General features: G+C 71.6%; 30 protein-coding genes, 1 pseudogene and 1 riboswitch (1 of these 32 running past the window's edge). Of the genes and pseudogenes, 13 read left to right on the top strand and 18 right to left on the bottom strand.

Annotation, left to right across the window (positions count from 1 at the left end; genetic code table 11):
* Positions 1-477 (top strand): transposase (locus tag ACFHVL_RS14010; RefSeq protein ID WP_416628177.1); only part of this gene is annotated, 477 nt, incomplete at its 5' end.
* Between the two features lie 86 nt (positions 478-563).
* Here the strand turns inward: ACFHVL_RS14010 and ACFHVL_RS14005 are convergent.
* Together ACFHVL_RS14005 and ACFHVL_RS14000 are read right to left on the bottom strand one after the other, a co-directional pair.
* On the bottom strand, positions 564-2,246 hold the full coding sequence (locus ACFHVL_RS14005; RefSeq protein ID WP_416628176.1) for a PrsW family glutamic-type intramembrane protease: 1,683 nt from the start codon (positions 2,244-2,246) through the stop codon (positions 564-566).
* A 48-nt stretch (positions 2,247-2,294) separates the two neighbouring features.
* Entirely contained in the window at positions 2,295-3,461 is a 1,167-nt protein-coding gene (locus ACFHVL_RS14000) for an FUSC family protein (protein WP_416628174.1), read from the bottom strand.
* Between the two features lie 118 nt (positions 3,462-3,579).
* Between ACFHVL_RS14000 and ACFHVL_RS13995 the strand changes: the two genes are divergently transcribed.
* Positions 3,580-4,974: an FAD-binding oxidoreductase gene (locus ACFHVL_RS13995; protein WP_416628172.1), complete on the top strand. Its 1,395-nt coding sequence runs from the start codon at positions 3,580-3,582 to the stop codon at positions 4,972-4,974.
* Positions 4,975-5,013: 39 nt separating this feature from the next.
* Here ACFHVL_RS13995 and ACFHVL_RS13990 read toward each other — a convergent pair whose 3' ends face one another.
* A complete protein-coding gene (locus ACFHVL_RS13990; protein ID WP_416628182.1) occupies positions 5,014-6,834 on the bottom strand; it encodes a glycerol-3-phosphate dehydrogenase/oxidase in 1,821 nt (606 codons plus the stop codon).
* 50 nt (positions 6,835-6,884) lie between these two features.
* Between ACFHVL_RS13990 and ACFHVL_RS13985 the strand changes: the two genes are divergently transcribed.
* Together ACFHVL_RS13985 and ACFHVL_RS13980 are read left to right on the top strand one after the other, a co-directional pair.
* Positions 6,885-9,452, top strand: coding sequence for a S8 family serine peptidase (locus ACFHVL_RS13985; protein ID WP_416628171.1), 2,568 nt, complete (start codon positions 6,885-6,887; stop codon positions 9,450-9,452).
* A gap of 11 nt (positions 9,453-9,463) precedes the next feature.
* Positions 9,464-10,501: a GNAT family N-acetyltransferase gene (locus tag ACFHVL_RS13980; protein ID WP_416628169.1), complete on the top strand. Its 1,038-nt coding sequence runs from the start codon at positions 9,464-9,466 to the stop codon at positions 10,499-10,501.
* Positions 10,502-10,686: 185 nt separating this feature from the next.
* Here the strand turns inward: ACFHVL_RS13980 and groL are convergent, their stop codons facing one another.
* Positions 10,687-12,309: a chaperonin GroEL gene (groL, locus tag ACFHVL_RS13975; protein WP_416628168.1), complete on the bottom strand. Its 1,623-nt coding sequence runs from the start codon at positions 12,307-12,309 to the stop codon at positions 10,687-10,689.
* A gap of 505 nt (positions 12,310-12,814) precedes the next feature.
* Positions 12,815-13,018: a cold-shock protein gene (locus ACFHVL_RS13970; RefSeq protein WP_416628167.1), complete on the bottom strand. Its 204-nt coding sequence runs from the start codon at positions 13,016-13,018 to the stop codon at positions 12,815-12,817.
* A 237-nt stretch (positions 13,019-13,255) separates the two neighbouring features.
* On the opposite strand from ACFHVL_RS13970, the gene ACFHVL_RS13965 reads away from it, so the two are divergent.
* From ACFHVL_RS13965 to ACFHVL_RS13950, 4 genes are all read left to right on the top strand, one after another.
* The gene (locus ACFHVL_RS13965; RefSeq protein ID WP_416628165.1) at positions 13,256-14,176 is read left to right on the top strand and encodes a serine hydrolase; all 921 of its coding nucleotides are present in this window, start codon (positions 13,256-13,258) and stop codon (positions 14,174-14,176) included.
* 61 nt (positions 14,177-14,237) lie between these two features.
* On the top strand, positions 14,238-14,795 hold the full coding sequence (locus tag ACFHVL_RS13960) for a GNAT family N-acetyltransferase (RefSeq protein WP_416628164.1): 558 nt from the start codon (positions 14,238-14,240) through the stop codon (positions 14,793-14,795).
* A gap of 20 nt (positions 14,796-14,815) precedes the next feature.
* Positions 14,816-16,405 carry a glycoside hydrolase family 43 protein gene (locus ACFHVL_RS13955; protein ID WP_416628162.1) on the top strand — a complete coding sequence of 530 codons (1,590 nt, stop codon included), beginning with the start codon at positions 14,816-14,818 and terminating at the stop codon, positions 16,403-16,405.
* 48 nt (positions 16,406-16,453) lie between these two features.
* Positions 16,454-17,323, top strand: a complete 870-nt coding sequence (locus ACFHVL_RS13950; RefSeq protein WP_416628161.1) for a M28 family peptidase — start codon at positions 16,454-16,456, stop codon at positions 17,321-17,323.
* A 98-nt stretch (positions 17,324-17,421) separates the two neighbouring features.
* On the opposite strand, the gene paaN is transcribed toward ACFHVL_RS13950, so the two are convergent.
* From paaN to ACFHVL_RS13920, 6 genes are all read right to left on the bottom strand, one after another.
* Positions 17,422-19,104 (bottom strand): phenylacetic acid degradation protein PaaN, encoded by a 1,683-nt coding sequence (gene paaN / locus ACFHVL_RS13945; RefSeq protein WP_416628160.1) that lies wholly within the window; start codon positions 19,102-19,104, stop codon positions 17,422-17,424.
* A gap of 86 nt (positions 19,105-19,190) precedes the next feature.
* Positions 19,191-20,201, bottom strand: coding sequence for a GNAT family N-acetyltransferase (locus tag ACFHVL_RS13940; protein WP_416628158.1), 1,011 nt, complete (start codon positions 20,199-20,201; stop codon positions 19,191-19,193).
* Between the two features lie 378 nt (positions 20,202-20,579).
* A complete protein-coding gene (gene thrC / locus ACFHVL_RS13935) occupies positions 20,580-21,884 on the bottom strand; it encodes a threonine synthase (RefSeq protein ID WP_416628157.1) in 1,305 nt (434 codons plus the stop codon).
* 11 nt (positions 21,885-21,895) lie between these two features.
* Positions 21,896-22,054: riboswitch (SAM riboswitch) on the bottom strand.
* Between the two features lie 136 nt (positions 22,055-22,190).
* Complete coding sequence (locus tag ACFHVL_RS13930; RefSeq protein WP_416628156.1) at positions 22,191-22,562, bottom strand: STAS/SEC14 domain-containing protein; 372 nt, start codon at positions 22,560-22,562, stop codon at positions 22,191-22,193.
* An 87-nt stretch (positions 22,563-22,649) separates the two neighbouring features.
* On the bottom strand, positions 22,650-23,480 hold the full coding sequence (locus ACFHVL_RS13925) for an inositol monophosphatase family protein (RefSeq protein ID WP_416628155.1): 831 nt from the start codon (positions 23,478-23,480) through the stop codon (positions 22,650-22,652).
* Positions 23,481-23,484: 4 nt separating this feature from the next.
* Positions 23,485-23,745 (bottom strand): hypothetical protein, encoded by a 261-nt coding sequence (locus ACFHVL_RS13920; RefSeq protein WP_416628153.1) that lies wholly within the window; start codon positions 23,743-23,745, stop codon positions 23,485-23,487.
* Between the two features lie 929 nt (positions 23,746-24,674).
* On the opposite strand from ACFHVL_RS13920, the pseudogene ACFHVL_RS13915 reads away from it, so the two are divergent.
* Positions 24,675-25,517, top strand: a pseudogene (locus ACFHVL_RS13915) (DUF817 domain-containing protein).
* 107 nt (positions 25,518-25,624) lie between these two features.
* Here ACFHVL_RS13915 and ACFHVL_RS13910 read toward each other — a convergent pair.
* Complete coding sequence (locus ACFHVL_RS13910; protein WP_416628151.1) at positions 25,625-27,619, bottom strand: Hsp70 family protein; 1,995 nt, start codon at positions 27,617-27,619, stop codon at positions 25,625-25,627.
* 165 nt (positions 27,620-27,784) lie between these two features.
* Positions 27,785-29,254, bottom strand: a complete 1,470-nt coding sequence (locus tag ACFHVL_RS13905; protein ID WP_416628150.1) for a dynamin family protein — start codon at positions 29,252-29,254, stop codon at positions 27,785-27,787.
* Positions 29,255-29,555: 301 nt separating this feature from the next.
* Between ACFHVL_RS13905 and ACFHVL_RS13900 the strand changes: the two genes are divergently transcribed.
* From ACFHVL_RS13900 to ACFHVL_RS13890, 3 genes are all read left to right on the top strand, one after another.
* Positions 29,556-31,952 (top strand): LuxR C-terminal-related transcriptional regulator, encoded by a 2,397-nt coding sequence (locus tag ACFHVL_RS13900; RefSeq protein WP_416628149.1) that lies wholly within the window; start codon positions 29,556-29,558, stop codon positions 31,950-31,952.
* Positions 31,953-32,105: 153 nt separating this feature from the next.
* Positions 32,106-33,761 (top strand): hypothetical protein, encoded by a 1,656-nt coding sequence (locus ACFHVL_RS13895; RefSeq protein ID WP_416628147.1) that lies wholly within the window; start codon positions 32,106-32,108, stop codon positions 33,759-33,761.
* Between the two features lie 165 nt (positions 33,762-33,926).
* Positions 33,927-35,741, top strand: coding sequence for a dynamin family protein (locus tag ACFHVL_RS13890; protein ID WP_416628146.1), 1,815 nt, complete (start codon positions 33,927-33,929; stop codon positions 35,739-35,741).
* A 98-nt stretch (positions 35,742-35,839) separates the two neighbouring features.
* Here the strand turns inward: ACFHVL_RS13890 and ACFHVL_RS13885 are convergent, their stop codons facing one another.
* The 3 genes from ACFHVL_RS13885 to ACFHVL_RS13875 form a co-directional block, all read right to left on the bottom strand.
* A complete protein-coding gene (locus ACFHVL_RS13885; RefSeq protein WP_416628145.1) occupies positions 35,840-36,523 on the bottom strand; it encodes a hypothetical protein in 684 nt (227 codons plus the stop codon).
* Positions 36,524-36,615: 92 nt separating this feature from the next.
* Complete coding sequence (locus ACFHVL_RS13880; protein ID WP_416628143.1) at positions 36,616-37,545, bottom strand: ABC transporter permease; 930 nt, start codon at positions 37,543-37,545, stop codon at positions 36,616-36,618.
* Positions 37,545-40,379 (bottom strand): alpha/beta fold hydrolase, encoded by a 2,835-nt coding sequence (locus tag ACFHVL_RS13875; protein ID WP_416628141.1) that lies wholly within the window; start codon positions 40,377-40,379, stop codon positions 37,545-37,547. Before ACFHVL_RS13875 ends, ACFHVL_RS13880 begins: the two co-directional genes overlap by 1 nt.
* Positions 40,380-40,478: 99 nt before the next feature.
* On the opposite strand from ACFHVL_RS13875, the gene ACFHVL_RS13870 reads away from it, so the two are divergent.
* Positions 40,479-42,740, top strand: coding sequence for an AAA family ATPase (locus ACFHVL_RS13870; RefSeq protein ID WP_416628140.1), 2,262 nt, complete (start codon positions 40,479-40,481; stop codon positions 42,738-42,740).
* Positions 42,741-42,825: 85 nt separating this feature from the next.
* Here the strand turns inward: ACFHVL_RS13870 and ACFHVL_RS13865 are convergent, their stop codons facing one another.
* Together ACFHVL_RS13865 and ACFHVL_RS13860 are read right to left on the bottom strand one after the other, a co-directional pair.
* The gene (locus ACFHVL_RS13865) at positions 42,826-43,323 is read right to left on the bottom strand and encodes a GNAT family N-acetyltransferase (protein ID WP_416628139.1); all 498 of its coding nucleotides are present in this window, start codon (positions 43,321-43,323) and stop codon (positions 42,826-42,828) included.
* A gap of 230 nt (positions 43,324-43,553) precedes the next feature.
* Positions 43,554-44,239, bottom strand: the 3' portion of a protein-coding gene (locus ACFHVL_RS13860) for a hypothetical protein (RefSeq protein ID WP_416628138.1). It continues 226 nt past the right edge of the window; only the last 686 of its 912 coding nucleotides appear in the window; its start codon lies beyond the right edge, outside the window; its stop codon occupies positions 43,554-43,556.

Genomic DNA, 44,239 nt, shown 5'->3' with positions numbered 1-44,239 from the left:
GCGTTCACCTTCGACTTCGACACCCGCCACGGCGTCTGTCCCCAGGGCAACACCAGCACAAGCTGGTCACCCTGCCGACAACGCGACACCGACACCATCGTGGTGTCCTGGCCGAAGACCGTCTGCCAGCCCTGCCCCACCCGCCAGGAATGCACCCGCGGCACCCGCCGCCAGATCACCATCCACCCCCGTGACCTACACGAAGCCCTCACCGCTGCCCGCATCCAGCAGAACACCTCCGAGTGGAAGGCCCGCTACGCCGCCCGCGCCGGAATCGAGGGCACCATGCGCCAGAGCACCCATGTCACCGGAACCCGTACCGCCCGTTACCGGGGCCTGCCCAAGACCAGACTCGAACACACCCTCGCGGCCACCGCGATCAACATCATCCGCCTCGACAGCTACTGGACGGGACGCCCCCTCGACCGCACCCGGACAACACACCTCCAACGCCTCGACTTCACCCTCGCCGCCTGACCTACACCGAATAAGCCATCAGGGTCCCAACGGGATCACGGTGAAACAGACATCGGTGTCCGGGCGGTCCGCACGCCCACGGCCAGCTAGCTCGGCGGCGGGCCGGAACCCGGCGGCGGACTGTAGTGACCGGGCCGGACGTGGTAATCCGAGGGCGGACGGTAGCCCGGAGGAGGTGGGCCGCCGAAGCCGGGCGGCGGGCCGTAGCCCGGTGGGGGTCCGTAGCCCGGTGGGGGTCCGTAGCCCGGAGGAGGTCCGTAGCCCGGAGGAGGTCCGTAGCCCGGAGGAGGTGGGCCACCGAAGCCGGGGGGCCAGCCCGGTTGGCCGCCGAAGGCGTAGACCGGTGGGGGTGGTGGCGGTGGCGCGGTCAGCACCACCGGGATCGGCACCACCGGCTCGTCCGGTGCGTCGACCTGCCGCTGGCTGCCGTCCGGGAAGGTCATCTGGTAGTGCTCGCCGTTCCACAACGCCTGTGGGGCCTGCGGATCCCGGCCGACGAACGCCTGCCGGTAGCCGGCCAGCGCGGTGAGTAGCCGCTGTTCCTCCCTGGTGTGCCGGGCCAGCTGGCTCGGCTTGGTCTCCAGCCCGCGCAGTTGCCCGTCGCGCAGCAGCGCCAGCTTCGTGGCGGCGGCCTGGAAGTCGCGCATCGCCCGTACGCCCGGGTCGCCGGCGACCCGGCTCGCCCATCGCCGGGCGGAATGCCGCCGGCCCAGGCTGCCGAGGGCGGCGACCTCCGGCGGGGTCAACCAGCCGGCTCGTACGTAGTCCGGCAGGGTCCGCTCGGTCAGCCGACCTTCCCAGCTGCGCAGCCACACCGCCAGGCCGACCATCCCGAAGAAGATCGGCACCATCAGCCCGATGTAGCCGTACAGCAGGATCAGCGTCTGGCCGGTCGCCTCTACCAGGGTCGGGATCAGATTCCAGGTGCCGTGCAGCATCATCGCCAGCAGAATCCCGGCGGTCGGGGCGAGGATCCGGACCCGGCGGTCGGCGCTGCGCGCGGCGATCCCCAGTCCGACCCCGGCCATCGAGGTGAACAGCGGGTGGGCGAAGCCGGTGAACAGGATCCTGACGATGAAGATGGCGAAGACGTTCTGCACTCCGGTTGCCGGGCCGTACTCGTCGGCACCGGCGGCGTAGCCGTAGCCGCCGAGGTAGAGGATGTTCTCCACCATCGCGAAGCCGATCGCCGACATGCCACAGTAGACAATGCCGTCGGTGATGCCGGACCACTCGCGACGCCGGGTCAGCAACAGCAGGATCGGGCCCAGCGTCTTGGTCAGCTCCTCGATGAACGGTGCGACCAACACCGCGACCAGCGCCTCCGAATAGCCCAGCTTGTACAGCAGATCGGCCGAAAAGTTGTTCACGTTGAGCGACGCGTAGGTGGAGACGAAGGCACCCCAGGCGAAGCAGAACAGCAGATAGTGCACCGGCTCCGGCTCGTAGCGATCCAGCCACAGGAAGCAGGCGACCAGCACCGGCACCGGAAGCACGGCGGCGATCACACCGACAGTCAGCGCGACCGGACCGAGCGCCGTGCCCAGGTAGGCGAGGATCGCCACTCCGCAGCCGGCGATGAAGACCACGATGCCGGCCAGCGCCAGCCAGCGTAGCCACGCGCTCCGCCGGATCCGCTCAGTCGGCCCGGGTTTGCTTGCCGGCGCAGGTTGCACCGGCCGACCGACCGGCACCGGCTGGCCCGCTGGTTCGTCCGCGTCGGGCGTGGGGGGTTCCTGCGGGGAACCGCCGGGCACAGAGTCGACCATTGGGTCAGCGTAGTCAGCCGATCGCGACGCCGGGGATCGCGTCGGGACCTAGCCGTTGCCCCGGTGCCCGAACGCCTCGCTGACCAGCTGCTCCACCTCATCGGGCTCGCTGCCGCTGGCCCGGACCAGGTCGCTGGTGGTGGCCCGGATCTGGGCGACCACCACACTGCCGTTGAAGCCGACCCCGGCCTCGTACGCCTGGCCGGCGCATTCGGCGGCGTCCAGCGCCCGCCGCCGGGTGCGCACCGGCTCGACACCGGCGTCGAGCTCGTGCCGCAGGGCACGAACGGCCTCGCCGAGGTGCCGGATCGCCAGCGGCAGGGCGGAGGGCACCGGCTCCTCCTCGACCAGCATCGACACCACCCGGCGGGTCAACACCCGGGAGTTGCGCAGTGCCCGGGTGAGGTACTCGGCGCCTTCGGCGTACTGGGCGAGCGGGCCACGAGCCCGCCAACGTACCGGGGCCAGCACCGCGGTCTCGTGCCCGGCGTGCACTGCGTCCCGGAACTCGGAGAGCTCCTTCTCCGCGTCGTGCAGCCGGCGGGACGCGGACTGGGCACGGCGGCGGTCACTGTTGGCCAACGCGTCGCCGCTGCACACCAGCATGTCGGCCAGTACGTCGAGCGCCGGGTCGGCGGCGCGGCGCACGATGGTCAGCGGGTTCAGTGGCAACAGCAGGATCAACACGACCAGGCCGACCAGACCGCCGACCAGGGCGTCGATGAATCGGTCCGGGTAGAAGCTGTTGGTCGTCGGGGTCACGGTGGCGACCAACACGCCGGACGAGGCCGCCTGGGTGACCAACGCGCCGCCACTGCCGAGGAAGACCGCGGCGATCACCGCGAGCGGGACGATCAGCGCCAACTGCCAGGTGCCGGTGCCGATGGCGATGATGATGGCGTCGCCGATGGCGATCCCGATCGCGACTCCGACGACCAGTTCGGCAGTGCGTTTGAGCCGTTGGCCGATGGATGCGCTGAGGATGACCACCGCGGAGATCGGGGCGAAGATCGGCATCGGGTGGCCGATCACCCGAAGGGAGATGAACCAGGACAATGCGGCAGCCAGGCCGGCCTGCAGGGCGAGTACGAGATTCGCCCGGACCCGTTGGGACCGGGCGTGATACTCCATCGAGCCCCGGACGCGGACAACGGTCAGCAGCCCGGCGAGGCGGGGTGCCGCCGCCGCACGGGTCGGCTTTTCGGCGGCGGCCATGCGGGCAGCGTACCTGGCGAAATATCTTGAATGTCGGTCTTGTCACCGAAGGCGTAGCCGATGGTGGACGACCGGCACCGGTGGTCGACCCACCGGCGGGCTGGTTAGCCTGCGAGCCATGTCCGACCTCATCGACGCCCTGCGCGCGGCGCTGCCCGGCGACGCGGTGCTGACCGACCCCGACCTGCTGCGCGGTCACCAACGCGACGAAGCGGACCTCTGCCTCGCCGGCACCCCGGCCGTCGTGGTCCGGCCCCGCACGACCGCCGACGTGGTCGCCACCATCGGCGTCGCCAGCCGGTACGGCGTACCGGTGGTGCCGCAGGGCGCCCGCACCGGGCTGGCCGGTGCCGCGAACGCCATCGACGGTGCGGTGGTGATCTCCACTGTCGCGATGGACCGGATCGTCGACGTCGACCCGGTCGACCGCACCGCCGTCGTGCAGCCCGGCGTGGTCAACGCCGCCCTGGCCGCCGAGGTGGCCCGGCACGGCCTGCGCTACCCGCCGGACCCCGGTTCCTGGGAGTCGTCCACCATCGGTGGCAACGTGGCCACCAACGCCGGCGGAATGTGCTGCGTCAAGTACGGCGTCACCAGTGAGTACGCCATCGGGCTGGAAGTGGTGCTGGCCAGTGGTGAGGTACTGCGCACCGGTCGGCGTACCGCCAAGGGGGTGGCCGGCTACGACCTGACCCGGCTGTTCGTCGGCTCCGAAGGCACCCTCGGGGTGATCACCGAGATCACCGTCGCGCTGCGCCCGGCCGCCGACGAATCGCTCACCCTGGTCGCGGTCTTCGACTCCACCGCTGAGGCCGGCACCGCTGTCGCCGACATGGCCTCCGGCGGGTTGGCCCCCAGCCTGCTGGAGCTGCTCGACCGCACCCACCTGCAGGCGATCGAGGCGTACCGGCCGATGGGGCTGCGTACCGACGCCGCCGCGCTGCTGCTCGCCTCGGTCGACACCGGTGCCGCCGCCGGCACCGACCTGGAACGGATCGCGCGGGTCTGCACCGCCGCCGGTGCCACCGAGGTGTACGCCGCAAGTGACGCGGTCGAGGCCGCCGCCCTGCTGCAGGCCCGCCGGCTGGCCCATCCGGCGATGGAACGCTTCGCCGCGCAGGCGTTCCCCGAAGGCAACGGCGGCCTGATCATCGACGACGTGGCGGTGCCCCGGTCGACGCTGGCCCGGATGCTCGACGGGGTCGCCGCGATCGCCGAGCGGCACCAGATCGCGATCGGCGTCGTCGGGCACGCCGGAGACGGCAACCTGCACCCCAACATCGTGGTCGACCGCGCCGACCCGGACAGCCTGGCCCGGGGCCGGGCCGCGTTCGACGCGATCATGCGGCTCGGGCTGGATCTGGGCGGCACCTGCACCGGCGAACATGGCGTCGGGCTGCTCAAGCGCGACTGGCTGGCCGAGGAGATCGGCCCGGTCGGGATGCGGGTCCACCGGGCGATCAAGCAGGCGCTCGACCCGACCGGCCTGCTCAACCCCGGCAAACTCCTCTGAGCTGGCGGCCGGCTCAGCCAGCCCGGCTGAGCCGGCCGGTCAACTGGTGGTGATGTCGGTGTCGGTCGGCCAGTCCACGCCCCGGTCGGCGGCGAACCCCCGCACGTCCGCCGCGCCGAGCCGGGCCGCGTCGGCGGTCGCGTCGTCCGGCATCCGCTGCGACTGCAGCTCAGCCGCCACCCGCCCCTGGTAGTGCTCCACCTCGCGGGTCCGTACCGCGTCGTCCCAGCCCAGTGCCCGGCCCATCACCTCTGCGGTGTGCTCGGCCGAGTCGTTGCCCCGGTGCGCCGTCTCGATCGAGATCCGGGTCCGACGGGTCAACACGTCGTCCAGATGCAGCGCGCCCTCGGCGCGGGCCGCGTACGCGATCTCAGCGGCGAGATACTCCGGTGCCCCGGAGACCGGGCTACCCAGCAGCGGATCCTTGTCGATCATCGACAGCAGCTCCACGGCGAGGGTGCCGTACCGCTCCAGCAGGTGCTCCAACACCCCGGCCGGTACGCCGTGCCGCCGGGCCATGTCGGCCCGGTCCCGCCACATCGCCGCGTACCCGTCGGCACCGAGCAACGGCAGGTCGGCGGTGCGCGACCGCCGGGTCACCCCGAGCCGGGCCGCCGCCCGGTCCACCACGTCGGCGGCCATCACCCGGTACGTCGTGTACTTTCCGCCGGCCACCAGCAGCAGCCCGAGCATCGGCTCGACCACGGCGTGCTCGCGGGACAGCCGCGACGTCGAATCCGCCTCACCGGCCAGCAGCGGCCGCAGCCCGGCGTACACGCCCTCGATGTCGCGCGGCGTCAACGGCCGGTCCAGCACCGTGTTCACCTGATCGAGCAGGTAGCCGATGTCCCGCTCCGACGCAGCCGGGTGGGACCGGTCCAGCCGCCAGTCGGTGTCCGTGGTGCCGATGATCCAGTGCCCGCCCCAGGGCAGCACGAACAGCACCGAGGTGGCGGTACGCAGGATCAGCCCCGCCTCGCCGGTGATCGCCGATCGGGGCACCACCAGGTGCACGCCCTTGGACGCGCGTACCCGCAGACCAGGCCGGACCCCGACGTCGCCAAGCATCCGCGACACGTCGTCGCTCCACACCCCGGTCGCCGCGATCACGGTGCGGGCCCGTACCTCGAACTCGGCGTCCGGGTCACCGGGCCGGGCCTCCATGTCACGCACCCGCACCCCGGTCACCTCACGGGCCTGGCGCTGCAGCCCGACCACCCGGGCGCTGGTCACCACGGCCGCGCCGAGGCTGGCCGTGGTCCGGGCCAGGGTGACCACCAGCCGGGCGTCGTCGACCTGCCCGTCGTAGTAGCGGATCGCCCCGGAGAGCACGTCGGGGCGCAGGCTGGGAAAGACCCGGCGGGTGCCCTCGCGGGACAGGTGCTGGTGCAGTGGCATGCCACGGCCGCCGCCGAACACCCCGGCGAAGGCGTCGTACGCGGCGACACCGGCGCCGTAGTAGGCCCGCCGCCAGGCCCGACCCGGCAGCGCCCGCAGCCCGGTCGTGCCTCCCTGCGGCAGCGGCACCAGGATCGGCACCGGCCGGACCAGGTGCGGGGCGATCCGGGTGGCCAGCAGGCCACGTTCGGTCAGCGCCTCGTGCACCAGCCCCAGTTCGAGCTGCTCCAGGTAGCGCAGACCGCCGTGGATCAGCTTGCTGGACCGGCTGGAGGTGCCGGCGGCGAAGTCGCGGGCCTCGATCAGGGCGACCTTGAGGCCACGGGACGCGGCGTCCAGGGCGGCACCGGTGCCGGTGACACCGCCACCGATCACCAGTACGTCGAACCGCTCACTACGCAAACGGCGAAGGTCGGCTGCGCGGCGGGCCACAGAGAGCTGGCCGGCGGCGTACCGGGAGATGGCAGGGTCACGCACCCGTCCACGGTAACCGGCCGCCTATCGTGGCGAACATGACGCAGGCCCCTGGCTCTCCCGACCCCGGCTACCCCGGTCACCCGTACCCTGGATCTGCCTATCCCGGTTACGGCTATCCCGCGACGGTTGTCACGGCGCCGGGACCGTGGCCGGTGGTCGCCGCCGCCGTGCTCGGGGTCTTCTCGCTCGCCGTCACCGCGTTCGCCCAGGCCGGCGGCTGGCTGGCCGATCAGGTGCTACTGGCCAGTGGGCTGCCCACGCCGGCAGTGGTGTGGCCGCTGATCGGGCTCGGCAATGCCCTGCTGGTCGGGCTGCCCGCCATGCTGCTGGCGTTGGTACCGCGCTCGGCGGCGGTCCGGGTGACCGGGCGCACCTGGCTGGTCGGCGCGTTGGCCCTGGGCGGGTTCGGACTGCTCCGGGCCGTCCCCAGCGCCTACCACGAGCTGTACCTGCTGCTGCTCGCCGCGCTGGCCGCCGCTGGCGCCTTCGGGCTGCGGGTGCTGCGGCTGCGGGTGCTGCGGCTGCGGGCCGAGCCGGGCGCTGCCGCCGAGGAGCCGGGCACCGCCGCCGCGCCTGGCCGCGACCAGCCGACCGCGTGGCTGATCGCCGGTACGGCCGGGCTCGTCATGCTGCTGCCCTGGGTGTGGTTCGGCGCACTCGGCGGCGCGGTGGAGACGTTGCTGGCCGTCGCGGCGGCCGCAGCGGTCGGCTGGTACGCCGCCGAAGGACTGCCGCCCGGCTTCTGGGCTGCGATCGGCGGCTCGGCCCGTGGTCCGTCGGCGGCCCGGACCGTGCTGCTCGGCGGGACGGTCGCCGGGGTCGGGCTGGCGCTGCTCGCCGCCGGTATCGGCCAGGCCGGGGTCCAACTTGCCGCCATCGTGGTGCTGCCGCCGACCGGCTACGCGGTCGCCGCGATCATCTGGGCTGCCGGCCGGGCCGGCAGCGGCGCCGTAGCCGAGCCGGCCAGCGGCGGCGTGGCCGGCAGCAGCGCCGTAGCCGAGCCGGCCAGCGGCGGCGTGGCCGGCAGTGGGCCGGTCGCCGTACTGGCCGCGCTGTCGGTCGCCGGGCCGCTGGCCTTCCTCGACGCCGAGGAGGTGTCGCTGCTCCTGGCGATGGGGCGGGACCTGCCGTTCTGGGCGGCGGCCGGCGCGGGTACCGGGCTGGGGCTCGCGGCGGCGTTGGGTCTCGGCTTCGGTCTCGGCTTCGGTCGGGCACGGGCCGGTTGGCCACGCCGGTGGGTGGCGGCAACGACCGTCGCGGTCGTCGCGGTGGCCGGCGCCGCCGTGTTCCTGACCGCCGGTCAGCCGGGGCTGCACGGCGAACGACTGTTCGTGGTGATGAGCGAACAGGCCGACCTGTCGGACGTACCCCGGGCGACCGGGCCGGCGGCCCGCGACGCCCGGGTACGCGAGGTCCACCAGCGGTTGATCGACACCGCCGAGACCAGCCAGGCCGACCTGCGCCGCGACCTCGACCGTTTCGGCCTGTCGTACACGCCGTACTACCTGGTGAACGCGATCGAAGTGGACGCCGGACTGGCGGTCCGGGCGTGGCTGTCGCGGCGCGCCGACGTCGACCGGGTGCTGGTCAGCCAGCAACTGCGCCCGCTGCCGGCCGCGATCGCCGGCTCCACCGGCGAGGAGTCCGCCCCCGAATCACCGGCGTGGAACCTCACCATGATCGGCGCCGACCGGGTCTGGTCGCAACTGGACGTCGACGGTGCCGGCATCGTCGTCGGCTCGTCCGACTCCGGCGTGGACGGCGGCCATCCCGCGCTGGCCGACGGGTTCCGCGGCGGCGACGACTCCTGGTTCGACCCGTGGAACGACACCCGTACGCCGACCGACAACAACGGGCACGGCACCCACACCCTCGGTTCGGCGGTCGGAGCCACCGACATCGGGGTCGCCCCCGGGGCTTCCTGGGTGGGCTGCGTCAACCTGGACCGCAACCTCGGCAACCCGGCGCGTTACCTGGACTGTCTGCAGTTCATGCTGGCCCCGTTCCCGCCCGATGGGGATCCGTTCACCGACGGTCGCACCGAACGTGCCCCGCACGTGCTGACGAACTCCTGGGGCTGCCCGGCGATCGAAGGGTGCGACCTCGACTCGCTGCGTCCGGCCGCCGAGGCGCTGGCCGCCGCCGGGCTGATGATGGTCGCCGCGGCCGGCAACACCGGGCCGTTCTGCGACTCGGTCGACGACCCGCCGGCGCCGTACTCCGATGTGCTGACCATCGGCGCGGTCGACAGTGACCGCCGGGTGACCGATTTCTCCAGCCGGGGGCCGACACCGGACGGCGAGACCAAGCCGGACCTGGTGGCGCCGGGGGCGAGTGTGCTGTCCGCCATGCCGGGCGGCGGCTACGCGGCGCTGGACGGTACCTCGATGGCGGCGCCGCACGTCGCCGGGGTGGTCGCGCTGATGTGGTCGGCTAACTCCGCGTTGATCGGCGATGTGGACCGGACCACCGAGATCCTGCGGCAGACCGCCGGCCGGGCGACCACCGGAACCGCCGAGATCTGCGGCGACCCGGCGAATCTCACCGGATCCGGACTGGTCGACGCGTACGCCGCGGTGCAGTCCGCCCGGTCTGCCGGCTAGGGTCGGCGGTCGTGGCACGCGAATCCGTCTCCGGGACCCCTGTCGAGTTCACGGTCGAGGAGTTGACCGAAGCGCACCGGCCGGCCGTGATCGAGCTCTGCCGTGCCTCGCTCGACCTGCCCGAGGACGCGGCTGAGGCGGCCGAGATAGTCACCCGGCTGACCAGCTGGGCCGCCGACGAGGCACCGAGTCCCGGCGTGGCCGCCGTGGTCGGCCGACGACGGACCATCGCCCTGGTCGCCCTGGTCGACGCGACGGTACGCGGGGTGGTGCTCGGGTCACTGGCGCACCGGGACCCGTCGATCGGGCATCTGGACCTGATCGCCGTACACCCGGATTTCCGTCGGCAGGGCCTGGGTCGGACGCTGATCGGCCGGGCGGAGAGCGCGCTGGCCGCCCTCGGTGTCAGTGAGGTGCTGCTGGCCGGCAATCCGCCGTACTACGCCTGGCCGGGAGTCGACGTGCGCTACACCCCGGCGGTGTGCCTGGCGATGGCGCTCGGCTACCGGCAGGACCGTACCGCCTGGAACATGACGGCTGACCTGGCCTCGGCGGAGTCTCCGGCGTTGCGGGACACCGACGCGGCCGAGCACCGGTTGTCGGCGGCCGGCATCACGGTACGTCGGGCGACGCCCCGGGACGTGCCGGCGCTGGTGGAGTTCGCCCAGTCCACGTTCGGTGACGCGTGGGCCGCCGAGGTGGCCCAGTCGGTCGGCCCGGCGGGGGCCGGCTGTCACCTGGCGGTACGCGAGCCGGCCGACGCGGCGGACGGGAGAGCCGCCACCTCATCGGTGGCAGCGGCGGTCGAGGTGCTCGGGTTCGCCGCGTACGGCTCGTCGCGGCCCAGTTGGTTCGGCCCGATGGGCACCGCGCCGACCGCCGAAGGGCTCGGTATCGGGGCGACGCTGCTGCGCCGGTGTCTGCGTGACCAGCGGGCGGCCGGGCACGACCGCGTGGAGATCGGCTGGGTGGGTCCGGTGCCGTTCTACGCCTCGGCGGCCGCAGCCCGCATCGAACGAGTCTTCTTCCTGTACCACAAACAGCTCTGACCCACCAAGATCCCGACGATCTTGCACTTATCGACGGACAAACCGGGCAAAAGCTCTCGATAACTGCAAGATCGTCGCGGGAGGGCGTCGCGGGAGAGGGTCGCGGGAGGTGGGAAAAGGCCCGCGGGGCGGTCACCGGCGAAGTGTGCTGCCGGTGACCGCCCCGCGGTCTTTGTAACGTGGACTCAGAAGTCCATCTCTCCGCCGCCCGGCGCGCCTGCCGGGGCCGGGTTCTTCTCCGGCTTGTCCGCCACCACGGCCTCGGTGGTCAGGAACAGCGCCGCGATCGACGCGGCGTTCTGCAGCGCCGACCGGGTCACCTTGGCCGGGTCGATGATGCCGGCCTTGAGCAGGTCCACGTAGTCGCCGTTGGCGGCGTTCAGGCCGTGGCCCGGCTCCAGGTTGCGGACCTTCTCCACCACGACGCCGCCCTCAAGGCCGGCGTTCACGGCGATCTGCCGCAGCGGGGCGTCCAGCGCGATCTTGACGATCTGCGCGCCGGTCGCCTCGTCGCCGACGAGGTCGAGCTTGTCGAAGGCGGTCTTGCCGGCCTGCACCAGGGCGACACCACCACCGGGGACGATGCCCTCTTCGACGGCGGCCTTGGCGTTGCGCACCGCGTCCTCGATGCGGTGCTTGCGCTCCTTGAGCTCCACCTCGGTGGCCGCGCCGACCTTGATCACCGCAACGCCACCGGCCAGCTTGGCCAGCCGCTCCTGCAGCTTCTCGCGGTCGTAGTCGGAGTCGCTCTTCTCGATCTCGGCCCGGATCTGGTTGACCCGGCCCTGGATCTGCTCGGCGTCACCGGCACCGTCGACGACCGTGGTCTCGTCCTTGGTGACCTGGACCTTGCGGGCCCGGCCCAGCATGTCGATGGTCACCGCGTCGAGCTTCAGGCCGAGCTCCTCGCTGACGACCTGGCCGCCGGTGAGGATCGAGATGTCGGTCAGCATCGCCTTGCGGCGGTCGCCGAAGCCGGGCGCCTTGACGGCAACCGACTTGAAGGTGCCCCGGACCTTGTTGACGATCAGGGTGGCCAGCGCCTCGCCCTCGACGTCCTCGGCGATGATCAGCAGCGGCTTGCCCGACTGCATGATCTTCTCGAGGATCGGGAGCAGGTCCTTCACCGAGGAGATCTTGCTGTTGACGATCAGGAGGTAGGGGTCGTCGAGGACGGCCTCCATACGCTCCGGGTCGGTCCAGAAGTAGGGCGAGATGTAGCCCTTGTCGAAGCGCATACCCTCGGTGAGCTCCAGCTCCAGCCCGAAGGTGTTGCTCTCCTCGACGGTGATGACGCCTTCCTTGCCGACCTTGTCCATCGCCTCGGCGATGATCTCGCCGACGCTGGAGTCACCGGCGGAGATCGACGCGGTGGACGCGATCTGCTCCTTGGTCTCCACGTCCTTGGCGAGCTTGCTCAGCTCCTCCGCGACGCTCGTCACGGCAGACTCGATGCCCCGCTTGAGGGCCATCGGGTTCGCACCGGCCGCGACGTTGCGCAGCCCTTCGCGAACCAGCGCCTGGGCCAGGACGGTCGCCGTCGTCGTGCCGTCACCGGCTACGTCGTCGGTCTTCTTGGCGACCTCCTTGACCAGCTCAGCGCCGATCTTCTCGTACGGGTCCTCGAGCTCGATCTCCTTGGCGATGCTCACACCATCGTTGGTGATGGTGGGCGCACCCCACTTCTTTTCGAGCACGACGTTGCGGCCCTTCGGGCCGAGCGTCACCTTGACGGCGTCGGCGAGGGTGTTCATGCCCCGCTCGAGGCCGCGGCGCGCCTCTTCGTCGAACGCGATCATCTTGGCCATACGGCGTTGTCCTCCTGGACGCTCGCGGCACCGGGGCCGGTCGACCCCGCCATGCCGCCTGCTTTACGCACCTTCGGACGTCACTACCTGGCGACAGTGACGTCCGCCGGCCGGGCCGGATAGCCCGCGACGACCGGCCATCTCCGTGGCTCCCGGGAGGGAACCACGGCGGTGACCCCACCGCCCCGACCATTGGCACTCCCGGTTGGCGAGTGCCAATCCTTGTTTAGCACTCTCCCCTGTCGAGTGCAAGCGAATGGCGCCTTGCCGCCGGGTTGATCCGGGGCTGGACGGCGGGCGGGAGGACCGGGCGACCGCGTCGACGGAGCACGAAACGAGGGCCAGCCGAGCACGGGACGACGACCGGAGCCGAGCACCGGACGACGACCGGAGACGATGGAAGGCACCGGGCTCCGTACGGAGAACCGACGCCTTGAGGCTTGCTACGGCCGACCTGAGGGGTGCGGGGGTCGGCTTGCCGACCGACCAGCCCGTACCGGCGGGGTCAGCCGACGACCCGGACCCGCTCCGCCTGCGGACCCTTCTGCCCCTGACCGATCTCGAACTCGACGCGCTGCCCGTCGTCGAGCGCCTTGTAGCCGTCCATCTCGATGGCGGAGAAGTGGACGAAGACGTCCTCACCCCCGTCGACCGCGATGAAACCGTAGCCCTTCTCGCTGTTGAACCACTTCACGGTGCCCTGTGCCACGGTGCACTTCCTCACATCTGTCGTGCCGGGCCTCTGCCGGCCCCCAGGCAAGGCGTGTTCGCCTGGCCGGAGCCACCGATCGGACCATCCGTGCGGGCGCCCGAGTACAGCAGCCAGATTCGCACGCTACACGAGGCCGCACCCCGCCGCACTACCCCAAATAGGGACATTAGGCCACGGTCAAGTCTCCCGGGCATCACGTTTCGTTGACCACGTGTGTCCCGTACACCGCAGAACGTGAAATCCGGACGCCACCGCGCGGCCGGCGGCCGGGCCACCCGCCGGCCGGACCGCTCCGCGCCCCGGCGCCAGCACCGCCGGGCCGGGCAACGCCACCCACCGATCGCCGCCCTGGGGTTGCTCATCGTGCTGTTGGCGTTCGTCAGCTGGCTGCCCGGCGACGTCGGCCTGCCACCACCACGGCAACCTGGCTGGACGATCTCCGACGGCGACCAGCGCATTGTTCTGCTGCGCGACGCCGTGGTCCCGGTGCCCACCGACGGATTCTTCTCCTGGGCGGCGATGAACCGCCGGACCGGGCTGCTGACCGGATCGGCGAACCTCAACGCACAGAGCGACACCATGTCGCTGGTGAAGGCCTGGCTGGCCGCCGACGACCTGCGCCGCGCCGACGAGCGCGGCCAACTCCCCCGCCCCCCGCAGCTCGCCGAACTGTCCGCCATCATCCGCGACAGCGACAACCCCGGTGCCGACGCGACCTACGAACGGGTCGGCGGACGGGAGTCCCTGGAGCGGATGGTGCGGGTCTGCGGACTGACCGACACCGCCCCGGTCGACCACCGCTGGAGCAACACCCTCACCTCGGCCCGGGACCTTACCCGGCTCGGCCGATGCCTCGCCGACGGTCGGGCCGCCGGCGAGCAGTGGACTCCCTGGCTGCTCGCCGAGATGCGCGCCGTCCGCGGCGAAGGCGACTTCGGCCCACGGGACACCCTGACCCCCGAGTACGCCGCCACCATCGCCATCAAGAACGGCTGGCTGCTGCGCGACGAGGACCAGCAGTGGCACGTCAGCTGCCTGGCGATCGGCGAGCACTGGGTGATCGGAGCGCTCGCCCGCTACCCCGGCGAACACGGGCTCGACCACGGCGTCGAATTTTGCCGGCAGGTGGGCGCGGCCCTGCTGCTGGTCGCCTGAGTCGGTACGGATCTCGGGATCGCGGTTGTCGACCGCACCAGACAACGGTAGGCATACCGGGATGGAGACCCCCACCCCGACGGTACGGCGCGTGCAGCCGGCGGACGCGGCCCGGATGCGGGCGCTGCGGCTGGAGATGCTGGCCGACTCGCCGCTGGCGTTCCTGGAGCGGCTCGCCGACGCGGCGGCCCGACCCCATCACGAGTACGCCGAGCGGATCGCCCGGGCTTCGACCGGGAGTCTGCTGGCCCAGTTCGTCGCCGAGCCGGCTGCCGAGCCGGCTGCGGACCGCCCGGGACGGTCCGAACGGCGTGCGGGCGGGCAATTCGTGGCGCACGCCGGTGCCCACGTCGCCGCCGACGACCCGGCGACGACCGTACTGTTCGCCATCTATGTCAGTCCGGCCTGGCGCGGCCAGAAACTGCTCGCCGGACTGATCGACGCGGTGGCCGACTGGTCGCGGGCGGCCGGCCGCCCGGAGCTGCTGCTCGAGGTGGTGGTCGGCAACGACCGGGCGGTACGCGCGTACCAGCGGCTCGGTTTCGTCGACACCGGCGTACGCCTGCCACATCCCACGCTGCCGACCCTCACCGAGCTGCAGATGCGCCGGCGAGCCTGACCGAAAGGCGCCTGTCTACTGTGAGCGCGACCCACCCCGCCGAAGCGCACACCTACCGCAACCCGGTCGTCGCCGGCTTCCACCCCGACCCCAGCGTCTGCCGGGTCGGCGAGGACTACTACCTGGTCTGTTCGAGCTTCGAGTACTTCCCCGGCGTACCGATCTTCCACAGCCGGGACCTGGTCGACTGGCGGCAGATCGGCAACGTACTCGACCGCCCCGGGCAGCTGGAGCTGCCGGCCGACACGCCCGCCTCACATGGCGTCTTCGCGCCGACCATCCGCCACCACGACGGCCGGTTCTGGGTCGTCACCACCAACGTCTCGATCGGCCGGCACCTGATCGTCACCGCGACCGACCCGGCCGGGCCGTGGTCGGACCCGGTCCACATCGACCTGCCACACGTCGATCCGTCGCTGACCTGGGACGACAACGGCGACTGCTGGCTGACCGTCTCCGGCGTCGAGTCGTACCGCATCGATCCGACGAGCGGCGCGGTCCACGAAGGTCCGCTGCCGATGTGGTCGGGCACCGGCGGGCAGTACCCCGAGGCACCGCACCTGTACCGGATCGACGGCTGGTGGTACCTGCTGGTCTCCGAGGGCGGCACGCACACCGGGCACGCCGTCTCGATCGCCCGGTCCCGCAGCATCCGGGGCCCGTTCGAGCCCGGCCCGGACAACCCGTTCCTCACCCACCGGAGCACCAACCGGCCGGTGCAGGCAACCGGCCACGCCGATCTGGTCCAGGCCGCCGACGGCAGCTGGTGGATGATCCTGCTCGGCATCCGCGCCAAGGGCCAGTGGCCGCCGTACCACGTGCTCGGCCGGGAGACCTTCCTGCTGCCGGTGCGGTGGGTGGACGGCTGGCCGGTCGTCGACCCGGTCGAACAGACCATGGTCGCCCCCACCGGCACCCCACCGGCCCTGGCCGCCCAGCCAGCCCCGACCGGCGGCGCCGACCCGGGCGGCTTCGGCGACGACTTCGACGACACCCGGCTGGCGCACTGCTGGCTGTCGATCCGCGAGCGCCCGCCAGCGAGCTGGTCGCTGACCGACCGGCCCGGCTGGCTCACCCTGCACGCCACCGGCACGACCCTGGACCGCAGCGGTGCCACCGTCGTGGCGTACCGCCAGCAGCACCACGACTGCCGGGCGAGTGTCCGCCTCGACCCCGGTACCGGACGGGCCGGGTTGACCCTGCGCATCGACGAGGCCCACCACTACGATTTCGAGGTCCACGGCGGCGTGGCCCGGGTCCTGGGCCGGGTGGGGCCGTTCCGTCAGGTCTTCGGCGAGCAGCCGGTGCCGGCCGGCGGCGTCACCCTGACGATCGCCACCCGTACCCATGATTTGCTGCCACCGACGGTGACCTCCGCCGCCGAGGCCGCCGCGCCTGGGGCGCCGTTCGGGGTACGGCCGGCCGGCAGCGACACCGTCAGCTTCGAGCTGGCCACCGACGCGGGCCCGGTGGTCCTCGCCGAACTCGACGGGCGTTACCTGTCCACGGAGATCGCGGCGGGTTTCACCGGGCGGGTGATCGGCATGTACGTCATCGCCGGCAGCGCCGACTTCGACTGGTTCCACTACCGGCCGACGGACGCCGACTGACCGGTCGAGGTGGCCCGGAGGTGGCCACGGGTTGCTACACAGGATCGGGTGACGAAAATCGATCCTGCGGCGCTGCGTGACCATGTGGTCGAGCTGACCAGGCACGGGCCCCGGCACCGCGACAACCCCACGGCGATCGGGCCGGTGCTCGACCACCTCATCGGCCACCTGACGGATTCCGGCTACCGGGTGGCCGTCGAGCGGTACGGCAACGCGGCGCACGAGGTGAACCTGATCGCCGACCTCGGCCGGCCGGTCGACGCGCCGATCGTGGAGGTCGGCGCACACTGGGACACGGTCGCCGGGACGCCCGGCGCCGACGACAACGCCAGCGGCGTGGCCGGCCTATTGGAGATCGCCCGGCTGCTGGCCGTCGATGCGCCGGCCCGCTCGCCCCGCTTCTGCGTCTTCGGCGGCGAGGAGGACGACGAGCCGTTCACCGGCAGCCGGGCGCACGTCGCGCGGCTGGGTGCCGACGGCGTACGGGTCGCCGGGGCAATCGTGCTGGAAATGATCGCCTACCGGGATTCCCGCCCCGGCACCCAACGGATCCCGGCCGAGATGGGCGATGCTCTCGGCGGCGTGGCCGGCCTGGACCGTGGTGACTTCGTCTGCGCCATCGGCAGCATCGAGTCGACCCACTGGTTGGCAGCGTTGCAGGCGGCCGGCTGGATCCAGGAGCCCGCCCTGCCGGTGGTGCCGCTGCCGGTCCCCCGCCAGCACTCCGGTGACGGCGCCCGCAGCGATCACGTCCCGTACTGGGCGGCCGGCTGGCCGGCGGTCATGGTCAGCGACACCGCGAACTTCCGCAATCCGCACTACCACCGGCCGAGCGACACCATCGACACGCTCGACTTCGACTTCGCGGCGGCGGCGGCCGCCACCGTCGCCGAGGCGGTCCGCACGCTGTCCCGGTGACCGGTCACCGGTGACCGGTCACCGGTCACCGGGCCGGACCGGACCGGGCCGGACCGGGCCGGACCGGACCGGACCGGTCACCAGGACACGCGGTGGTGTCAGACGTGTCGGCGGGACTGGACGATCCGGAACCGGTTGGCGACGTACGCACTGTCGGTAAGCGCCGAATTGGCCGCCGCGTTGGCGCCGCTGGCATGAAAGTCGGAGAACGCCGCCGACTGGTTGACGAAAACCCCGCCGGTGAGGTTCGCCGACAGGTGCACGCCGACGTCCAGGGCTGCCGCTTCGACGGCGGCCAGCACCTGCTCGTCGGTGGCGTACACGCCGGCGGTCAACGCACCGCAGGCACCGACCGTACGCCGGAACAGTTCGATGCTCTGCGCGGTCGACTCGGTGGCCACGACGAAGGAGATCGGCCCGAACCACTCCCGGCCGTAGACGTCGTCGGCCGCCGCGTCCAGCTTGGCCAGCAGCGGGGTACGCACCACCGCGTCCGGGTAGGCCGGGTGGGCGACCTCGTGGGACTCCAGCACCGGCTCGCCCAGCTTGGCGGCCTCGGCGAGCCTGGCCAGCACCCGGTCGTCGACGATGGCGCCGATGACCTCGACCGCCCGGGCCGGGTCGCCGGTCAGCTTGCCGATCGCGGCGGCGATGCCGGCGGCCACCTCGTCGACGCTGCGGTGCCCCTGGTCGGTGTCGATGCCGGTGGCCGGCACCAGGATGTTCTGCGGAGTGGTGCACATCTGTCCGCTGTAGAGCGACAGGGAGAAGGCGATGTTGCGGCACATCCCCGCGAAGTCCGCCGTGGAGTCGACGATGATCGTGTTGACGCCGGCCTTCTCGGTGTAGACGTTGGCGTGGCGGGCGTTGGCCTCCAACCAGTCGCCGTACTCGGTGGAGCCGGTGAAGTCGATGATCCGTACCTCGGGACGGCCGGCGAGGACGGTGGCCAACCGGTCGTCCGGTGCCTCTGCGGCGAGCTGCACCAGGTTCGGGTCGAAGCCGGCCTCGGCGAGCACCTGCCGGGCGTAGCGGACGGTGATCGCCAGCGGCAGCACCGCGCCCGGGTGCGGTTTGATCAGCACCGGGTTGCCGGTGACCAGGGAGGCGAACAGCCCCGGGTAGGAGTTCCAGGTCGGGAAGGTGCGGCAGCCGATCACCAGCGCGACACCGCGCGGCACCACATGGAACGTCTTGGTCATCCGCAGCGGTTCGCCCCGACCGGCCGGCTTCTCCCAGCCAGCGGTCCCGGGGTGGCGGGTCATCTCCGCGTACGCGTAGGCGACGGCTTCCAGCGCGCGGTCGAAGGCGTGCGCGGTGCCGGCCTGGAACGCCATCACGAACGCCTGACCGGTGGTGAACTGCACCGCGTTGGCCAGCTCGAAGGCGTTGGCGTGCAGCCGGGCGAGGATCTCCAGGCAGACTCCGGCGCGGGTGCGCGGGCCGGCGTCACGCCAGTCGGGCAGTGCCGCCCGGGCGGCGTCGATCAGCTGGTCGGGGTCGGCGCGCGGGTACCGTACGCCGAGTTCGAGGCCGAACGGGCTGCGCTCGGTCACCACCGGGCCACCGGTGGCGGTGGCGGTGGCCTGGTCGAGGGGGAAGTCCTTTCCGAGGTACGCGCGAAACGCTGCCTCGCCCTGCGCGGCGGCGTGTTCGCCGTAGATCCGTGGGCTCGGCGACTCGGGGTACGCCGACCAGTAGGCACGTTCGGTGATCGCGGTCAGCGCACGGGCCAGGGTGTCGGCGTGCCTGACGTACAGGGGGTGCGGGGTCTCCGTCATGCCAGCCATCATGCCCGACCGACCGGGGCCGTCGGCTAGACCCGAGCCCCGATCGAGGTGTCCGGTCCGGCTGCCGTGGCGGTGACTCAGATCGTCTGCTGCCAGTTCTGCCAGATGTCGACGGCGCGGTAGCCCACCGCCTCGTTGATGGCGATCATGTGACGGTTGCTGTCGGCGTTCCACGTGTCGATTACCCGCAGCGTCGGTTCGTGCCGCAGGATCAGCCGCAGGTTCTCGATCTTGACGATCAGCCCGAGCCGGTGGCCGCGATGATCCGGATCGACGATGGTGATCTGCTGAATGGCGTGCCAGTCGGGCTCGACCGGACAGGTGATGTGGGTCCAGGCGGCGATCCGCCCGCTGTCGACGTGCCGGGCGACGACGTGGTAGCCCCGGACGCCTTGAGCGCGACGGAACGCCTCGGACTCGCGGATCCGGGCGGCGTCGACCTGCTCGGCCTCCCATTCCAGGTCACCCATTGGCGCGTCGGTGATCAGCCGGCCGTCGAGGTAGGCGATGTCGTCGATGTGCTCGTCGGGCACGCTGCCGGTCCAGTAGAGCAGTTCGTAGCCGGCGGCCCGTTGCCAGCTCTCGGCCAGCAGCGCGTCGAGGGCGGCGTCGTCGACCGTGCCGATGTCGAGCCGGCGCCGGACGTCGACCAGCGCGGACTTGGCGCCCAGCGACTGCGCGAAGGCGGTCGGCGCCGGATCCCGGGTCACCCCGCCCGGCATGGTGTCCGCCGAGTGCCCCATGATCCGGGTCCGGCCGGCGTCGCGTACCCGCGCCACCGCGTACGCGTACAGTGCCCGCCCCACGCCACGCCGCCGGTACTCCGGCAGCACCTGGATGTCCAGGCCGGCGTTGTCCAGGTTGTCCAGCAGCGGGTACTCGATCTTTACCAGGCCGACCGGAGTGCCGTCGAGGTACGCGAGGGCGAACTCGGTCCGCACGTTCCGTCGCGTGGACCCGATCGTGGCGTCGAACCACTGGCGGCGGGAGGGCATGTCCGGCACGTGAACCGAGGCAGCTTTGATCCCGTATGCCTGATCGACGGTGGTCGGATCGGCGGGGTCGAGCGGGGCGATGGTGATGTCCATGCTGTCGAGAGTGCCGGTGCGGGATGAGCCGCGCGACCGATTTACCGACAGCCGACCGTGGCCGGCGGCCACTGACGGCGACCTGGTTTCGCGTCGACCGCCACTGCGGACATTTGGTCGGGAGGACGCTCGCACGGCGCCTCCGGCGTCGTCGGTCGTTGGGACCCGGGGTGAGATTGTTGCCAAGCTCTGTCGGGGCCCTTACGGCGAGTCGTCCTCCCGCACGGAGCATCCTGCGCGGTGCAAGTGCAGTCGTCAAGACCCCACCGGCGTGTTTTCTCAACCTATGGCAAAACTCCGACTACAGACCGCACACAGCACATCGGCCGCTCGGCTACGCCGACCGGCCGAAACAGAGGACAGTGTGCTGGTAGAAGGTCAGCCGAGCAGGCCGGCTTCACGAACCGAACGCAACGACGGCTTTACCCGGTGCGTCGGGCCGACCAGGCCGGCAACGGCGTCGATCGTCTTCAGCCCTTCGCCGGTGTTGTAGACGACCGTCTCCGCGGTCGGGTCGAGCCGACCCGCGGCGACCAACTTCTTCAGCACAGCGGCGGTCACCCCGCCGGCGGTCTCGGCGAAGACCCCGGTGGTCCGGGCCAGCAGCCGGATCCCGTCGCGGATCTCGGCGTCGTCGGCGTAGTCCATCCACCCGCCGGTACGGCGGACCGCCTCCAGGGCGTACAGGCCGGCCGCCGGGTCACCGATGTTGAGCGACTTGGCGATCCCGGTCGGCTTCACCGGCACGATCGTGTCGGTGTCGCGGTGCAGGGCGGTGGCGATCGGGTTGCAGCCGGCCGACTGCGCGCCGAACACCCGCCAGCCGTTCGCCGGTGCCTCCACCAGGCCGATCTCGACCAGCTCGCTGAACGCCTTGTCGACCTTGGTAAGCAGCTCACCGCTGGCCATCGGGATCACCACCTGCTCGGGGATCCGCCAGCCGAGCTGCTCGGCCACCTCGTAGCCGAGGGTCTTGGACCCCTCCGCGTAGTACGGCCGCACGTTGACGTTGACGAAAGCGGTGTCCTCGAACTCGTCGGTCTCCACCAGCTCGCTGCAGAGCCGGTTCACGTCGTCGTAGGAGCCGTCGATCGCGACGAGTTCCCCGCCGTACACCGCGGTAGTAATGATCTTGCCAGGCTCCAGGTCACCGGGAATGAAGACGATCGACGGCACACCGGCCCGAGCGGCGTGCGCGGCCACCGAGTTGGCCAGGTTGCCGGTGGAGGCGCAGGCGAAGCGGGTGAAGCCGAGCGTACGGGCGGCGGTGAGGGCGACCGAGACAACCCGGTCCTTGAACGAGTGGGTCGGGTTGGCGCTGTCGTCCTTGACCCACAGCGGCGCCCGGATGCCGAGCTCCTCGGCGAGCGCGTTGGCCGAGATCAGCGGGGTGAAGCCGGGATCCAGGCTGACCCGGGTGGCCGGGTCCTGACCGGCGGGCAGCAGCGGCGCGTACCGCCAGATGTTTGCCGGGCCCGCCTCGATGTCGGCGCGGGTGACGCGGGCGAGAGCCGCCGGGTCGTAGGAGACCTCCAGCGGCCCGAAACACTCGTAACAGGCGTGCTGCGCGGCGAGTGGATACTCGGCACCGCAGCCCCTGCAGACCAGTGCCCGCGCCGGGCTGGCCGAACTCACGGTAGCGGAATCATTGCTGGTGGTGGTTGCGCTGATCAGCGACGTCATGCGAGGCAGTCCTCTCATCTTCCCCAGCGCCGCACGTTGCGACGGGGACGGAATTGGCACCTGCCACGCCCTACCTCAGCTGACGACGCGTACGGGTCGCCTGGTCGAGTTGTGCGCGGTGGTTGCCGGGGCTTCGTCGGGCCGTGTCCCTCTGCCCCTCTGGATGAGGTATTGAGTTGTGTTTCCCAGCGAGTGTACGGGCGGCACCCGCCCCGGACACCCGCTCGTCCCAGGGTGTGAGCAAGCCCGCACCGATCGCCACCGACACTCGCACCAACAGCCAGGCGTCGAGGAGCCGGCCGGACGTCACACCGGGCGGGCCCGCCGCAGCCAGTCCCACGCCTGCGACTCTGCGCCGGCGTCGAAGTGCCGGATCTCGATCGGCGTCAACGTGTCGCAAGCCCGGGTCACCCATTCGGCGGTACGCGTGCCGCCGACCACCGCCGTCCGGTCGATGTCGGTCAGGTGGTCCCTGGCGAAACGTAGCCGGTCGTCGATGGCGGCCAACTGCATCCCCGGCAGCTCGTCGTCGGGCAACCGGCCGAGTACCGAGATCGACCCGTACTCGGCGATCATCTCCCGCAACTCGCGATACAGGTCCTGGTGCTCCTGCTCGGTCAGCTTGCCGGCCACCTCGTAGCCGAGCACATTGCCTTCCTGCCCGATCTTGGTGATCATTTCGCCCCCTCGTCCCGAATGTCGCTTTCTGTCGTCTTCCCCGGCTGTACTCCTTCCCCAACGGTCACCACCCACACCTGTCGGTCCTCAGCTGCCGACCGCCGCTGCCACCACGGCCAGGACCTCGTCGAGCAGCGGTGTCGGCGCGGCGATCGTCGCCGACGAGTCCAGGGTGTGCGGCGTACCGTCGACGTCGACGACCGCCGCCCCCGCCTCCCGGGCTATCAACGTGCCGGCGGCCATGTCCCACGGCTTGTTCGACAGCGCGATCGACACGTCGGCCCGCCCCTCGGCGACCCAGACCAGATCGATCGCGGCCGAGCCGAGCATCCGCACCCGCAGCGCGGTGCGCGCGATCCCGGCCGCGAGGGCGAACCGGGGCGCGTTGCGCTCCTCGGCGTCCTCGCCGACCGCGTAGTCACCGAGGTTGACCAGCGCGTCGGGCAGCCGATCGGCGCCCCGGATGCGGATCGGCCGGCCGTCGCGGTACGCCCCGCGACCGGCGGTCGCCGTGTACCGGCTGGCCAGGAACGGCAACTCGACCACGCCGACCACGGGACGCCGGTCCCGGACCAGGGCCAGCGACACCCCACACAGCGGTACGCCGTGGGCGAAGTTGACCGTACCGTCGATCGGGTCCAGCACCCACTGCTCGCCACCGCCTGCCCCACCGGTGCCGACTGCCCCACCGGTGCTGCCCTCCTCCTCGCCGAGGAACCCGATGTGCGGCGTGGCGTCGGCGAGGAACGCGCGCAGGTCCCGCTCCACCGCCAGGTCCACCTCGGAGGCGTAGTCCCGGTCGCCCTTGCCGGCCAACTGCCCCGGATCACGGGTCCGCATCAGCTCCGCACCGCGCGCGGTCGCCCGCACCGCTGTCGCCAGCAGCTCATCGAGGGTCGGTGGTGCGTCCGGGGCCACTGGTTCAGAAGCTGGCCGCGTACCCACGGCTCGACTCGATCGCGCTCTGCGCCAGCGCCGCCGCCTCGGCCAGCTTCTGCTTCGCCTGCTCCACCTTGGCGATGGTCTCGGCCACCTGCGAGTGGCTCGAACCGCTGGTGATCGCCCGCAATGCGGCCCCGCTGCCGCTCAGCGCCTCCGCGCTCGCCCGGATCGCCCCCACCTGCTGACCGACCTCGTCACCGAACCGGGCAACCCCCGCCTTGACCTCTTCGACCGAACTCACGCCAGCACCCTCCCCATCGGACCATGTACGGGACCACTCTGACGCTACCGGACCTGAGCCACGTTCACTGTTCACCATCCGACCGCGCCCGCCTCCTCGGGCCACCGGCGACACCACCTATCCACAGTTACCCTGAGTAGGCGTGGCAGGTCATGAAGTAAGCGGACACCGACACCCGTCAAGCAGCCGTGACAGAGCGTCAGTCGCCCGCCCTCCTCCGCACAACCATCCTGACTGGAGCAATGAAACCGCAGGTGAGAGCGGGTGCCTTCTGCCAGAGGGCCAGCCGGACGCCGGTCACGGCGACGGTCTTCGGGTCACCCGTGCACCTTTTCCCCCCCGCACCTTTCGACGATCACCGTCGGCAACGATAGAGTGGAGCCGGACCGTGTGGGACAGACCACGCCTGAGGGTACGGAGTTGCCGTGGGACAGGGTCGCAATCATCGAGGCATGCTGATCGAGCCGGATCACCGACGCCCGGCTCGACCGGTACTGCGAACACAAAGGGCGGCCGCGCCCGTCGGGGCGACCGTCGAGCACGCGCTCCGGCGTTTCATGCAGCTCGGTTCGGTCGGCGTCGACGAACGCGACACCGACACAGGTCTGCTCCGCGCCGGCCGGAACTGACCTCCACGCCGACTGCATCCCGCGTTGAGCGCCGTGAGCGGGTGCGGCGGCCAGCAAGCCGAGCGCGGTTTGCAGGGCCCGAGCAGGCTGATCAAGACCATCAACCGCTGGAAGTCCCGTACGAGTGAGGCGAGCAACAGTAGAGCTCGGTCATCGGTGTCGTGGTGTTCACGGATTCACACCCTCCCGGCCCTGGTCAACCAGTGCGATGTAGGCATCTTCAAGTGACGGGGTCGCGGTCGTCCGGGTCCGACAGCTAGGCGCCGCAAGGGATGACGCGGCGTGTGCACGTACTGAATCATGGCTGGCATGGCGACGGCGGTGTGGATCGGTGCGGACCTGCGGCGACGGGCCGCCCTGCTCCTACGTTTCGGCTGGGTCGAGGCGAAGTCGTGCGGCTTCGCGGTCGCGGTCTTCACCTGCCTGGCCCTGACCTCGGTCGTGCCGCTACCGATTCCCCGCTACGACGCCCTGCTGATCTGCATGGTCGCCCTGACGATCGGCCTGTGGCTGGTCGGCTGGGAGACCGGCCGCGAGGTCGCCGTCATCGCCGGCTTCCACCTGGTCGGGCTGGCCTTGGAGCTGTTCAAGGTGCAGGTCGGGTCCTGGTCGTACCCGGAGGAAGCGCTCACCAAGATAGCCGGCGTCCCGCTCTACTCCGGGTTCATGTACGCGGCGGTCGGCTCGTAAATCTGCCAGGCGTGGCGCCGCTTCGACCTGCGGGTCACCGCGTACCCGGCCGTTGTGGTGACCGTGCTGGCGGTCGCCGTCTACGCCAACTTCTTCACCCACCACTACCTGCCCGACGCCCGCTGGGTGCTGGCCGCGCTGCTGCTGATCGCGCTCCGGCGTACCTGGGTGCACTTCACCGTCGATGACGCCCGGCTGCGGATGCCGTTGGCGCTGGCGTTCGTGCTGATCGGGTTCTTCCTGTGGGTCGCCGAGAACATCGCGACGTTCCTCGGTGCCTGGACGTACCCGGATCAGCAGCACGTCTGGACGTTCGTGCACGCCAGCAAGTTCGGCTCCTGGTCACTGCTGGTGACCCTGTCGTTCGTCCTGGTCGCGTCGGTCAAGGCCACCGAGGGACGGCTGTACGGCGACCGACCCGAGCCCAGCGTGACGACCGCCGACTCAGCCTGACAACCCGCCGGCCCGGCGGCGTCGGCCGACGTAGCGGGGGCCGAAGCGGCGGTGCCCGTGGCACGAGAATGCCCTGGGCACCGCCGCCGAGACCTCACAATCGGTGGTTACTCCCACCTGATCTTGACGCAGTTGCCGGTGGTGTAGCTGCCGTTGTCGTGCCTTGCCAGCTCGTGGGCGGAGTTCGCGATCCGGGCACACACCTTCGGCTTGTCGCCGACAGCGTTGATGAACGCCGGGTCGTTGGTCGAGACCACCGACGGCTGGTTGGCCTCGACGTACCAGAATCCCTGCTGGTTCTGGGGCACGTGGCTACCCATGATGTCGTCCGGCGGGTTGGTGCCGTCGCTGCCGTAGATGTGCAGGTGCCATCCGCCGTTGACGGACGGTCGGTTGCCGCCGAACTCCGCGTCGTACTCGACGGTCAGCTCGCCACCGGCGACTCTGGCCGAGGTGAGGCAGACCCAGGTCCAGTTGCTCTTGATCTCGTCCGTGCACTGCTCGTCGGCCGGCACCTCGGGGACGGCTTCCACCTCGTCGTCCGGAGTCGGCTGGTCAAGGTCCGTTCCCGCGCCCTGCGCCTGGTCGCCGATACCCTGGCCCACCGGTTGCTGAACCTCGGTGCCCTGTCCGCCGCTGGTCAACGCGTAGGTCACCCCAGCGCCGGCCAGCAGCACCACCAGCACCGCGGCGGCCACGATCAACGGGCCCCGCCCGCGTTTCGCCGACGACCCCCGCGACGGGTCGGTCGCGGAGTAGTCAGGTGCCACCGACTCGGCCGCACCGACCTGCTCGGTACGCGACGAGTAGGTGGCCCCGAGGTTCGTGCGCCCGGCAGCGCCGCCGACAGCAGTCGGTGTGCCCTCGGTACCGACGTACGCCCCCGACGGGGGCACCGGAACAGAAGCCGATCCCGTGGGTGGAACACGGTACGTCGCCGTGGTCGGCGACGCTGCGGGTGTACCTGCCATGCCGTGCGACGCCGACATGGCCGGCGGCGCCGGCGCGGGTGGCTGTCCACCCGTCCTGGCCTGTCCCGGCAGCCCGAGAGCGGCCAGCCAGGCTGCCCCGAGCGAGACCGAGTACTTGGGGTGCGCGTCGACCGCCACCGGCCGGCCCAACTCGGAGCCGACCAGCTGGGAGACGATCGGCATCCGCGACGAACCACCGACCAGCAGTACCGAGTGCAGTTGCTCCGGCGAGCAGCCGGCGGACCGGACCGCACGGTGCAGTGCCTCGATCGAGCCGTGCAGCACCGGCCGGACCATCGCCTCGAGCTCGGAGCGGGTCAGCCGGATCTCCGTGGAGATGTTGGGCAGCAGCACCGGGATGGAGGTGTCGGTGTCGGACGACAGTGCTTCCTTGGCCTGGATGCACTCGTCGCGCAGCCGGGCAACCGCGGCGATCGCCGCCGGATCGTCCTCGTCGAGCTCTTCGAGCTTGCCGCCGAGTGCCGCCCGGACATGGTTGAACACGGCCGCGTCGAAGTCGATGCCGCCGAGCCGTTCGATGCCCTCCGGCTGGCCCAGGATCTCGAACCCGGTCGGGGTCTTGCGCAGCACCGCCGCGTCGAAGGTGCCGCCGCCCAGGTCGTACACCGCTACCACGGCACCGGGCTCGATGCGCAACTGCTCCGCGTAGTTGACCGCCGCCCCCTCCGGCTCGGAGGTGTAGCTGACCGGCAGGTCGAGGTTCGCCATCCGCACCGCCTGGCGGAGCAGGTCCATCTTGTACGGACCCCAGTTCGCGGGGTGGGAGACGCAGATCGAGCCGGGGAAGCCGCCTTCGCGGCGGGCCACTTCCTCCACCACCGAACGGAGCAGGCGGGACATCAGCGCTTCGGCCGACTGCGGCACCCCGCCGAGCAGGATCGGGGTGGTGTCACCCAGTCGTCGTTTGAACTCGCGGGCCACCCGCTGCGGCTCGGAGAGCCCGCGGCGGTGCGCGGCCTCACCGGTCAGAAACGTCTCGTCCTGACGCAGCAACACCACCGACGGGATCGCGGAGCTGCGTCCGCCGAGCGAAACGGTCTCCACCCGACCGTCCCGCCAGACCGCCGCCGCAGTGAACGTTGTTCCGAGGTCTATGCCAAGTGCGTACATCGTGAATGCTCCGATGAGTTCGTGGAGACAGCTAGGGCCAGGCTCTATTGGGCCGGCCGCAGGTCTGGCTGAGACCGTGCGGTCGGGTCGCTTCGGCTGAAGGTAGCGGTGTGACGCGAGTAGCCCCAGCTCGGCTGGCCTGCTCGCCGAGCCACGGAGAGGCGCTCACCAGGGCCGCCGTTGTTCGGCGATCATGCCCTCACATGACCGGACCGCCACCCGGGCGGCCATCGACATCTCGTACGAGGTCATCGGGCTCTCGGCCCGGCGCTGCCAGCGGGTCAGCGCATCGGCGGCGCCCGCGGCCAACTCGGCGGCTGACGCGTCGGCCGGCAACCGCAGCCGCTGGTGGACCGCGGCACCCGCGCCGCCGATCAGCTGCTCCAACTCGGCGACGACCTCGGGTTTTCCGGTGACCCAGCCGGAACGCAGGCTGGAGAGCACGCGCAGCTCGTTGAACGGATGCGCGGACGCGATGATCTCCTCGACCGCGCCGGCCACCTGCTCGCTACCGGGCCGGACGCAGACCCGGGTCACATCGGCCAGGGCGAGCAGCGCGGATCTGGACTTGAGCACGTCCCGGCGCTCGAAGAACAGCGAGCCGAGGACCTCCCGCAGCTGAGCTAGCCCGCTGCGCTCGGTCAACTCCTGGGACAGCTCGGTCGCGGTGGTGGCCGGATTGTGCCGCAGCATGGCGGCGGAGAGTCGGACGCCGAACAGGCCGAACCGGCCCAGCAGCGCCTCCCGTTCGATCGTGGTCAGGCCGAGTTCCGGCATGTTCTGCAGGAAGCGGTCAGCGGAGAGCAGCAGCTGCTCAGCCTGAGCCACCGGCAGCTCGGCGACCCGTCGTAGCTGCGCGACCTCCGATTCGGTGAGGGTCGCCGCGGTCTCGGCCAGCAGCCCGGCGACGGGTACGACGGACTGCACCAGCCGCCGGATGTTCGCGTCGCCGCTCATCCGCTGCGCGATCCGCCGCGCCGACGCCATCGCGTCGAGGCGGCCGACACCGATCTCGTCGGCCCGCGACAGAATGCCGATGGCGTTCACTGGGTTGGGTCGCGACACCTCGACGTCGTGGAAGGCCCGCAGGAACTCGACATCGTTGGCGTGCAGGTGACGCATCAGGTAGACGACCGCGTCGGCGGGGGTCTCCTCGTCGTCCGGGACGAGTAGATCCCAGGACCGCTGCGAGGTCTGCTCGGACAAGGATCCGATGCCCGGGGTGTCGATCAACGTCACGGTACGTAACGCCTGTGACGGCCAGGTGACCACCAGTTGGGCCACGTCGTCCACGGCCAGGTCACCGAGGTCCACCTCGATGGCGCCCTCGTCGCGGCTGAACCGCAGTTGACGCGGCTCACCCTCGGCGGGCAGGGCGAGCACCCGGTAGGTGTGCCCGTCCTGGTACCAGGTGACGATGCGGGTGCACTCCCCGGCGTCGGTGGGCGCCAACCGGTCACCGACCAGGGCGTTGAGCAACGTCGACTTACCGGCCTTGATCCGACCGGCGATGGCGACCCGCAACGGTTCGTCGAGCCGTCCGGCGACGGCGGTCAGCCGACGCTCGTACGGCGTTGCGCGATAGACTTCGATGGCTTGGTTGAGTACGCCGCGCGTACGGGTGATCAGGCTCATCCGGTCACCTCCTGTGACCGCTGCCTGCGTAAGCGGATCCGGACCAACTCGGACTCCACATCCTCACGCCGCTGCTTCCTGGTCTGCTTGAGTGTGCCCTGCTGTCATTTCCACGACGGCTGTGCCGTCGACAGGACACGCAGACATCCCGGCCACCTGCCGACCAGCGTACTTCCGGCTGGTCGTGCAGCCCCCCGGCAGAGATGCTTCCGCGGCTCAAGCCGAGCGTCTGCTCGGCATCCGACAATCGAGGCGCAGTCGATGCGCCGCAGCACACGGTACACGCGTACGGTGTCAGGCCATGCGGCGGCCACCGGTGCCACCCGTAGACTACCGGACCGATGCGGGGCGAGGAGGGGCTGCACGGGTGACTGTCGTGGTGGGTGTGGACGGTGCCGGGCGGACGCATCGGCTCGGCGAGATCGCCGCGGCCGCCGACCGACCGGTCGTACGCGTGACGCCGGCGATCGCCGACGATCTCACCGGCTGCCTCGCGCAGGCCCGGGCCGAGGGTGCCGTCGTCGTCGTCGACGACGCCCACCGATTGACGCCGCAGGTGCTGCGGGCGCTGGCCGTCGCCGCCCGGGACGGCACGGCGATGGTGGTCGCCCGAAGACCCACCATCGACCGGCCGGAGCTGGCGGACCTGGATGAGGCGGTCGCCGCCGCGGGTGTGGTCGAACAGCTCGGCCCGCTCGACCCGGACGCGCTGGCCGCGCTGGTGGCCACCGCGCTCGGCGAGCCGCCGACAGCGCGACACCTGGCGGCGGTCCAGACTGCCTCGGCCGGTCTGGCCGCCGTCGCGGTCGCGGTCGCGGCCGACCCGGACGGCACACCGCCGGCGCTGGTCGCCCGGCTGCAACGTCGGATCACCGGGCCGGGCGACAGCCCGGCGGCGCTGGCTGCGGTCCTCGCGCTCGGACTCGGACTCACCGACGACGTGGTCTGCGCCGCGGCCGGCCTGGACCTGACGCAGACGGCGGCCGGGATGCGTGCCCTGCGCGACATGGGACTCCTGACACCCGACGGCGAACAGATGATCCCGGCGGTCGCCCGCGCGTTGCTGGCCGACCTGTCCGCGTCGGAGCGGCGGCGACTGCACGAGACCGTGGCGCGGGCGCTGCTGGCCACCGGCGCGGAACCGGTCCGCGCCGCCGCGCAGCTACGCGCCGCGCGGGCCCGGACACCGACCGCCGCCGACGTCTACCGGCAGGCCGCCGACCAGCTCCGGTTCACCGACCCCGGCGCCGCACTGTCCTGGTACGACGATGCCCTCGACGCCGGTGCCGACCCGACCCTGGTGGCCGCAGGCCGAGCCGAAGCCGCGACGCTGCTCGGCTTGCCGGTCGACCTGGACGGCCCCGCCGCCGCACCGTCCGACGCGGCCCGGCTCGCGATGGTCGCCGGTGCCGCCGCCGCCTACGACGGCCGGGCCGGCCGGGCCGCCACGGCGCTGGTCGGCGCCGGCGATCCCGGTCCGGTGCTGGCCGTCGCGGCGTTGATGGCCACCGGCCAACCCGAATCGGCGCGAACGGGGGCCACCGGCCAGGCACCGCTGCCGTTGCGGCGGCTGGCCGAGGCGTCGCTGACGGTCGGCGACCCGGGCGAGGCCCTGCCGCTGATGATCGAGGCGGCCGAGAGTTTCGAGCAGACCCCGCCGGCCGTCGCGGTGCCCGACCTGCCACACGCGCTCGGCGCGCTGGTGGCGGTGACCGCAGGGGATGTTTCCTCCGCCGAGTACCTGCTGGGGCGGGCCCTGACGAGCGGGATCGGCGGGCCGGTGGCGGTGAACCGGCATCGTCTGCTGTTGGCCTGGGCCCGGATGCGGACCGGCCGGTACGACACCGCGCTGGCTGAGCTGCGCCGCCTCGACGACACCGCGCTACCCGGCCGCGAACGGCTGATGTACGCCGGTCTCGCCGCCGGCATCGCCCGGCGCAGCGGGGACATCGCCCAGTTGCGTACGGCGTGGGCGGTCGCCGACCCGGTGCTGGCCCGGCGGGCGGTGGATCTGTTCCAGGTGGAGGTGGTCGAGGAGTTGCTGGTCGCGGCCGCCCGGCTACGCCACCATCAGCGGATCACGCCGGTCATCGACGAGTTGGACGGCATCGTCGACCGGCTCGGTCGACCGGCCGCCTGGGCCGTCTCGATCGGCTGGATCCGGCTGCAGATAGCCGTCGTCGGCGAGGACGCGGCCGCTGCCGCCGCCGCAGCGGCCCGGCTCGGTGCGATCGATCCGGACGGACAACGGCAGCAGGCACAGTGTCGCGCCGCCGCCCGGTGGGCGGACACACTCACCGGCGAGGTCGACGCGGACGCCGTTCTGAGCGACGCCGCCGACCTCGCCGCGGCCGAGCTGCCCTGGGAGTCGTCGAGGTTGATCGGGCACGCGGCCATCCGTACCACCGACGCATCGGCCGCCCGCCGGCTGCTGGAGCGGGCCCGGGACCTGTCCAGGGTGGAGGTTGCTGCGAACGACACACAGCCGGACGCCTCCCGTGGTGGCCTGTCGGACCGGGAGGTGGAAGTAGCACGGTTGGTGTTGGCCGGTCGCACCCACCGTGAGATCGGGACGCAACTTTTCCTGTCTCCCAAGACAGTCGAGCACCACGTGGCCCGGATCCGAGCCAAACTGGGTGCCACCAACCGGGCCGAACTGATCGCCACGCTGCGCAGCCTGCTGCCGGCGGAGGCATAACCTGTCGGTTAGCCGACCTGCGGTTGGCCACACCCCCTAGCCCCCGGAACCTGGCAGGGGGGAAGCCCCGATGCGGGGCACCGGTGGCGACCCGCACGCTTGTACCTGTCCAGCCGATCAGCGCAGGACCCAACTTTCTTCTGAGGAGACGTCATGGCCGCCGTAGAGATCACCCCGCTGATCATCGAGAAGATCCAGGCAATGTTCGAGAAGGTGTTCAGCAGCGAGGCGGAGACCGCCAAGTTCCTCGACGACCCGGCCGGGGCGTTCGCCGCCAACGACATCGACGCCGAGACGCTCAACTCCGTCGACATCGACCAGGTCGTCAACGACGCCGCGTTCGGCAGCAACGACGGATTCTCCGGCGGTGGGGGCGGCGGCTTCGGGGGCGGCGGCGGGGGCAGCTTCGCCGGCGGGGGCGGCGGCGGCAGCTTTGCCGGCGGGGGTACCGGTGGCGGTGCTGGCGGGGGCGGCAGCTTCGGGGGCGGCGCCGCTGGTGGCGGGGGCGGGGGCGGCGGATTCGGGGGCGGCGCGGTCAACGTGCCGACCCCTGCGGCGGTGCAGCAGGTCACCACGGTCACCCAGAACTTCACCACCCAGAACTTCACCGACAACTCGCAGAGCTTCACCGACAACTCCACCGACATCGACAACTCGGTCGACGTCGACGTGGACGGCGAGGTCGACGGTGACCTCGAGATCGACTCGACGAACCTGAACCAGGCTGGCGACGGCAACGTCGCCAACACCGGCGACGGTGACGTCAACGCGGCTGTCGGTGACGGTGCGGTGGCTCAGCAGGGCGACGGCGACCAGGTCGCCGCGACCGGCGGGTCGGTGGCCGCCGGCGACGACGCGTTCGGCGTCACCGGTGACAACTCGTCGCTGGAGTTCGTCGACGGCGACAAGGTCACCGCGGGTGACGGTGCGGTGATCGGCACCGGTGACGGCGACGTGCTCGGGGCGACCGGTGACGGGGCGTTCCTCGGCAACTCGGAGTCCGGCGACGTGGTGGGCAACACCGGCGACAACGCGGTCACCGCCGGCGACGACATCGACGGCGTGGTCAACACCGGGCTCAACACCGGAGTGATCGCCGACGGCGACGTCGACCGGACGGTGCTGGGCGACAACACCGGCATCGTCGCCGACGACGTGGACAAGGCCGTCGTCGGGGACAACAACCAGGCCGCCCAGTTCGACATCGACACCAGCGGCGCCGCTGGCGGCAACGCCAGTGGCACCGGTGGAGCCGGTGGCACCGGCGGCAGCGCCGACGCCGACGGCGGCAACGCCGGCGACGGCGGGACCGGGGCCGGGGTCGGCGCCGGCGTCGGGGTCGGGCTGCGCGGCGACGGCGAAGGCAGGGGCGAAGGCGACGGCGAGGGCGGGGCCGGTGGCGACGGTGGCGCCGGCGGCAGCGCCGTCGGTGGCAGCGGCGCCGGTGGTGCCGGCACCGGCGGGGACGCCAGCGGTGGCGCCGGTGGCGCGCTGGGGCCAATCAACATCAACTTCGGTGGCGGCAGCCAGCAGAACACCACCGACTCCCAGATCGAGGACTCGTCGCTGGCCTCCGGTGGCAACTCCGCCAGCACCCAGGACTCCTTCAACGATCAGTCCACCAACGACTCGTTCAACGACCAGTCGACCGACAACTCGATCGAGAACGAGGACTCGTTCAACACCGACGATTCGTTCAACACCGAGGACTCGTTCACCGCCGACGACTCCTTCAACAGCAGCGACTCGTTCGGTGGCAGCCCGGCCGCGCCCGACGCCGCGCCGGAGGCGCCACTCGGGGCGGCGTGATCGCACGACAACCACACAACGGTTCGGCCGCTGTCGGGCGGCCAGCCGACTGAGCGCCAGGATGGCGTGGTGGGTCCGGGGGGCTTACCACGCCATCCTGGCGCTCGGAGCCGGTTGACCACCTGACTGCGGCGCGCCGTAACCTACGGAACGGGAGGAGCGACGTTGACCACCACCACGGCACCACCTGACGCTGACGGCACACTCCAACGGGCGACCCAGATCGTCGACCTCGCGTTGCGCGCCTGTGAGGCGTACGAACGCACCGACCTCGCCAGCCGGTTGGCCGCCATCCGGCAGACCCTGGCCGACCCGGTGGTGCACGTCGTCGTCGTCGGCGAGTTCAAACAGGGCAAGAGTTCGCTCGTCAACGCACTGGTCGGGACGAAGATCTGCCCGGTCGACGACGACGTCGCCACCGTGCTGCCGACCTACATCCGATACGGGCAGGAATCGTCGGCGAAGCTGCTGTTCAATGACGACCCGGCCCGGCGGGAGCCGCTCGCGGTCGACCGGGTCCGCGACGTGGTCCTGGAGAACGACGTCGAGGGCACCCCCGAAGGTGTCGCCGGGGTGGAGGTCCGCCTGCCGCGCAAGCTGCTCGCCAACGGCCTCGTCATGGTCGACACCCCCGGTGTCGGCGGGCTCGGCTCGGTCCACGCGGCGGCCAGCCTGGCCGCCGCGTCGATGGCCGACGCGCTGCTCTTCGTCACCGACGCCGCCCAGGAGCTCACCCGAAGCGAGTTGGACTTCCTGCGGCAGGCCCGCGAGGTGTGCCCCACCGTGGTGTGCGTGGTCACCAAGACCGACTTCTATCCGCAGTGGCGCAAGATTCGCGACCTGAACGCCGGACACCTGGGCGGCGAGTTGGAGATGCCGATCATCCCGGTCTCGTCCGCGCTGCGGCTGCGCGCCGTGACCGCCAACGACAAGGATCTCAACGCCGAGTCCGGCTTCCCGGAGCTGGTCAAGTTCGTGACCCAGCGGGTGGCCGGCGGAGCGGCGACCCGGGTGGCCACCCAGGCCGCGGCCTCGGTTGTCGGGATCTGCGAGCAGATCGAGAACCAGTTCCAGGCCGAACACGCCGCGCTGGCGGACCCGGCGGCCGCTGCCAAGGTGGTGGACGAGCTCACCGCGGTCAGGCAGCGGGTCGAGGCGCTCAAGGCGGCCGCCGCGAAATGGCAACAGACGCTGGCCGACGGGATCTCCGATCTCAACAGCGACGTCGACCACGACCTACGGGCCCGGCTCCGCCGGATCCTCGAGGAGGCCGACGCCGCGATCGAGGAGATCGACCCCGCCGACGCCTGGGACGAGACGGAGCGCTGGCTGCAGGCCCGTGTCTCCCACGAGCTGCTGGCCAACTACATGATGCTCCGGGACCGGGCGATCATCCTCAGCGACGAGGTGGCCACCCACTTCCAGGAGGCAGCCGGCCAGGTACTTCGCCAGGTCGCCGTCACCGACCCGATACAACTGGTCGGCAGTGCCCAGGTGGAGCACAAGATCGAGCTGGCGAAGATGAAGCTCGGCAAGCAGGCGATGGTGGCGCTCAAGAGTGCCTACGGCGGTGCGCTGATGTTCGTCATGCTGGGTTCGTTGACCGGGATCGCCCTCGGCCCGATCGGGGTGGGGATCGGGTTGGTGATGGGTCGCAAGGGCCTGCGCGACGAGAAGAAGCGGCAGCGTGCGAACCGGCAGGGCCAGGCCAAGAACGCCGTACGGCGCTACTGCGACGAGGTCAGCTTCGTGATGACCAAGGACTCGCGGGACACGCTGCGCCGGATTCAGCGTCAGCTCCGGGACCACTACAGCGCCCTGGCCGAGGAGCTGTCCCGGTCGAACGCCAAGGCGCTGAGCGCCGCGTCCGAGGCCGCCCAGCGGACCAAGGCCGAGCGGGAGACCCGGCTACGCGATCTGAAGGCCGAGCTGGACCGGCTTCGCCAGCTGCGGGAACACGCTACGGCCGTCGTCGGCTGACCGAAGCCGGTCAGCCCGGAAGCTCGATTCTCGTTTCATCGTGATCCCGTCGCAGAATTTCATCCTGCGACGGGATGCTGGCTCCGGCGCGCGCCCAGCTAGCCGAGGTCGTCGATCTCCGCAGCGTCGCCCGACGCCGCCGGCACCGCCCATGGGTCGACCGGCAGCAGCGGATCGTCCGGGAGGTCCAGCGGATCATCCGTACCCTCGAACGTGACCGGCTCCGCCGCCTCGGTGGCTGGGCCGGCGGCGACGGCGTCGGCCTGTTCCACCACCGGGCCGTCGCCGTGGCCGAACGACGCCTCCAGCGGAGCGCCGTCGAACGTGTCAGGCCGGCTGGTGACGGCGCCGCTCGCCTCGTCCAGGCTCTCCTCGTCCAGGAAGTGGTCGTCGTCGGCCTGCTCGACCGGGGCGTCGAGCTGCGGCACTCCGTCGAGCCCGGCGGCATCGAGCGACGCGGCATCGAACCCGGCGTCGTCGAACCCGGCGTCGTCGAGCACGGCCGTTGGGGCGGCGGCGAGCAGATCGAGCGGGGATCCCAACCCGGCCATCGCGGTGCCCTCCTCGCCCGGGACCGGGCTGTTGGCCATGACGAGCGGGGCCAGATGTTCGGCCACCTCGGCCGGGGCGGTCTCGGCATAGCTGACCACGGCCTGGGTGAGTAGCTCCGCTGGCAGGTCCGCGTAACCGTTGGCGTGCAGCACGGCAGCGACCTCGCCATGGGCTGCGGCGTCGCCGGTCAGCCCAGCGAAGATCTCATGCAAGGATCGCGCCGGTGCCATGTGACCACTGTAAGAAGGTCACCCCCGGCACCGGCAAGGGGGACATCCCCGATCCCGCCCCTAACCCGGGGTGCCGCCCTGCGGTCACGAGGTCACGAGGTCACGTCCTTGTGGGTGAAGCGCCAGAAGGCCAGGGACAGAAAGATGGTGGCGTAGGCCAACGCCGCGATGCAGCCGCGCACGATGTCGTCGGTCTGCCCAGGCGTCGACAACAGCCCCAGCCAGGCCGTGCTGAAGTGGGTCGGCAGAAACTCCCGCAGTACGCCGAGCGCGGTGATCTGGTCCAGGATGCTGGACAGGATCCACAGCAGCACCGCGCCGCCGACCGCGCCGAGCGCCGCGTCGGTCGACACCGACAGCAGGAACGCCAGCGACGCCACGATCAACAGCACCACCGCCAGGTAACCGAGGATGCCGAGCAGCCGCAGCACCCCTTCGCCGGCCGGAATCTCGGCGGCCACCGTCGAGCGCAGCGGCGACCAGCCGTACCGCAGGGTGCCGACCAGCAGTGCCGTGGCGGCCAGGATCAACAGCGACAATCCCGAGTACGCCAGGGCGACGACCAGCTTCACCGCCAGCAGTCTGGCCCGGGGCACCGGCACGGCCAGCAGGTAGCGCAGGCTCCCCCAGCTGGCCTCGCTGGCCACCGTGTCGCCGCAGAACAGCGCCACCGCCACCACCAGCAGGAACGTCGACGACACGAAGATGGTGAACAGGGTGAAGTTCAGCCCGCCGGAGGTGGCCAGCTCGACCAGGCTGGCGAACTCTCCGCCGCCGTTGTCGTCGTCGCCGTCGTCGAACTCGAAGGCGATCAGCACGATCAACGGCAGCAGCACCATGAAGCCGAGCGTCAGCTGGGTGCGCCGACGCGCCGCCTGACGGCGTACCTCGGCCCACAACGGCAAGGTGGCGCGGGCCCGGTAGCCGCCGGCGGCGCCGGACGGATCGGCCGGCCCGGTGCCCGAGAGGCCGGCCGGTCCCGCGCCCGGCTGTTCCGCGCTCGGCGATTGCACAGCAGACATCAACGGTCCCCGCTTCCCCGTGAGTTCTCGCCGACCAGAGCGAGAAAGGCATCCTCCAGGCGGCGGCGCGGCACCACCCGGTCCACCGCCACCCCGGCCCGGACCAGCTCCGCGACGACTTCGCTGCGCGCGGTGCCGTTGACATCGACGATCAGCCCGGCGCCCTCGGCACCGACGGTACGCACCCCCGGCAGCCGGTCCAGCACCGTCTCGGCGGCGGCCACGTCCGAGACGTCGAACTGCACGCTCGGCGAGTCGCCGACGATGTCGTCGACCGGCCCGGCCGCCACGATCCGGCCCTTGTTGACCACCACCGCGTGGGTACAGGTCTGCTCAACCTCCGCCAGCAGGTGGCTGGAGACCAGCACCGCCCGTCCGCCGGTGGCGTACCGCCTGAGCACCCGGCGCATCTCGGCGATCTGCGGCGGATCGAGCCCGTCGGTCGGTTCGTCGAGAACCAGCAGCTCCGGCAGGCCGAGCATGGCCTGGGCGATGGCCAGCCGCTGCCGCATGCCGTGGCTGTAGTTGCGGATCTTCCGGTGCACCGAATCCCCGAGACCCGCGGTTTCCAGGGCCTCGTCGAAGTGCGCGTCGGCCGCCGGGCGTCCGGTGGCCCGCCAGTACGCCCGCAGGTTGTCGATGCCGGACAGGTGCGGCAGGAATCCGGGCCCTTCGACGAGGGACCCGATCCGGGACAGCACCGGTGAGCCGGGCACCAGCCGGTGGCCGAAGACCAGAATCTCGCCGGCGGTCGGCTGGGTCAGTCCCATCAGCACCCGCAGCGTGGTGGTCTTGCCGGCACCGTTGGGCCCCAGCAGGCCGACGACCTGGCCGCGCTCGACGGTGAAGTCGACCCGTTGCACGGCGACGAAGCCGTCGGCGTACTCCTTGCGCAGGTTGCGCACGACCAGTGGGGTCTGCGCGTGTTCGGCGTCCACGGTGTGCTCCACCCGCCGGTGCCGCAGCCGGACGACGGCCAGTACGACGGTCAGTCCGACGGCGATCGCGGCGATCAGTCCGGCGAGCACCCAGCGCCACAGCGCCGCCGAGGTGGCGATCGGCTCCCCGGCGACCTGCGGCAGGGTCACCGGCGTGGTGTCGGCCGTCCCGCCGGTGCCGACGGCGACGGTGTAGACGGTCGGCTCGACCGGGGTGGCGTACGCCTGGTCGGAGGTGGCGACGACGACCCGCAGCAGGTTGCCGGCCTCGAAGCGGTGCACGATCGCCGGCAGGGTCACCTCGACGCCGGTGGCGTCGGCGATGTCGGCCGGCAGCCCGGTCAGCCGTACCGGGGCGACCAGCCCGCCCGGCAGGTTCATCGTGCCGTTCGGGTCCACGTCGTAGAGTTTGACGAACAGCACCGCCTCGCCGGTCGGCGACGCGGCCCGGATCGTCACGGTCGGGGCGCCGACGACATCGAGCGGGTCGGCCAACGGTGCCGAGTCGAAGTGGCCGTGCTGACCAGGCAGGTCCTGGACGAAGCCGCCGGCCAGGCCGGCCAGCCCACCGCCGATCGGCAGCGAGGAGATCGCCGCCGGGTTGCCGGCCGGCGGGTTGACGACCGGCTGCGCCGGCCCGCCGACGGTCACCCGCGTCGTGCCGGTGCCCCCGGTGCCCGGGTAGTCGGTGATCCGGTAGCCGGTGGCGACCAGGCCACGGTCCATCGCGTCGAAGCCGGCGATCCGTGACCAGGTGAAGCTGTCGTCCGGGGCGTCGCCGTTGCCGGCCACGTAGTGGTCGAGCCAGCCGGCGGTGAGAAACTTGACCCGGTCCTGGTCGGTCAGCGGGCCGGCACCGCCGTCGTGGCCGCCGGTGTACCAGGCGACCCGCACCGGAGTGCCGTTCGCGGCGATGCCACGGGCGTTGGCGTCGGCTTCGGCGAGCGGGAACAGGGTGTCCGCGCCGCCCTGGACCAGCAACGTCGGCGCGGTGATCTGATCGAGTACGCGGTCCGGGCTCGACTGGTCGAGCAGCGCCACCGCCTCGGGGGTGCCGCGTCCGTTGGTGGCGATCTGCAGGTACGCCGCACACACGTCGGCGGCGAACCGTCCGCACGCCGGGTCGAGGCCGGCAAGGTCGACCGGCGTGCCCGGTCCCCCGACCGGCGTGCCCGGTCCCCCGACCGGCGTGCCCGGCGCCCCGGCGGGCACCGCGCCGCTGCCGAAGAACAGCCCCGCCCAGCCCTTCTTGAACACTCCATCCGCTGCGTCCGCGCCAGTGGACTCGGGCAGGAACGACCGGGCCAGATCGTTCCAGGTGATCATCGGCACGATCGCGTCGACCCGGTCGTCCTGGGCGGCCAGCAGCAGCGCCAGCGCGCCACCGTACGAACCGCCGACCACGCCGACCTGTGGATCCCCGGCCGCGTCGGTGCGTACCTCGGGGCGCTGCGCCAGCCAGTCGAGCAACCGTTGCGCGTCGCGTACCTCGTAGTCGGGGTTGTTCAGGTGAATCTGCCCGCCGCTGGCCCCGAACCCGCGCGCCGTGTACGCCAGGACGGCGTATCCGAGTGCGGCAAGCTCCTCGGCGTCGGCGGCGATCGTCTGCTTCGAGCCGCCGAAGCCGTGGGCGAGCAGCACCGACGGCACCGGGTCGGTCGCCGACGCGGATTTCGGCAGGTAGAACGTGGTGTCCAGGTCCACCGGCTGGTCTCCGTCCGGCCCGGACAGTACGGAGATCCGTTGCTCGGCGGCGGTGTACGGCACCGACTCCGGCCAGAGTGCCCAGGTGAGGACCCCGGCGACGACGGCGAGCGTCAGCAGACCACCGGCCAGCCGCCGCTGGTTGGGGCGGGGCAGGGCACGGCGGAGCCGCGCGGACATCGGAGTCGGCATGAGCCACACGGTACGACCACCGCCCGCTGCGGACCTGTGAACCCTCTCAGCCGGCGCCACGGCCGGCGGCGGGGTGCGCCCGACGGTTAGTCTCGGCGGGTGGCCGACCGCGAACTGACCTTGACCGCCAGCCTGCGATCTGCGGCGTTGGATGCCCGTCGGGGCATCGTCCGGTTGCACCCGGAGGTGCTGGCCGCGCTCGGTATCGCCGCCGGCGCGCCGGTGCGGCTGACCGGGCGACGGACCAGTGCCGGGGTGGCCACCCGCGCCGAGGCCGGCGCCAGCCGGGCCCTGCTGTACGCCGACGACCTGACGCTGGGCAATCTCGGTCTGCGCGACGGCGGCCAGGTGACGGTGTCACCGGCACCGGAGGTGGCCGCCCGGCGGGTGACCCTGGACGGGCCGGCGGAGATCATCGCCGTGGTCAGCCCGGAGATGCTGCGGTTGGCGCTGCTCGGCAAGGTGGTCACCGCCGGTGACAACGTGTCGCTGCTGCCGCAGGACGTGCTGTCCGACGCGGCGCACCGCGGCCTGATCGAGGCCGCCCGGCGCAGCCTGGCCAACGTCGTCGGGTACGCCTGGACCAGCACCCTGCTGACGGTGACCGCAGCCGAACCGGCCGGAGCCGGTCCTGGAGCCGGGGTCGACGGCGCGGAAGGGGAGGCGCTGCTGGTCACCATGGACACGGTCGTCGGCTGGCAGCATGGTGCCGTCACCCACGGCTCGACCGGTGAGGAGGTCCGCCCGCTCGGGCGGGTGTCGCCGGTCGAGGCCCCCGACTTCGTCGACGAGCCGCTGCCCAACCTGGACGACCTGCCCGGTCTGCGGGCGCAGGCCGACGAGCTGACCGAGCTGCTCGATCTCGGGTTCCACCACCGTGAGGTGCTGACCCGGCTCGGCACCACCGTGTCGCTCGGCGTACTGCTCAGCGGCCCGGCCGGATCCGGCAAGTCGGCGCTGGTCAAGGCGGTGGCAGCCACGTTGGACGCCCGGGTCGAGGCGCTCTGGGCACCGGAGATCGCCGCGCTGACCAACGACGCAGCCGCCCGGCGGCTGCGTCAGGCCGCCGACTCGGTACGCCGGGGTGACGCGGCGGTGCTGCTGATCTCGGACGTGGACGCGCTGGCACCCCGCGACGAGCCAGGGCCGCTGGCGACGGTGTTCCGGCAGTTGCTGGCCGAGACGGTGGCCGCCGGGGCGGCGGTGGTCTGCACCACCAGCCACCCGGAGGCGCTCGATCCGGGCCTGCGCGGGCCGGACCTGCTGGCGGTGCAGATCGCGGTGCCGTTGCCGGACGCCGCGATGCGCCGCGAGCAGCTGACCGTGCTGACCCGGGGCATGCCGTTGGAGGAGGACGTACGGCTCGACGATGTCGCCGGGCGTACCCCTGGGTTCGTTGCCGCCGATCTGGCCGCACTGGTCCGCGAGGCCGGCGTGCGGGCGGCGCTACGGCAGAAGTCGGCGGACGCGCCGGTGGTCACCATGGCCGACTTCGACGCGGCGCTGGAGGTGGTCCGGCCGACGTCGATGGCCACGTCCACGCTGGAGCTGGCCCGGGTGACGTTGGCCGACGTCGGCGACATGGCCGAGGTCAAGGAGATGCTCACCGAGTCGGTGTTGTGGCCGCTGACCTACCCGGACACGTTCGCCCGGCTCGGCGTGCAGCCGCCGCGCGGGGTGCTGCTGTACGGTCCGCCGGGCTGCGGCAAGACGTTCCTGGTGACCGCGCTGGCCGGCACCGGCAAGGCGAACGTGTTGTCGGTCAAGGGCGCCGAGCTGCTGTCCAAGTGGGTCGGCGAAAGCGAGCGCGCGGTCCGTGAACTGTTTCGCCGGGCCCGCGAGGCGGCTCCGACCCTGGTCTTCCTCGACGAGGTGGACGCGCTCGCCCCGGTCCGCGGTCAGGCGTCCGACGGCGGCACCACCGACCGGGTGGTGGCGGCGCTGCTGACCGAGCTCGACGGGGTGGAGGCGCTGCGTAACGTGGTGGTTATCGGGGCGACGAACCGGCCCGACCTGATCGATCCGGCGCTGCTGCGGCCGGGCCGGCTGGAGCGGCTGGTGTATGTGCCGCCACCGGACGGCGAGGCCCGGGTGGCGATCCTCAAGGCGGCGTCGAAGTCGGTGCCGCTCGCCGAGGAGGTCGACCTGGTCGAGCTGGGTGAGTCGTTGGACGGTTTCTCGGCGGCCGACTGCGCAGCTCTGATCCGCGAGGCGGCGCTCGCCGCGATGCGGGAGTCGCTGGAGGCGTCGTCGGTGACGGCGGCGCACGTCGCGTCGGCCCGGGACCGGATCCGGCCCTCCCTGGACCCGGCGCAGGTCGCCTGGCTGGCCGCCTACGCGGATCAGCAGTCCGCCCGGTGACGCCACTCGCTCACGCCTGACCGGTGGGTGCGGCCGGGGTGGCGGGCAGCGCGGGTGCGGGCAGCGCGGGTGCGGGCAGCGCGGGTCAGCCGGCTAAGTCGGTGGTGAAGGCCTCGTCGAGCCAGAACCGGGCCTGCACCTGGCCCTGCTCGACGCCGATGACCGCGCCGCTGCGGCGCAGCAGGTTGATCGCGGCCCGGTTGGCGGGGGTGGTCCGGGCGACGACGACGTGCGCGCCGATCCGGACCGCCTCGTCGAGGACCGCCCGCAGGGCGGCGGAGGCGATGCCCCGGCCGCGGGCGGACCGGCCGAGCCAGATGCCGGTCTCCACCACCTCGGCCGGGGTGTCGAGTCGGGTGAGCCGCACCCCACCGACGACATCCCCGCCGACGGTGACCGCGTACATGATGCTGCCGGCGGGACCGACCTGGCCGCCGCCGAAGTGGGAGCGGTGGAACTCGCGGAACGCGTCCCGGCGGGCGGCGGTCCAGCCGGCCGGTCCGGGGACCGGCGGCATCACCTCGCCAGGCTCGGCTTCGGCCACGGCGGCGGAGAGCAACGGCTCGATCAGCTCGTCTCTCATCGGTGTCAACCGCACGTCATGCCGCACGGCGGTAGTCTCCCAGGCCGGCGCCGACTCCGCCTTACTCATTCCGCACCTCCCATCTACCCAGCTACTGGCCGCTGCGATGGTTATTTGCTCAGCGGCGGCCCCGGTGAAACGGCACTTTCGTCGTCGGTGCCGGCGCGACTGACACCGAACACCGCCGCCACGACCAGTCGTTCCAGCTCAGAGGGGATCGACAGCCGGCATCACCCGCCATCGAAAAGGCAAAATACGGCGGTCGCGTCGTCGTGCTGCTTGCGGCGGGGCGCCCGGCCGGCGTGATCTACCACACGTTCGGCCGCGCGTACCCGGCGGATCAGTTCGGCCGGACCGGCGGTGCCGAGCAGGTCCAGCAGCCCGGCCCAGTCGAACAGCTCGAACTGTTCGACCGCGCGGGACGCTCCGTCGCTGAGTAGGGCGGCGCGGACGATCCGACCCGGGCCGGTCAACGGCAGGGTGCCGCTGAGCGCCCGGTTGGCGGCGGCCGGGTCGGCGGCGGCCACCCAGTAGCCAGCTGGCTGGTTGGTCTGCTGGCGCTGCCACCGCACCGCCCGTCGGTAGCTCGCCTGCTGGTCGTTCGGGCCGTCGGACCGGTGCTGGTCGGGTTGTCGGGCCATCGCCGCAGCCAGCCGGTCGTCGGCCACCACCCCGACCTCGCCGTCGCTGCCGAAAACCAACGGGCTGTCGCAGAGCACCAGATAGTCCAGGTGGCCACCGGATCCGCGCAGCAGGCACACCGTCGACGACGGGGTGCCCGGATGCGCGAGATCGCACCGACCGCCGTGATCGTCGCGTACCGCCTGGATGGCGTCGGTGAGCAGGCCGGCCAGGGGCGCGGTGGGCGCATCCGCGGCGGCCAGGCCGATCCGGGCGGCGAGCCGCCGTACGTACC

Source organism: Micromonospora sp. LOL_023, assembly GCF_048060115.1.
Lineage (GTDB): Bacteria > Actinomycetota > Actinomycetes > Mycobacteriales > Micromonosporaceae > Micromonospora_E.
This window is presented reverse-complemented; position numbering and strand designations above follow the sequence as displayed.

What these genes read in the sequence shown, in the direction of transcription:
- ACFHVL_RS13985 (WP_416628171.1), top strand. Translation starts at nt 6,885, where the DNA reads ATGACGCAGGCCCCTGGCTCTCCCGACCCCGGCTACCCCGGTCACCCG.
- ACFHVL_RS13960 (WP_416628164.1), top strand. Translation starts at nt 14,238, where the DNA reads ATGGAGACCCCCACCCCGACGGTACGGCGCGTGCAGCCGGCGGACGCG.
- ACFHVL_RS14005 (WP_416628176.1), bottom strand. Translation starts at nt 2,246, where the DNA reads ATGGTCGACTCTGTGCCCGGCGGTTCCCCGCAGGAACCCCCCACGCCC.
- ACFHVL_RS13880 (WP_416628143.1), bottom strand. Translation starts at nt 37,545, where the DNA reads ATGTCTGCTGTGCAATCGCCGAGCGCGGAACAGCCGGGCGCGGGACCG.
- ACFHVL_RS13885 (WP_416628145.1), bottom strand. Translation starts at nt 36,523, where the DNA reads ATGGCACCGGCGCGATCCTTGCATGAGATCTTCGCTGGGCTGACCGGC.
- ACFHVL_RS13895 (WP_416628147.1), top strand. Translation starts at nt 32,106, where the DNA reads ATGGCCGCCGTAGAGATCACCCCGCTGATCATCGAGAAGATCCAGGCA.
- thrC (WP_416628157.1), bottom strand. Translation starts at nt 21,884, where the DNA reads ATGACGTCGCTGATCAGCGCAACCACCACCAGCAATGATTCCGCTACC.
- ACFHVL_RS13910 (WP_416628151.1), bottom strand. Translation starts at nt 27,619, where the DNA reads ATGTACGCACTTGGCATAGACCTCGGAACAACGTTCACTGCGGCGGCG.
- paaN (WP_416628160.1), bottom strand. Translation starts at nt 19,104, where the DNA reads ATGACGGAGACCCCGCACCCCCTGTACGTCAGGCACGCCGACACCCTG.
- groL (WP_416628168.1), bottom strand. Translation starts at nt 12,309, where the DNA reads ATGGCCAAGATGATCGCGTTCGACGAAGAGGCGCGCCGCGGCCTCGAG.
- ACFHVL_RS13940 (WP_416628158.1), bottom strand. Translation starts at nt 20,201, where the DNA reads ATGGACATCACCATCGCCCCGCTCGACCCCGCCGATCCGACCACCGTC.
- ACFHVL_RS13865 (WP_416628139.1), bottom strand. Translation starts at nt 43,323, where the DNA reads ATGAGAGACGAGCTGATCGAGCCGTTGCTCTCCGCCGCCGTGGCCGAA.
- ACFHVL_RS13995 (WP_416628172.1), top strand. Translation starts at nt 3,580, where the DNA reads ATGTCCGACCTCATCGACGCCCTGCGCGCGGCGCTGCCCGGCGACGCG.
- ACFHVL_RS13905 (WP_416628150.1), bottom strand. Translation starts at nt 29,254, where the DNA reads ATGAGCCTGATCACCCGTACGCGCGGCGTACTCAACCAAGCCATCGAA.
- ACFHVL_RS13930 (WP_416628156.1), bottom strand. Translation starts at nt 22,562, where the DNA reads ATGATCACCAAGATCGGGCAGGAAGGCAATGTGCTCGGCTACGAGGTG.
- ACFHVL_RS13875 (WP_416628141.1), bottom strand. Translation starts at nt 40,379, where the DNA reads ATGCCGACTCCGATGTCCGCGCGGCTCCGCCGTGCCCTGCCCCGCCCC.
- ACFHVL_RS13900 (WP_416628149.1), top strand. Translation starts at nt 29,556, where the DNA reads ATGCGGCGGCCACCGGTGCCACCCGTAGACTACCGGACCGATGCGGGG.
- ACFHVL_RS14000 (WP_416628174.1), bottom strand. Translation starts at nt 3,461, where the DNA reads ATGGCCGCCGCCGAAAAGCCGACCCGTGCGGCGGCGGCACCCCGCCTC.